Source organism: Micromonospora sp. NPDC007208 (assembly GCF_042869175.1).
In the GTDB taxonomy this organism is placed as follows: domain Bacteria; phylum Actinomycetota; class Actinomycetes; order Mycobacteriales; family Micromonosporaceae; genus Micromonospora; species Micromonospora foliorum.
In genome coordinates this window covers 1-57,080 of the sequence record NZ_JBIAFG010000002.1, presented here as the reverse complement: position 1 = coordinate 57,080, position 57,080 = coordinate 1, and the positions used below count along the sequence as shown (strand labels likewise).

At 71.7% G+C, this 57,080-nt stretch carries 54 protein-coding genes (1 of these 54 running past the window's edge); 17 read left to right on the top strand and 37 right to left on the bottom strand.

Going from position 1 to position 57,080, the window contains the following annotated elements:
- The 16 genes from ACFYL6_RS03725 to eno all read right to left on the bottom strand — a co-directional run.
- A protein-coding gene (locus ACFYL6_RS03725; protein ID WP_387166985.1) for an NAD(P)/FAD-dependent oxidoreductase crosses the window boundary here: on the bottom strand, positions 1-29 show its 5' end (the start). It extends 1,303 nt beyond the left edge of the window; the window shows 29 of its 1,332 coding nt (coding positions 1-29); the start codon lies at positions 27-29; the stop codon falls past the left edge of the window.
- A 102-nt stretch (positions 30-131) separates the two neighbouring features.
- Entirely contained in the window at positions 132-692 is a 561-nt protein-coding gene (locus ACFYL6_RS03720) for a hypothetical protein (RefSeq protein WP_387166982.1), read from the bottom strand.
- Positions 693-708: 16 nt separating this feature from the next.
- Complete coding sequence (locus ACFYL6_RS03715; RefSeq protein WP_387166980.1) at positions 709-2,145, bottom strand: DUF58 domain-containing protein; 1,437 nt, start codon at positions 2,143-2,145, stop codon at positions 709-711.
- Positions 2,145-3,152, bottom strand: a complete 1,008-nt coding sequence (locus tag ACFYL6_RS03710) for a MoxR family ATPase (protein WP_091394243.1) — start codon at positions 3,150-3,152, stop codon at positions 2,145-2,147. The genes ACFYL6_RS03715 and ACFYL6_RS03710 overlap by 1 nt, the downstream gene beginning before the upstream one ends.
- A complete protein-coding gene (locus tag ACFYL6_RS03705) occupies positions 3,152-3,736 on the bottom strand; it encodes a hypothetical protein (RefSeq protein WP_387166977.1) in 585 nt (194 codons plus the stop codon). Before ACFYL6_RS03705 ends, ACFYL6_RS03710 begins: the two co-directional genes overlap by 1 nt.
- A complete protein-coding gene (locus tag ACFYL6_RS03700) occupies positions 3,733-4,518 on the bottom strand; it encodes a DUF4129 domain-containing protein (RefSeq protein ID WP_387166974.1) in 786 nt (261 codons plus the stop codon). The genes ACFYL6_RS03705 and ACFYL6_RS03700 overlap by 4 nt, the downstream gene beginning before the upstream one ends.
- Positions 4,519-4,540: 22 nt before the next feature.
- The gene (locus ACFYL6_RS03695; protein WP_387168227.1) at positions 4,541-5,254 is read right to left on the bottom strand and encodes a uracil-DNA glycosylase; all 714 of its coding nucleotides are present in this window, start codon (positions 5,252-5,254) and stop codon (positions 4,541-4,543) included.
- A gap of 19 nt (positions 5,255-5,273) precedes the next feature.
- A complete protein-coding gene (locus ACFYL6_RS03690; RefSeq protein ID WP_030328776.1) occupies positions 5,274-5,960 on the bottom strand; it encodes a dienelactone hydrolase family protein in 687 nt (228 codons plus the stop codon).
- 199 nt (positions 5,961-6,159) lie between these two features.
- Positions 6,160-6,714 carry a hypothetical protein gene (locus tag ACFYL6_RS03685; protein WP_387166971.1) on the bottom strand — a complete coding sequence of 185 codons (555 nt, stop codon included), beginning with the start codon at positions 6,712-6,714 and terminating at the stop codon, positions 6,160-6,162.
- 130 nt (positions 6,715-6,844) lie between these two features.
- On the bottom strand, positions 6,845-7,888 hold the full coding sequence (locus ACFYL6_RS03680; RefSeq protein WP_387166968.1) for an HAAS signaling domain-containing protein: 1,044 nt from the start codon (positions 7,886-7,888) through the stop codon (positions 6,845-6,847).
- Positions 7,885-8,217: a PadR family transcriptional regulator gene (locus tag ACFYL6_RS03675; protein WP_074316865.1), complete on the bottom strand. Its 333-nt coding sequence runs from the start codon at positions 8,215-8,217 to the stop codon at positions 7,885-7,887. The genes ACFYL6_RS03680 and ACFYL6_RS03675 overlap by 4 nt, the downstream gene beginning before the upstream one ends.
- 219 nt (positions 8,218-8,436) lie before the next feature.
- Positions 8,437-9,378 carry an exopolyphosphatase gene (locus ACFYL6_RS03670; RefSeq protein WP_387168224.1) on the bottom strand — a complete coding sequence of 314 codons (942 nt, stop codon included), beginning with the start codon at positions 9,376-9,378 and terminating at the stop codon, positions 8,437-8,439.
- 51 nt (positions 9,379-9,429) lie between these two features.
- A complete protein-coding gene (locus tag ACFYL6_RS03665; protein WP_355419015.1) occupies positions 9,430-9,966 on the bottom strand; it encodes an amino-acid N-acetyltransferase in 537 nt (178 codons plus the stop codon).
- Positions 9,963-10,520, bottom strand: coding sequence for a DUF501 domain-containing protein (locus tag ACFYL6_RS03660; RefSeq protein WP_387166963.1), 558 nt, complete (start codon positions 10,518-10,520; stop codon positions 9,963-9,965). Before ACFYL6_RS03660 ends, ACFYL6_RS03665 begins: the two co-directional genes overlap by 4 nt.
- A gap of 28 nt (positions 10,521-10,548) precedes the next feature.
- Positions 10,549-11,187 carry a septum formation initiator family protein gene (locus tag ACFYL6_RS03655; protein WP_387168221.1) on the bottom strand — a complete coding sequence of 213 codons (639 nt, stop codon included), beginning with the start codon at positions 11,185-11,187 and terminating at the stop codon, positions 10,549-10,551.
- Positions 11,188-11,219: 32 nt separating this feature from the next.
- Positions 11,220-12,503 (bottom strand): phosphopyruvate hydratase, encoded by a 1,284-nt coding sequence (gene eno / locus ACFYL6_RS03650; protein WP_387166960.1) that lies wholly within the window; start codon positions 12,501-12,503, stop codon positions 11,220-11,222.
- Between the two features lie 213 nt (positions 12,504-12,716).
- On the opposite strand from eno, the gene ACFYL6_RS03645 reads away from it, so the two are divergent.
- Entirely contained in the window at positions 12,717-13,409 is a 693-nt protein-coding gene (locus ACFYL6_RS03645) for a hypothetical protein (protein ID WP_387166958.1), read from the top strand.
- A 60-nt stretch (positions 13,410-13,469) separates the two neighbouring features.
- Here ACFYL6_RS03645 and ACFYL6_RS03640 read toward each other — a convergent pair whose 3' ends face one another.
- The 4 genes from ACFYL6_RS03640 to mfd all read right to left on the bottom strand — a co-directional run bounded on the left by ACFYL6_RS03640 (position 13,470) and on the right by mfd (position 20,693).
- Positions 13,470-15,089 carry a DUF885 domain-containing protein gene (locus tag ACFYL6_RS03640; protein ID WP_387166955.1) on the bottom strand — a complete coding sequence of 540 codons (1,620 nt, stop codon included), beginning with the start codon at positions 15,087-15,089 and terminating at the stop codon, positions 13,470-13,472.
- Positions 15,090-15,196: 107 nt separating this feature from the next.
- A complete protein-coding gene (locus ACFYL6_RS03635; RefSeq protein ID WP_387166952.1) occupies positions 15,197-16,189 on the bottom strand; it encodes a nucleoside triphosphate pyrophosphohydrolase in 993 nt (330 codons plus the stop codon).
- Between the two features lie 2 nt (positions 16,190-16,191).
- The gene (locus ACFYL6_RS03630) at positions 16,192-16,944 is read right to left on the bottom strand and encodes a hypothetical protein (RefSeq protein WP_387166949.1); all 753 of its coding nucleotides are present in this window, start codon (positions 16,942-16,944) and stop codon (positions 16,192-16,194) included.
- Between the two features lie 116 nt (positions 16,945-17,060).
- Positions 17,061-20,693 carry a transcription-repair coupling factor gene (gene mfd, locus ACFYL6_RS03625; protein ID WP_387166946.1) on the bottom strand — a complete coding sequence of 1,211 codons (3,633 nt, stop codon included), beginning with the start codon at positions 20,691-20,693 and terminating at the stop codon, positions 17,061-17,063.
- A 314-nt stretch (positions 20,694-21,007) separates the two neighbouring features.
- Here mfd and ACFYL6_RS03620 point away from each other — a divergent pair, with 314 nt between their 5' ends.
- The 3 genes from ACFYL6_RS03620 to ppc all read left to right on the top strand — a co-directional run bounded on the left by ACFYL6_RS03620 (position 21,008) and on the right by ppc (position 25,979).
- A complete protein-coding gene (locus ACFYL6_RS03620) occupies positions 21,008-21,922 on the top strand; it encodes a cyclase family protein (RefSeq protein WP_387166943.1) in 915 nt (304 codons plus the stop codon).
- Between the two features lie 88 nt (positions 21,923-22,010).
- Positions 22,011-23,063 (top strand): hypothetical protein, encoded by a 1,053-nt coding sequence (locus ACFYL6_RS03615; protein ID WP_387166940.1) that lies wholly within the window; start codon positions 22,011-22,013, stop codon positions 23,061-23,063.
- Between the two features lie 129 nt (positions 23,064-23,192).
- Positions 23,193-25,979, top strand: coding sequence for a phosphoenolpyruvate carboxylase (gene ppc, locus ACFYL6_RS03610; RefSeq protein WP_387166938.1), 2,787 nt, complete (start codon positions 23,193-23,195; stop codon positions 25,977-25,979).
- Between the two features lie 69 nt (positions 25,980-26,048).
- On the opposite strand, the gene ACFYL6_RS03605 is transcribed toward ppc, so the two are convergent.
- Positions 26,049-26,894 (bottom strand): hypothetical protein, encoded by an 846-nt coding sequence (locus tag ACFYL6_RS03605; RefSeq protein ID WP_387166935.1) that lies wholly within the window; start codon positions 26,892-26,894, stop codon positions 26,049-26,051.
- A 54-nt stretch (positions 26,895-26,948) separates the two neighbouring features.
- On the opposite strand from ACFYL6_RS03605, the gene ACFYL6_RS03600 reads away from it, so the two are divergent.
- Together ACFYL6_RS03600 and ACFYL6_RS03595 are read left to right on the top strand one after the other, a co-directional pair.
- On the top strand, positions 26,949-28,124 hold the full coding sequence (locus ACFYL6_RS03600; protein WP_387166932.1) for a DNA recombination protein RmuC: 1,176 nt from the start codon (positions 26,949-26,951) through the stop codon (positions 28,122-28,124).
- 137 nt (positions 28,125-28,261) lie between these two features.
- Positions 28,262-31,558, top strand: a complete 3,297-nt coding sequence (locus tag ACFYL6_RS03595; protein WP_387166929.1) for a S8 family serine peptidase — start codon at positions 28,262-28,264, stop codon at positions 31,556-31,558.
- Between the two features lie 71 nt (positions 31,559-31,629).
- On the opposite strand, the gene ACFYL6_RS03590 is transcribed toward ACFYL6_RS03595, so the two are convergent.
- On the bottom strand, positions 31,630-32,064 hold the full coding sequence (locus ACFYL6_RS03590) for a hypothetical protein (protein ID WP_387166926.1): 435 nt from the start codon (positions 32,062-32,064) through the stop codon (positions 31,630-31,632).
- Between the two features lie 40 nt (positions 32,065-32,104).
- Complete coding sequence (locus ACFYL6_RS03585) at positions 32,105-33,091, bottom strand: 4-hydroxy-3-methylbut-2-enyl diphosphate reductase (RefSeq protein WP_238661615.1); 987 nt, start codon at positions 33,089-33,091, stop codon at positions 32,105-32,107.
- 147 nt (positions 33,092-33,238) lie between these two features.
- Between ACFYL6_RS03585 and xseA the strand changes: the two genes are divergently transcribed.
- Together xseA and ACFYL6_RS03575 are read left to right on the top strand one after the other, a co-directional pair.
- On the top strand, positions 33,239-34,492 hold the full coding sequence (gene xseA / locus ACFYL6_RS03580; RefSeq protein ID WP_387166923.1) for an exodeoxyribonuclease VII large subunit: 1,254 nt from the start codon (positions 33,239-33,241) through the stop codon (positions 34,490-34,492).
- A gap of 45 nt (positions 34,493-34,537) precedes the next feature.
- Positions 34,538-34,759, top strand: a complete 222-nt coding sequence (locus ACFYL6_RS03575) for an exodeoxyribonuclease VII small subunit (RefSeq protein WP_234584122.1) — start codon at positions 34,538-34,540, stop codon at positions 34,757-34,759.
- A gap of 124 nt (positions 34,760-34,883) precedes the next feature.
- Here the strand turns inward: ACFYL6_RS03575 and ACFYL6_RS03570 are convergent, their stop codons facing one another.
- Positions 34,884-35,729 carry a hypothetical protein gene (locus tag ACFYL6_RS03570; protein WP_387166920.1) on the bottom strand — a complete coding sequence of 282 codons (846 nt, stop codon included), beginning with the start codon at positions 35,727-35,729 and terminating at the stop codon, positions 34,884-34,886.
- A 207-nt stretch (positions 35,730-35,936) separates the two neighbouring features.
- Positions 35,937-36,584, bottom strand: a complete 648-nt coding sequence (locus ACFYL6_RS03565) for a DUF4245 domain-containing protein (RefSeq protein ID WP_387166917.1) — start codon at positions 36,582-36,584, stop codon at positions 35,937-35,939.
- Positions 36,585-36,743: 159 nt separating this feature from the next.
- Here ACFYL6_RS03565 and glpX point away from each other — a divergent pair, with 159 nt between their 5' ends.
- Both glpX and ACFYL6_RS03555 read left to right on the top strand, forming a co-directional pair.
- Positions 36,744-37,775 (top strand): class II fructose-bisphosphatase, encoded by a 1,032-nt coding sequence (gene glpX / locus ACFYL6_RS03560; RefSeq protein WP_387166914.1) that lies wholly within the window; start codon positions 36,744-36,746, stop codon positions 37,773-37,775.
- Positions 37,772-38,743 carry a DMT family transporter gene (locus ACFYL6_RS03555; RefSeq protein ID WP_387166911.1) on the top strand — a complete coding sequence of 324 codons (972 nt, stop codon included), beginning with the start codon at positions 37,772-37,774 and terminating at the stop codon, positions 38,741-38,743. Before glpX ends, ACFYL6_RS03555 begins: the two co-directional genes overlap by 4 nt.
- A 54-nt stretch (positions 38,744-38,797) precedes the next feature.
- Here the strand turns inward: ACFYL6_RS03555 and ACFYL6_RS03550 are convergent, their stop codons facing one another.
- From ACFYL6_RS03550 to ACFYL6_RS03525, 6 genes are all read right to left on the bottom strand, one after another.
- Positions 38,798-39,766, bottom strand: coding sequence for an NAD(P)/FAD-dependent oxidoreductase (locus ACFYL6_RS03550; RefSeq protein ID WP_387166908.1), 969 nt, complete (start codon positions 39,764-39,766; stop codon positions 38,798-38,800).
- Between the two features lie 106 nt (positions 39,767-39,872).
- Positions 39,873-40,526: a rhomboid family intramembrane serine protease gene (locus ACFYL6_RS03545; protein ID WP_387166905.1), complete on the bottom strand. Its 654-nt coding sequence runs from the start codon at positions 40,524-40,526 to the stop codon at positions 39,873-39,875.
- Between the two features lie 114 nt (positions 40,527-40,640).
- Positions 40,641-41,321, bottom strand: a complete 681-nt coding sequence (locus ACFYL6_RS03540) for a lytic transglycosylase domain-containing protein (protein WP_387166902.1) — start codon at positions 41,319-41,321, stop codon at positions 40,641-40,643.
- Between the two features lie 277 nt (positions 41,322-41,598).
- Complete coding sequence (locus ACFYL6_RS03535) at positions 41,599-43,014, bottom strand: PhoH family protein (RefSeq protein WP_238661608.1); 1,416 nt, start codon at positions 43,012-43,014, stop codon at positions 41,599-41,601.
- Between the two features lie 413 nt (positions 43,015-43,427).
- The gene (locus ACFYL6_RS03530; RefSeq protein WP_238661607.1) at positions 43,428-43,766 is read right to left on the bottom strand and encodes a hypothetical protein; all 339 of its coding nucleotides are present in this window, start codon (positions 43,764-43,766) and stop codon (positions 43,428-43,430) included.
- Positions 43,767-43,797: 31 nt separating this feature from the next.
- A complete protein-coding gene (locus ACFYL6_RS03525) occupies positions 43,798-44,142 on the bottom strand; it encodes a hypothetical protein (RefSeq protein WP_030328857.1) in 345 nt (114 codons plus the stop codon).
- Positions 44,143-44,406: 264 nt separating this feature from the next.
- Between ACFYL6_RS03525 and ACFYL6_RS03520 the strand changes: the two genes are divergently transcribed.
- The 3 genes from ACFYL6_RS03520 (at position 44,407) to otsB (ending at position 46,258) form a co-directional block, all read left to right on the top strand.
- A complete protein-coding gene (locus tag ACFYL6_RS03520; protein WP_387166898.1) occupies positions 44,407-44,850 on the top strand; it encodes an XRE family transcriptional regulator in 444 nt (147 codons plus the stop codon).
- 162 nt (positions 44,851-45,012) lie between these two features.
- Positions 45,013-45,366, top strand: coding sequence for a hypothetical protein (locus ACFYL6_RS03515; RefSeq protein ID WP_238661606.1), 354 nt, complete (start codon positions 45,013-45,015; stop codon positions 45,364-45,366).
- Between the two features lie 67 nt (positions 45,367-45,433).
- On the top strand, positions 45,434-46,258 hold the full coding sequence (gene otsB, locus ACFYL6_RS03510; RefSeq protein WP_387166895.1) for a trehalose-phosphatase: 825 nt from the start codon (positions 45,434-45,436) through the stop codon (positions 46,256-46,258).
- 56 nt (positions 46,259-46,314) lie between these two features.
- Here the strand turns inward: otsB and ACFYL6_RS03505 are convergent, their stop codons facing one another.
- From ACFYL6_RS03505 to ACFYL6_RS03490, 4 genes are all read right to left on the bottom strand, one after another.
- Positions 46,315-47,085 carry an isoprenyl transferase gene (locus ACFYL6_RS03505; protein WP_387166892.1) on the bottom strand — a complete coding sequence of 257 codons (771 nt, stop codon included), beginning with the start codon at positions 47,083-47,085 and terminating at the stop codon, positions 46,315-46,317.
- A 31-nt stretch (positions 47,086-47,116) separates the two neighbouring features.
- A complete protein-coding gene (locus ACFYL6_RS03500; protein ID WP_387166889.1) occupies positions 47,117-48,316 on the bottom strand; it encodes an NAD(P)/FAD-dependent oxidoreductase in 1,200 nt (399 codons plus the stop codon).
- 204 nt (positions 48,317-48,520) lie between these two features.
- Positions 48,521-49,378: a hypothetical protein gene (locus tag ACFYL6_RS03495; RefSeq protein ID WP_387166887.1), complete on the bottom strand. Its 858-nt coding sequence runs from the start codon at positions 49,376-49,378 to the stop codon at positions 48,521-48,523.
- A gap of 37 nt (positions 49,379-49,415) precedes the next feature.
- Positions 49,416-51,260, bottom strand: a complete 1,845-nt coding sequence (locus ACFYL6_RS03490; RefSeq protein WP_387166884.1) for a phosphoenolpyruvate carboxykinase (GTP) — start codon at positions 51,258-51,260, stop codon at positions 49,416-49,418.
- Positions 51,261-51,699: 439 nt separating this feature from the next.
- Between ACFYL6_RS03490 and ACFYL6_RS03485 the strand changes: the two genes are divergently transcribed.
- The 3 genes from ACFYL6_RS03485 (at position 51,700) to ACFYL6_RS03475 (ending at position 53,705) form a co-directional block, all read left to right on the top strand.
- The gene (locus tag ACFYL6_RS03485; RefSeq protein ID WP_387168218.1) at positions 51,700-52,236 is read left to right on the top strand and encodes a GtrA family protein; all 537 of its coding nucleotides are present in this window, start codon (positions 51,700-51,702) and stop codon (positions 52,234-52,236) included.
- A 63-nt stretch (positions 52,237-52,299) separates the two neighbouring features.
- A complete protein-coding gene (locus ACFYL6_RS03480; RefSeq protein ID WP_387168215.1) occupies positions 52,300-53,007 on the top strand; it encodes a GtrA family protein in 708 nt (235 codons plus the stop codon).
- Positions 53,004-53,705, top strand: a complete 702-nt coding sequence (locus ACFYL6_RS03475) for a MaoC/PaaZ C-terminal domain-containing protein (protein WP_387166881.1) — start codon at positions 53,004-53,006, stop codon at positions 53,703-53,705. The genes ACFYL6_RS03480 and ACFYL6_RS03475 overlap by 4 nt, the downstream gene beginning before the upstream one ends.
- A 44-nt stretch (positions 53,706-53,749) precedes the next feature.
- Here the strand turns inward: ACFYL6_RS03475 and ACFYL6_RS03470 are convergent, their stop codons facing one another.
- Together ACFYL6_RS03470 and ACFYL6_RS03465 are read right to left on the bottom strand one after the other, a co-directional pair.
- Complete coding sequence (locus ACFYL6_RS03470; RefSeq protein ID WP_387166878.1) at positions 53,750-54,322, bottom strand: PH domain-containing protein; 573 nt, start codon at positions 54,320-54,322, stop codon at positions 53,750-53,752.
- An 80-nt stretch (positions 54,323-54,402) separates the two neighbouring features.
- Positions 54,403-55,278: a biotin--[acetyl-CoA-carboxylase] ligase gene (locus ACFYL6_RS03465; protein ID WP_387166873.1), complete on the bottom strand. Its 876-nt coding sequence runs from the start codon at positions 55,276-55,278 to the stop codon at positions 54,403-54,405.
- Positions 55,279-55,362: 84 nt separating this feature from the next.
- On the opposite strand from ACFYL6_RS03465, the gene ACFYL6_RS03460 reads away from it, so the two are divergent.
- Complete coding sequence (locus tag ACFYL6_RS03460; protein ID WP_238661063.1) at positions 55,363-56,946, top strand: acyl-CoA carboxylase subunit beta; 1,584 nt, start codon at positions 55,363-55,365, stop codon at positions 56,944-56,946.
- Positions 56,947-57,080 lie beyond the last annotated feature (134 nt).

Genomic DNA, 57,080 nt, shown 5'->3' with positions numbered 1-57,080 from the left:
CCAACCACAAGGATCCGCTTCGGATTCACGTTGTCTATCTTTCCCCGGCCGGCTCAGGTAATCCCGCTCGCGGCCCCCATCTGTGACGGAGCACAACCCATGTGACCTGCGTAACCCTCAGGTCGCACCGGTCACCGGCGTCGCAAGAGCCAGCCCAGCAACGCTGCCGTTCCCACCGCCACCAGCAGCCCCAGCACCGTCACCCACTGGTGTCCGGCCCCGCCACCCGTCCCCGCCGCCTGCAACAACAGGACGCCGAGCACGGCAGCACCCAACAGCACAGCGGCCGACCGCACCAACCACCGGGTGATCAACTCCGGGTCCACCACCGCGTCGTAGGGCAACAGCGCGGCCAGCGCGCAGAGGGTGTGACCCAGATAGAGCAGGGCCGCGACGGCGAGCAGCCGCCAGAGGGCGACCGGACGGCCGTACCCGTCGGTGGCGAGCAGCCAACCGCCGACCGTGACCAACGCCGTGAAGGTCGCCCAGAGTCGGCGCGGCCCGAACGCGGGCAACAGGGCCGCCACCGCCAGGAAGAGGATCGGCCGGCCGGAAAGCACCTCCGCGGGAAAGGCAAGGACGAACCCGGCAAAGACGATGACGAAGATCCCGGCCCGGACCAGCAGCGGGGCCGCACTGATGCGGGCCACGGCGTACTGCGCCGCCCGAACCCGCTCCACGACGGCGTTCATGTGCGCCTGCCCTCGCTCATCGGCCACCCACCCTCGGGGCCGTCGCCAACCGGGCCACGTCCCGCAGCACCTGGTCCAGGCTGCCGGCGCCAGCCCAGCGCACCACAGGCACGCCGTGCTCCCGGAGCTGCCCGATCATGATCTCCCGATCCAGACGCCACAGCCGGTACGCCACCTCGGCCCAACCCCGGTCCTTCGGCGACGCCAGCTCGGTCGGCAACGTGTCGACCGCCACCACGAACCGTCCGCCGCGGGCCAGCCGGGCGAGCATCTGCGCCGACCGCTCGTCCAGCAGCGGGGTGAGCACCACCACCAACGCGTCCGAGGACAGCAACTGCGGCCCGAAGACCTGGTCGTACGGCTCGTGCGCGGACGCGTGGACCCGGACGTCGAGCAACCACTCCAGGACGGTCAGGTACTGCCGTCGCCCGGCGGCCGGCCGGAGCCGGCGGGCTGCCGGCCCGTACTCCAACAGCGAGACCCGGTCGCCACGGTGCAGGTAGTGCTCGGCGATCGCGGCGGTGGCCCGGACGGTGGTGTCCAGCACCGAGGCGGCACCGTTCACCCCGCCGGAGCGGCCCGCCTCGGCGAGCACGTCGAGCAGCACCACCACCTCGGCGTCCCGGTCGGAGAGGGTGGCGGCCACGTGCAACTGCCGGGCCCGCAACGAGACCCGCCAGTCGATCCGGCGCAGCCGGTCGCCGGGGGCGAAGACGCGTACGCCGGCCAACTCGCCGCCCTCCCCCGGTCGGCGGGAGTGGTGCGCCCCGACCAGGCCGGCGGCGCGGGGCATCGCCTCGACCGCCTCGAACGGCTCGGTACGCGGGTACACCCGCACCCGGACCGGCTCGGTGATCACCGCCCGGGAGACCAGCAGACCACCCGCCGTGGCGACCCGGGCACCGGCGGGGCCGATCGGGTGCCGGCCCCAGCGCAGGGCCTTGCCGGCCAACTCCAGGTCCACCGCGGCGTCGATCGGCACCGAGGCCACGAACGGCCGGTCCGCGAGGGAACGGCCCCCGCCGTTGCCCGTCGCACCGGTCGGTGGGACGGCGCTCGGCTCCGCGCCGTCGGCGGCCTCGTCGCGGGCGAAGCCGGCCCGGTCGATCCGCAGCCACGGCGACACGCGGGAACGCATCACCACCAGGTCGTAGTCGACCGTGTCCGGGTTGCCGACCGTCACCGCCGCGCTCACGTCGCCGCCCTCGACCAACGGCCCGCCGTCACCCTGGGTGATCCACACCTGCGGCAGCGCCGTAGGCCGCCGACGCAGCGCGTACGCGGTGCCCAGCGCGAACGGGGCGGCAAGCACGATCAGGTCCACCCGACCCAGCAACACGCCGGCCACCAGCAGCAGGCCGGCGAGCAGCACCGCGCGGCCGAGCGCCGGGGTGGGCGCCCAGCCGGCAGCGGGTTCCGCTTCGGTGGCCCTCGGCACGGTCGGTCCGGTCATCAGTGCCGGGGCCCGCCGGCGGCGTAGCTGGGCAGCGCGCCACTGGCCGGGGCGGGAGTCGCCTCCAACACCTCGCCCACCACGAACGCCGGATCGACCCGACGCAACCACATCTCCGGGCGCAGGGTGATCCGGTGCGCCAGGGCGGGCGCCGCCACCGACTTGACGTCTTCGGGCACCACGTAGTCCCGTCCGCCGAACACCGCGCGGACCCGGGCCAGCAGCAGCAACGCCAGCGAACCGCGAGGTGAGGCGCCGACCAGCACCGACGGGTGCTCCCGGGTGGCCGCGGTGAGCGACACGATGTAGCGGCCGATGGAGTCCTCCACCACCACGTCCTCCAGGGCGGCCTGCATGGCCCGCAGCGTCGCCGCGTCGACCACCGCCTTGATGTCCGCCTCCTCCCGGCGACGGCTCATCCGACGGCGCAGGACCTCCCACTCCTCCTCGTGCTGCGGGTAGCCGAACGAGACCCGCAGCAGGAACCGGTCCAGCTGTGCCTCGGGCAGCGGGTAGGTGCCCTCGTACTCGATGGGGTTGGCGGTGGCCAGCACGTGGAACGGCTCGTCCAGCTTGTAGGTCACGCCCTCCACCGACACCTGCTTCTCCTGCATCGCCTCCAGCAGCGCGGACTGGGTCTTCGGCGGCGTCCGGTTGATCTCGTCGGCGAGGAGCAGGTTCGTGAAGACCGGGCCGGCCCGGAAGGTGAAGTCGCCGTTGCGCTGGTCGTAGAGGAAGGAGCCGGTGACGTCGGCCGGGAGCAGGTCGGGGGTGAACTGCAACCGACGGAAGTCCAGCCCGAGGGCCTGGGCGAACGAGCGGGCGGTGAGCGTCTTACCGAGACCCGGCAGATCCTCCAGAAGCACGTGCCCGCCCGCGAGGATGCCGGCGAGGACCAGCTCCAACGCGTCCCGTTTGCCGACCACGACGGTGCCGACCGCGTCCAGGACCGCCCGAGCCAGGTGCCCGACCTCGGCGGGGGCAATGCTCCGGTCCACGTCGTTCATCAAATACTCTCCAGTTCGGCGACGATCACCGCGAGGTCGCGCGGCGACGGGGTGCGGCGAGGCGGGGTCTCCAGGAACGTCCACAGGCGCTCACCCAGCAGGGCGCGAGCGCGGGCGGGGTCCGACTCACGGGTGACGCCGTGTTTCAGACGCATCCGCTCGTCGGCCAGTTCACCGATCCGGGGCAGGACCGTGCCGGTGAACCGTTCGGGTCGGGTCGCGGACCAGTCCAGGGGCCATTCCCACCGGTTGATCGCGCTACTCAGCGCGTCCCGGGCACCCCAGTTGTAGCTGCCGTCCTCCTCGCCCGCGCCGACCCGACTACCGCCGGGCGGCGGTGGCGGCGGCGCGAGCAGGGCGGTGACCCGGCGGACCGCCAGCACGGCGAGCACCCCGGCGATCAGTACGGGCAGCGAGACCTGGAGGCCCACCGCGCGGAGGCCGACGAGCAGGACGGCGACCAGCGCGGCGGCCCACGCGAGCGAGCGCAGCACCGGACGCCACCGGGAGGCGCGCGGCTGCGGACCGACCGGCGCCGCCTCCTCCTCGAACGCGAGCAGGTCGTCGATGCTGGTGCTGCTCATGAGGTCACCGCCGCGGTGAGTTCTCCGCGCAGCCGGCCGAGCGCGGCGCGGGCCTGGTCCCGGGTGCGTTCGCCAACCGGGTGGGTGGCGTACCGGGCCTCCCGGTAGACGTGCGCGAACTCGGCCAGCACGTCGGTGCTGGCGATGGCCGGCACGCCCGCCGCCGGGTCACCCTGCAACAACCGGCTGACCAGGTCGGTGGGGGTGTCCCCGGCGAGCCTCGGCACACCGGCCGCGGCGGCGGTCTCCTCCAGGCGCACCCAGCAGGCGATCACCGCCACCCGGGGGTCGGTGTCCCGGTCGTCGAGTTCCACCAGGCCGGCGTCGAGGGCGGCGACCACCTCGCGGGCGGTGCCCTCGGCGGTACGACGGGCCCGCTGCGCCGGTAGTGCCCGGGTGGTGCGGCGCAGCGCGCCCCGGATCAGGACCCAGCAGAGGTAGCCGAGCGCGGCGAGGATGGCCAGCCCGAGCAGGACCACCGCCACCGTGCCGACCCACTGCGGGATGTGCGCCTGGGTGGCCTCGCCGGCGTCGCGCGGCTCGATCGGGATGGACGGTGACGGCTCAACGGTCGGGTACTCGGGGACCCACGGGACGTTGTCCGCCGCCGGCGGGATCCGACTGGCCCCGATCGACGAGTGGGCGGACGCCAGGGCGGCACCGGCGAGCAGGGCGGCGGTCGCGCCGACCGGCCACCACCGGCGGAGCAGGCCGAGCACCGGGGGCAGCACACCCGGCTCGGCGGACGGTGCCGGCGTGGGCGGGCGTGTTCCGTCTGTCATCGCCACCACCCCACGCGTCGTCTCAGTCCACTCCGGCCAGCTGTTTAGCCTGGCCGAAGACGTCGTCCAACATCCCTGGTGTCAACCGCCCGGTGAAGGTGTTCTGCTGGCTGACGTGGTAGCAGCCCAGCAAGTCCGGAGCGTTCGTGCCGGACCAGTGTGCCCCATGACCGAACGCCGGTCGCGGGCTGGGCGGGCGCTGCCCGTACACCGCGCGGAGCACCGGCCACCACGCCGCCCAGGCGAACGCGCCCAGCGCGACCACGACCCGCAGCGTGGGCCGGATCAGCGCGACCTCGCGGTGCAGCCAGGGCGCGCAGGTGTCCCGTTCCGCCGGGGTCGGTTTGTTGTCCGGAGGCGCGCAGCGGACGGCCGAGAAGACCCGCAGGTCCCGCAGGGTGAGCCCGTCGTCGGCGGCGACGCTTGTCGGCTGGTTGGCCAGCCCGGCCCGGTGCAGCGCGGCGAACAGCACGTCACCCGACCGGTCACCGGTGAAGATCCGGCCGGTGCGGTTGCCACCGTGCGCGGCGGGTGCCAGCCCGAGGATCGCGATCCGCGCGTCACCGGTGCCGAAGCCCGGCACCGGCCGACCCCAGTACTCCTGGTCGCGGAAGGCGGCCCGGCGGGTGCGGGCCACCTCCTCCCGCCATTGGACCAGCCGTGGGCAGGCGAAACAGTCGCTCACCGCCGCGTCGAGGTCGGCCAGGTCGGTCGCCCGCGCTGCGCGGGCGACCACCTGTTCCGGGGTACGGGTCTCAGCCAAGCTTGGCCCGGAAGAGTTCCAGGGTGCGGGCCCACGCGCTGGCGGCGGCTCGCTGGTCGAACGCCTCCGGCCGGTCGTCGTTGAAGAAGGCGTGCGAGGTGCCCGGGTAGTCGTAGAGGTGGCAGTCGCCGCCGGCCTCCTCGATGGCTCGACGAGCGGTCTGTACGCCCTCGGCGGTGGAGGTGCCGTCCTCTTCGGAGCAGTGGATGACCGCTGCCTTGCCGGCGTAGTCGGCCCAGTCGGGGCGCATCGACTCCCACGGCAGCACGGGATAGAAACCGGCGGTGGCGACGATCCGCTCGGAGATGGTGGCCGACCAGAGGGCCAGGCTGCCACCGGCGCAGAAGCCCACGGCACCGACCTTACCGGTGACCTCGGGCCGCCCGGCGAGATAGTCGGCCGCCCCGGCGATGTCCTTCGCCGCCTCGTCCATCCGCATCGCCAGCAGGAGCCGCTGCGCCTCGTCCGGCTCGCTGGTCGTCTCACCGTGGTAGAAGTCCGGGGCGAGGGCCACGAAACCGGCCTCGGCGAACCGGTCCGCCACCGACCGGATGTGCGGGACCAGGCCCCACCATTCCTGAATGACGATGACGGCGGGGCTGGCCGTGCCGCTGGCGGGTATCGCGAGATACCCCTCGCTCGTTCCCCCGTTGCTGCGGTAGCTCACCATTTCGCCCATGGGCCGTCCTCCTAGCGGTCAGTCATCGTTGGCTGGTCGCCCAGTGGTCCTACGTGCCGGTAGCCTGCCACGCCACGGGGCCGTCGGGAAGACGCCGGAACAGTGGCATTCACCTCCTGTTCGCCGCCCGGTGACTGCGGGTACGCCGACGGCGGCGGGGTCTGCTCCCGCCGCCGTCGACACCGATCTACCGCTGTGGTCAAACCTTCTTGGTCAGGCAGAGCACGTAGCCCGTCTTGCCCGGCTCGATGCTGGAGAAGATGTACCCCTCCTGGCCCTCCTTGAAGTACTGCGTGCAGGTGGTGTCGGCCTTGGCCTGAGCCTCGCTCTGGCCGTTCACCCGACCGACCACGTTGTACGCCGCGTCGGTGGAGGTGCACTCGACGACCTTGGCGCCGTCGACCTCCTCCTGCTCGGTGCCGGTGACCTCGGGCAACTCGGCGATGCAGTCGCCGGTCTTGGCGTCTGCGGTCTCGTCCTTGTTCAAGTAGTTGCCGATCGCCGAGGCGACGCCGAACTTCAGGCCGGCGATGACGACGACGGCGAGGATCGCACCGACGATGCCGAGGGCCTTCTTCGCACCGGACTTCTCCGCCTTCGGCTCGGCTGCCTGCGGCGTCTCGGCGGCCGGCTGCGGCTCGGCCGACTGCTGCTGCTGAGCGGCAGGCTGCGGCGCGGCCGCTTGCGGCGTCTCGACGGCCGGCTCAGGGGTTGCGGCGTCGGACGCGGGGGGCGGTGCGACCTGCTCTGACACGGGGGTTCCTTCCGAGGGGTTGATGAGCAGACGACACCGTAACGATCATTGATTTCCGGTGCCGTCCCGCTCGCCTCGTCCGTTCAGCTATTTCCCAGCTTCACCTGCATGATCCAGTTCACACCTTGGCTCAGCGGGTCGGGGTTGGGGTTGGTGTGTCGCTCGGCGGCAGGCCGGTGGCCGTACCGGTCGGCAGCGGCGTCCCGGTCGGCCCTGGTGTGCCGCTCGGATCCGGCGTGCTGGTCGGCTCCGGCGTGCTGGTCGGGTCCGGCGTGCTGGTCGGGTCCGGCGTGCTGGTCGGTGACCCGGGCGGGAGGGGCGCGCCCGGTGCGCGGGGCACGAAGGGCGCCTGGTCCGGGCAGTACGGGTACGCCCGCAGCGCCTGGTTCACATAGGCGCCTTCCAAGCAGTCCGGGTAGCCGAGCCGGATCGGATTGCCGTTCTGGTCGAAGAGCCGGGCGTTCTCCACCAGGCGGCCCTCGCTGTCGTAGACGAAGACGTCCCGGACCCGGTCGTACTGGCTGTCGACCGAGGTCTGGTCGTAGCCGTAGTCGCCATAGCGCATCCGGTCCTCGGCCTGCATCAACGCGGCGAACGCGAAGACCACCAGCACCACGCTGCCGACCTGCACCGCCGAGCGCGGCCAACGGGTCAACCGCCCGGAGCGGCGGCCGATCCAGATGGAGGCGAGCACGAAGCCGACCAACATGATCATGCCGGCGAGCAACTCACCACCGAACCTCGGCAGCAACCCGAAGCTGCCGCCGGTGCTGATCACCGTGACCAGCATCGCCGCCAGGTAGCCCCGGAGCACCCACCAGCCGGGGCGCAACAACTGGAGGAAGTCGCTGGCCGTCGCGTACCCCAGGGGTGGGCCGAGACGGGTGTCCATGGTGCGCAGCCGGCCGCGGACCCGGGCCATCGCGCTCGCCACCCGCTGGTCGAGGTTGCGCCCGCTGCCCGGCGCGGCGCCGGCTGCGGCGCGCAGTTCGGCGGCGTACGTCTCGGGCTCACCCAACCGCTCGACCAGGGTGCCCTCGGACTCGGCGGCGACCTCGGTGAGGTGGTCGGCCAGATCCTCGGTCAGCTCGTCGCGTTGCCCCGGCGGTAGGTCGGCCAGAGCGGCCCGGACCCGCGCCACATAGTCGGTGATCTCCTGCTCCGCGACGGTCATGCCGCCATCCCCCGATCGTCGAGCAGACTGTCCATTGTGGTGGCGAACGAGCGCCAGAGCTTGCCGGAGCGGGTCAACTGGTCACGCCCCGCGGCGTTCAGTGAGTAGTACTTGCGGTGCGGCCCGGATTCGCTCGGCACGACGTAGGTGGTGAGCAGGCCGGCGGCGAAGAGGCGGCGCAGCGTCCCGTAGACCGAGGCGTCACCGACCTCCTCCAGGCCGGCCTCGCGAAGCCGGCGCAGGATGTCGTAACCGTAACCGTCCTCCTCTCGGAGCACGGCCAGGACGGCCAGATCGAGCACGCCCTTCAGCAACTGTGTGGTGTCCACGCATTGCACACTAGTGCGTAATGCGAAGTAGCGTCAACGAATCGCTCGCAACACGCCGGGCAGGGCCGGCGCGCGAAGCGTGGCGGGACGGGCGGTGATCCACTCGGTTTGCAGGAAGTCGGGGTGTCCTGTTGGCGCTGACACCCCGACTTCAAGGAAGGCGAGTTGATCACTCGCCCCGCGAGGGCCCTTCCAGGCGTTCCGAGTTGGTCAAGCTGACTAGCGCGTGGCTGGCTGGAGGCTCCAGGCGATGCCGTCGAGGATGTCGTGCTCCGAGGCGACCACCGACGGCATCCCGGCCCGTTCCATGATCACGCGAAGCACCAGCGCACCCGCGCCGATCACGTCGGCACGGCCCGGGTGCATCACCGGGTTCGCCAACCGCTGTGCACGGGTCTGACCCAGCAGCTCAGCGGTCACCCGGGCGACCTCCTCGTACGACACCCGGGCGTGGTGGATGCGCTCCGGGTCGTACTCCCGCAGGCCCTGAGCGAGAGCGACCACGGTGGTGACCGACCCGGCGAGGCCGACCAGGGTGGCCGCCTCGCGACCGGGCACCGCGGCGAGCGCCCGGTCCACCACCCCGGCGATGTCGGCCTGAGCCGCCGCGACCTGCTCGGGCGTCGGCGGGTCGCCGGGCAGGTGCCGCTCGGTCATCCGGACGCAGCCGATGTCCACCGAGATCGCCGAGCGCACCCCGGCGGCCCGGTCACCGACCACGAACTCGGTGGAGCCACCACCGATGTCGACGACCAGGAACGGCTCCTTCGCGTCGGCGGGCAGCCCGCGCACCGCGCCGGTGAACGACAGCCGGGCCTCCTCGTCGCCGCTGACCACCTCGGGCGCGACACCGAGGGTGGCCTGCACCATCTCGGTGAAGTCGGCGGCGTTGGCGGCGTCGCGGGAGGCCGACGTGGCGCACATCCGCACCCGCTGCGCACCCAGCTTCTCGATGTCGGCGGCGTACGACGCCAGCGCCACCCGGGTCCGCTCGATCGCCTCCGGCGCCAGCCGGCCCGTGCGGTCCACGCCCTGCCCCAGCCGGACGATCTCCATCCGCCGGGTCAGGTCGACAAGCGGCGCCTGCGGCCCGGCCGAGGCGTCGGGCAGGTCGGCGACCAGCAGTCGGATCGAGTTGGTCCCGCAGTCGATGGCCGCCACACGCGTCGTCACGGCAGCAACCTTACGGCAGCCCGCCCCGCCAACTCGGAGTCACAGGCGCAGCAGCATCCGGGTGTTGCCCAGCGTGTTCGGCTTGACCCGCTCCAGGTCCAGGAACTCCGCGACACCCTCGTCGTACGAGCGCAGCAACTGCTCGTAGACCGGCTGCGGCACCGGAGCGCCGTCGATCTCGCGGAAGCCGAACGAGCCGAAGAACCGGGTCTCGAAGGTGAGCACGAAGATCCGCGCCACGCCCAACTCCCGGGCCGCGTCGATCAGTTCGCCGACCAGCCGGTGCCCGATCCGCCGGCCCCGGCAGGAAGGGTCCACGGCCACCGTGCGGATCTCGGCCAGGTCCTCCCACATGACGTGCAGCGCGCCGCAGCCCACCACGACGTCGTCCTCGGCCCGGACCGCGACCCGGAACTCCTGCACGTCCTCGAAGAGGGTGACGGTGGCCTTGCTGAGCAGCCGCCGGTCGTCGGTGTAGGTGTCGACGAGTCGCCGGATGCCCCGCACGTCCCCGGTGCGGGCCCGCCGGACGAGGATCTGACTCTCGGGTGCCTCGGACCCGGTCTGCGCGCTCATTCGCCCGCCGGCACGTCCACGCACGGCCCCGCCGACCACCAGGGCTCGACCAGGTCCAACGTCTCGTCGCCGAACGGGTTCACCCCGGGGCCCGCGCCCAGCGCGTGGCCCAGGTGCACGTGCAGGCACTTGACCCGGCCCGGCATTCCGCCGGCCGAGATGCCGGCGATCTCCGGCACCTCGCCGATCGCCTCCCGACGGGTGAGGTAGTCCTCGTGCGCCGCACGGTAGTGGGCGGCCAACTCCGGGTCCGTCGTCAGCCGGTCCGCCATCTCCTTCATCAGCCCCGCCGACTCCAGTCGGCTGCACGCCGCGGTGGCCCGGGGGCAGGTCAGGTAGTAGAGGGTCGGGAAGGGGGTGCCATCGGCGAGGCGGGGGGTGGTCTCCACCACGTCCGGGAGGCCGCACGGGCAACGGTGGGCAACCGCCCGGGTGCCCCGGGGCGTCCGGCCGAGCTGCGCGGCCACCGCGGCCAGGTCGGCCTCGGTGGCCGGCTCGTGCTGCGGCAGGGGTACGGAATCCGCCGCCGGCTCCGACGGTGGTACGACAGTCACGGTCTCTCCTGGTGCGCTGATCGGTGGGTCACTTGCCCGGCTGCTGGCTGTCCGCCGCCCGCACGCTCGACCAGAGCGTGTCGTACCAGGTCGATGGCCCCGCCGGGGCGGCCGAACCGGCCGACTTCCCGGCGTCCCGGGCGGCGCCCTCCGGGTCGTGCAGCACCACCATCATCTTCTCGCCCGGCCGGCCCATGAAGAACCGTTCCCGGGCCTTGGTTTCGATGAACGCCTTGTCCTGCCACTTCGCGGCCTCGGCGGCGAGCTTCGCGATCTCCTGCTCCTGCACCGCCTGCGCGGCCTCCATCCGCTCGATGTCGGCCTGCTGGTCCAGGTAGACCCGGACCGGGTAGGTGTAGGCCAGTGCGAGCGCGATCAGGACCGCGAACAACACGGTGGCCCGACCGGTGAAGCGACGGGGGTGGGGTGCGGCGAGCCGCTTCACGGCGCCACCGGCGGCGGTACGCCGAGCGGCGGCCGGACGACTCGCGGAGCGCACGCCTTCGGCGCCCCGGGCAGCACCCGGCGCGCGACCGGCGGCGCGCGGCTCGGCGCGTACGCCGGCCTCCCGGACCGATCCCCGCGTGGCGCGCCCACCGCCCGGCCGACCGGACTGACCCGGCCGGCGGGCGGGACGCTGACCACCCGGTGTGCGGCGCTGCTGCATCGTCACACCCCTCCCCCGAGGCTTCGTGCGTCTCAGGCCGAACGGTAGCGCGGGAACGCGCCAGCGCCCGCGTAGCGCGCCGCGTCGGCCAGCTCCTCCTCGATCCGGAGCAGCTGGTTGTACTTGGCGACGCGGTCCGAGCGGGCCGGCGCGCCGGTCTTGATCTGACCGCAGCCGGTGGCAACCGCCAGGTCGGCGATGGTGGTGTCCTCGGTCTCGCCGGAGCGGTGGCTCATCATGCACTTGAAGCCGGCCCGGTGGGCCAGGTCCACCGCGTCCAGGGTCTCGGTCAGCGAGCCGATCTGGTTGACCTTGACGAGAACCGCGTTCGCCGCCTTCTCCGCGATGCCGCGGGCGATGCGCTGCGGGTTGGTCACGAACAGGTCGTCACCGACGATCTGCACCCGGTCGCCGATCGAGGCGGTCAGCGTCTGCCAGCCGCTCCAGTCGTCCTCTGCCAGTGGGTCCTCGATCGACACGATCGGGTACTCGTCGGCCAGCTTCGTGTAGTAGGTGCTCATCTCCTCGGCGGACTTCGCGGCGCCCTCGAACGTGTAGGTGCCGTTGTCGAAGAACTCCGTGGCCGCCACGTCGAGCGCGAACACGATGTCGGTGCCGAGCCGGTAACCGGCCTTCTCGACCGCCTCGGCGATCAGGTCCAGGGCCGCCGCGTTGGTCGGCAGGTTCGGCGCGAAGCCACCCTCGTCGCCGAGCCCGGTGGAGAGGCCCTTCTTCTTCAGCACCGACTTCAGCGCGTGGTAGACCTCCGCGCCCGAGCGCAGCGCCTCACGGAAGGTGGGCGCGCCGATCGGCGCGATCATGAACTCCTGGATGTCGACGTTCGAGTCGGCGTGCGCGCCACCGTTGAGGATGTTCATCATCGGCACGGGCAGGAGGTGCGCGTTCGGGCCGCCCAGGTAGCGGAAGAGGCTCAGCTCGGCGCTGCCGGCAGCGGCCTTCGCCACCGCCAGGGAGACCCCGAGGATGGCGTTCGCGCCCAGCTCCGACTTGCTGTCCGTGCCGTCGATGTCGAGCATCTTCTGGTCGATGAGCCGCTGCTCGCTGGCCTCGTACCCGATGATCTGGTCGACGATCTTGTCTTCGACGTTGGAGACCGCCTTCTCCACGCCCTTGCCCTGGTAGCGGTCGTCGTCACCGTCGCGCAGCTCGATCGCCTCGAAGGCGCCGGTGGAGGCGCCAGAAGGCACGGCGGCGCGGGCGACCGTGCCGTCGTCCAGACCGACCTCGACCTCGACCGTGGGGTTGCCCCGCGAGTCGAGAATCTCCCGGGCGACGATTCCCTCGATGGTTGCCACTAAGTCGCTCCTCGTTGTTGTGATCCGGTCCGTGGGTGGGCCGCGACGGTGCGGCTGAGGCAGGTGTTGAACGCAGCGTATCGGGCGGCGCGAACGGGCACGGCGTCGCCCGCGCTCCCGGGTCGCCCCGCACTGACGGACATTCCCGGATTTCCGGGCGTCAACCGGCAACGGGTTTGCGCTGCGCGGACCAGATCCACCAGGCTGGTCGCCATGCCCGCCGCCTCGACCACCCTCCGCATGCTCGCCGTGTCGGTCATCGCGTCGCTCACGGTCACCGGCTGTCAGACATTCGAGGACGCCGGAGTCGCCATGGGCCGCTCGGAACTCGTCAACGACCTCGCCGCCCGGCTCGACCGGGCACTGGAGTTGACCTACTCGGCCGACTACCAGCTGCCCGGCGGCCAGCGCGCCGCCATCGTGCAGGCACAGGACCCGGCGCGATCCACCTACACCTACCCGGGCGGTCAACTCACCGTCACCCCGGAGGCCATCACCCGGTGCACCACGACCGGCGCCCGCCCGGAGTGCACGCTGATCGCCCCGCCCACCCCGGGCAGCAAGCCCACCGTGACGCTGTTCGGCGAGGCCAACCGGCAGGGCCTCGTCACGCCGCCGGTGGTGGTCGGGCTGCTCACCGCCGCCGCGCTCGACCCGCAGGCGGTCATCAAGCAGAGCGACACCACCGTCGCCGGGCACCATGCCGCCTGCGTCGCGGTGGAGAGTTCGTCCGGCGACTTCACCGCCTGCGTGACCACCGAGGGTGTGCTGGGCAGCTTCACCGGTCCGGTCGACGGCAAGCCGATGGAGTTGGCCCTGAGCGACTACTCCGCGACGGTCGACGAGCGTGCGTTCGACCCGCCCGCCGGCGCCGGCGTCGTCGACCGCCGCCCCGGCGGCTCGTGACCGACCCGCCACCCAAACCCGCGTCCGTCGCGCCGCAAGGCGGGCGCGGCCCGGCGTTCCTCAGAGACCGAGCAGGGTACGCAGGTGGCGCGGGGGCGGGCAGTCGTGGGCGAGCATCGCGTCGTGCCAGTCGCGGACCGACACCCCGTCCGGGCGGGCCGCGGCGATCTCGGCCATCTCGCTGTACCCGACGAAGTAGGTGGAGAGCTGGGTGGAGGTGAGTTGCGCGCGCCGCCACTTGCCGGCCGCCTCGCCCTCCTCCTGGAAGCCGCGCCCGGTCATCAACGCCATCGCCTCGGCCTCGGGCAGGTCCTCGGCGTGCACCAACTGGTCGAGCAGCGCGTTGATGGTCATGCGTAGTTGCATCTTGAGCTGCTGCAACCGCACCGGCAGACCGCCGAAGCCGAGCCCTGTCATCACCTCCTCGGCGTAGACCGCCCAGCCCTCGATGAACGGGCCGGACTCGGCCAGCGCGCGGACCCGCGTGCCGCCGACGTAGCGGCGGGCGTGGGCGAGTTGGAGGAAGTGCCCCGGCATCGCCTCGTGCACCGTCAGGTTGCGGATCATGTGGTCGTTGTACTCGCGGTAGAACGACTCGACCCGCTGCGCCGGCCAGTCCGACGGGGTGGGCGCGATGCAGTAGAAGGTCGGCACGACGGCGGTCTCCAGCGGGCCGGGCGCGTCGCAGTACGCCACCGCCACCCCGCGGGCGAACTCCGGCATTTCCTGGATCACGCACCGGTCGTCGACAAGGGTGACCAGGTCGTGCGCGCGGACGAAGTCGGTCGCCTCGTCCAGGGTCACCCCGGCCAGCTCGACGATCGTCGCGTCGTTCGGGTGCTCGTCGGCGAGCAGGTCCAGCGCCCGGCGTACGGACGCGTCGTCGGCCGGGCCGCCGACCAGCTCGACGGCCGCCTCGCGGATCTCCGCGGTGACCCGGTCCAGGTTGGCCCACGCGCGACGCTGGATCTCGGCGGCGCCCAGCTCGGTGTCGAGGGTGTGCCAGAGCCGGGCCTCCCAGCGGCGTCGGCCCAGTCGGGGGTCACGGCCGGGGCCGGCATCGGCGGCCAGGCCGGTGCGCAGCCAGGCGACGAACTCCTCCAGCGCGGCGATCGCGGCGGTGGCCGCCGGCTCGACCCGGTCGAGGTGGCTCGGCGCCTGGGCGAGCAGCGCCGGCAGCTCGTCGCGGATCAGGGCGGCCGTGCCGGTGAACTGCCCGACCGCCGTCTCCGCGTGGATCCGCGGCATGTCCCGCAGCGTCGCGCGGGCGGTGGCGAGGGCGTCCGGTACGGCGGCGAGCCGGCCGGCCAGTTGGGTCAGCCGCACCTCCGCGGGGGCGTACGGGCGGGCCAGCAGTGGGTGCAGCAACGGGCCCGGGTTGTGCCGCAGCGGATCCCACTCGTGCGAGCGGATCTCGGTCAGCTCGAACAGCTCCCGGTCCACGAATGAGGTGAGCAGCGCGTGGTCGACCTGCTCGTCGACGTCGAGCGAGTCCGGGTCCAGTTCGGACAGTGCGTTGGCCGCGTCGGAGAGCATCGCCCGGTCGGCGGTCAACCCGTCGGCGGACAGGTCCGGCAGTCGGTCGTCGAACCGGTGGTCCCCGGCGGCGGTGGCAACCCCCGGCCGCGACTCCAGTAAAGCCTCGACAACCCGCTCAGCCAGCACCCCAAACGCTTCCACCCGCCCACCCTACCGACCGCCGCGCGCTCCGCCGCCGGTTCCACCCACCCCGTCGATCATGAAGTTGTTGCCATCCACGTCGGCGTGTCGGGGCAACAACTTCATGATCACCGCAAGCTGGCGGGTGGGGGGTTGGGTTCGGCTTGGCGGATGGCTTCGGCGTAGGCCAGGGTGGCGCGGCGGAGGGCTGCCTCCGGGTCGATGCCCGCCTCGCGGGCCGCGGCGACCGTTGCCAGCAGGCTGGCGCCCAGCCGCGCTTCGGCGTCCACCTGGGTGTCCGCCAACGGGGGCGGAACCTCGATGCCCCTGCGGGCGGCGCGGCCGAGGATCTGCGCGGCCAGGGCCAGCGCCGGCTGGCTCAGGGCCACGCCGTCCAGCACCGAGTGCCGCGCCTTCTCCGCGCGCTTGATCCGCTCCCAGTTCTCGGTGATCTCCTCCAGGGTGCCCGCCTCGGCACCGGCGAATACGTGCGGATTACGCCGGATCATCTTGTCGACCAGGCCACCGGCCACGTCGTCGATGGTCCACCGCTCGTCCTCGGGCAACTCCTCGGCAAGTCGCGCGTGCAGCACCACCTGCAACAACACGTCGCCCAACTCCTCGCGCAGCGCGTCGGTGTCGTCGGCGCTGATCGCGTCGTACGCCTCGTAGCTCTCCTCCAGCAGGTAACCGGCGAGGCTGCGGTGCGTCTGCGCCCGCTTCCACGGGTCGCCGCCCGGAGAGGCCAGTCGATCCAACACGGCCACCGCGTCGAGCAGCCGGGCACCCGGCGGGTCCCACGAGCCGTACATCAACTCCATCTCGGCCAACCCCGGCTGCCGGGCCAGCCGCAGACCCAGCTCCCGGGCCAGCGCTTCGTCACCCGCCGGGCCGGCCAGCCACACCACCGTGCCGTGCGTCGCCACCGAGTCCAGCAACGGCTGCGTCGCCGGGCCGTCGACCACCGTGACCTCGGCGCCCGCCTGGCGCACGGCCGTGACCAACTCGCTGTCCGCGCCGGTCAGCACCGGGTGCTGGCGTACGACGTCCCAGGCCGCGGAGGTCAACAGGCCGGCGGGCAACCGGGGTGAGGTGACCAGGAGGACGATCCGTGCGGTCATGCTCAGCTGGCCGTGCCCTCGGCCTCCGTCGTCGCGGTCGGCCCCTCCGGGGTGGAGATGTCGGTGACCGCGTCGGAGGCCGGCTCACCCAACGGCACGCTCACCGCGGGGGCGTCGCCGGCGAAGCTGAGCAGCGGGAACTCGAGCGGGCGGTACCGCGGGCTGACGGTGACGTCGTAACGACCGACCGCCTCGGCCAGGATCCGCTTGGTCGCCAGCGCGCCACGCAGCTGCTCACCGTCGAGCTGCTGGGCGGCGGCCTCATCGGTCACCTCGGCCGGGATCTTGCCGGCAGACCGCCCGGCGGCGATCACGTCGGCGATCTCCTCCTTGGACGGCTCGACCGGCTCGGCCGGCAACCCGGACAGGCAGGTGAAGAGCTTCGCCACCTCCCGCACGTGCTCGGTCTCGGGGTCGAGGCCGAGCTGCTGGGCGGCCTGGTCGACCGCCACCTGGCCGCGCGGCTGGTAGTTCTTCTCGGCGGAGAGCTTCTCGCACACCCTGGTCAGCACCATCGCCCGGACCACGTCGGCCACCTCGGGCAGGGTCGGTTGCGGCGCCGCGGGCTGCCCGCTGGCGGAGGGTTCCGGGGCCGGGTTCTTGGTCCGCAGGTCCTTCATCGCGGCGCTGACCTGAAGGTCGGTGATGCGCTGGTCACCGATGTAAGCGGCGATACCAGGCTCAGCACGGCAACCGGAGAGGGCGACGAGGCCGAGCGCCACAGTGGCGACGGCGGCAAGACGGCGAGCACGCATAGCCGTCACTCTCTCACGCCGTCACCCGAGGTTGTGACGCCCCCCACCTTCGCCCCTCCCCCGACCAGGGACGGCGTAGACGCGCGACCGTCCCTGGTCGAGAGCACACCGCCGGCTCAGGCGCCCGCGGCGACGGCGAGTGGGGCCGGGGCACCGAGCACATCGGAGAGCAGTTGCGCGCACCACTGGAGCAGTGCCTGGTCACGCAGCGGCTCGCCACCGATCCGACGGGTGGTCGGTCGGGGCACGCTGACCTGGTCGGTGGCCTGCTTGTAGACGGCATCCGGGTGGTAGCGCTTGAGCCGCATCTGCTTCGAGTCCGGTAGGGGCAGCGGACCGAACCGTACGTGCTTGCCCTGCATGGTCACGTCGGTGAGGCCGTAGCGGCGGGCCAGCAGGCGGAACCGGGCCACCTCCACCAGGTTCTGCACCGGGGCCGGTGGCTCGCCGTACCGGTCGGTCATCTCGGCGATCACCTCGCCCAGCCGCTCCTCGTCACGCGCCTCGGCGAGCTTGCGGTACATCTCCAGGCGCAGCCGCTCCACGCTCACGTAGTCGTGTGGCAGGTGCGCGTCGACCGGCAGGTCGATCTTGACGTCGGCCTCCTCCTCCGGCCGCTCACCCTTGAACGCGGAGACCGCCTCGCCGACCATCCGCACGTACAGGTCGAAGCCGACGCCCTCGATGTGCCCGGACTGCTCGCCACCGAGCAGGTTGCCGGCGCCCCGGATCTCCAGGTCCTTCATCGCCACGTACATGCCGGCGCCCAACTCGGTGTGCTGGGCGATGGTCGCCAACCGCTCGTGGGCGTGCTCGGTGAGCGGCTTCTCCGGCGGGTAGAGGAAGTACGCGTACGCCCGCTCCCGGCCCCGGCCGACCCGGCCCCGGATCTGGTGCAGCTGGGCCAGGCCGAGCAGGTCGGCCCGCTCCACGATCAACGTGTTGGCGTTCGGGATGTCGATGCCCGACTCGACGATCGTGGTGCAGACCAGGACGTCGAACTCCTTCTCCCAGAAGCCGACCATGACCTTCTCCAGGGCGTCCTCGCCCATCTGGCCGTGCGCCACCGCGACCCGCGCCTCGGGCACCAGCTCCCGCAGCCGCCGCGCCGCCCGGTCGATCGACTCCACCCGGTTGTGCAGGTAGAAGACCTGCCCGTCGCGGAGCAGCTCACGGTGGATGGACGCGGCCACCTGCCGGTCGTCCTGCGCCCCGACGAAGGTGAGCACCGGGTGCCGCTCCTCCGGCGGGGTGGCGATGGTGGACATCTCCCGGATGCCGGTGATCGCCATCTCCAGGGTGCGCGGAATCGGGGTGGCCGACATGCTGAGCACGTCGACCGACGCGCGCAGCGTCTTCAGGTGCTCCTTGTGCTCGACACCGAAGCGCTGCTCCTCGTCGACGATCACCAGACCCAACTGCTTGAACCGGGTCGCCGTCTGCAACAGCCGGTGCGTACCGATGACGATGTCGACGGTGCCGTCGGCGACCATCTCCAGCGTCCGCTCGGTCTCCTTCGGCGTCTGGAACCGGGACAGCTGCCGGATCTGCACCGGGAACTGGCTCATCCGCTCGGCGAACGTGTTGTAGTGCTGCTGCACCAGCAGGGTGGTCGGCACCAGCACCGCCACCTGCTTACCGTCCTGCACGGCCTTGAACGCCGCCCGGACCGCGATCTCGGTCTTGCCGTAGCCGACATCACCGCAGATCAGCCGGTCCATCGGGACGGTCTGCTCCATGTCCCGCTTGACCTCGTCGATCGCGGCGAGCTGGTCCGGTGTCTCCTGCCAGGGGAAGGCGTCCTCCAGCTCGCGCTGCCACGGGGTGTCCGGGCCGAACGAGTGCCCCTTGGACGCCTTGCGGGCGGCGTAGAGCTGGATGAGCTGCGCGGCGATCTCCCGGACCGCCTTGCGGGCCCGGGCCTTGGACTTCTGCCAGTCCGAGCCGCCCATCTTGTGCAGGGTCGGCTGCTCGCCGCCCACGTAGCGGGAGAGCTGGTCGAGCTGGTCGGTCGGGACGAACAACCGGTCGCCGGGCTGGCCCCGCTTGCTGGCCGCGTACTCGATGACGAGGTATTCCCGGCTGGCGCCGTTGACGGTGCGTTGCACCAGCTCGACGTAGCGGCCGATGCCGTGCTGCTCGTGCACCACGTGGTCGCCGGCCTTCAGCTCCAGCGGGTCGATGGTGTTGCGCCGCCGGCTCGGCATCTTGCGCATGTCCCGTGTCGAGGTGCCCCGACCACCTGTCACGTCGTTGCCGGTGAGCAGCACGAAGCGGGACGCCTCGTCGACGAAGCCGCTGCTCAGCGCGCCACAGGTGACCACCAGCTCGCCGGGGGCGGGCGCGGTCGGCACCTCCTCGGTCAACCGGGCACCCAGGCCGGCGTCGCGCAGCACCTCCACCGCCCGCTGGGCGGGGCCGTGCCCCTCGAAGACCAGCGCGATCGACCAACCCTCGCCGGCCCAGCGTTTGAGGTCCTCGACGACCCGCGAGGTCTCGCCGTGATAGAGCGGCGCCGGCTGGGCGGACAGGGTCACCGCGATGGCGTCGTCCGGCGTGACGGCGGCCTGCTCGGGCGCGTCCTCCCAGGGCTGCCGCGTCTCGGCGGTCTCCCCCTCGACCAGACCGAACGGCGACAGCGTCCACCACGGCTGGCCGAGCGTGCCCGCGGTGGCGCGTACCTCACCGAGGGTGCGGAAGGCGGCGGCGCCGACGTCCACCGGGGCCTGGCCGCCGACCGCGGCGGCGGCCCAGCTGGCCTGCAAGAACTCCTCCGAGGTACGCACCAGGTCGTGCGCCCGCGTGCGGATCCGCTCCGGGTCGCAGAGCAGCACGTGGGTGCCGGCCGGCATGGCGTCCAGCAGCAACTCCAGCGAGTCGGGGCCGACCAGCACCGGGGCCAGCGACTCCATCCCCTCCACCGGGATGCCCTCGGCCAGCTTGTCGAGGATCTCGGCCAGCTCGGGGTGCTGCTCGGCGAGCGCGGCGGCCCGGTCGCGGACCGCCGGGGTGAGCAGCAGCTCCCGACAGGGCGGTGCCCAGAGCAGCGGAACCTGCTCGATGGTCCGCTGGTCGGCGACGGCGAAGGTGCGGATCTCCTCCACCTCGTCGCCCCAGAACTCGACCCGGGACGGGTGCTCGTCGGTGGGCGGGAAGACGTCCAGGATGCCGCCGCGCACCGCGAACTCGCCACGCTTGGTGACGAGGTCGACCCGGGCGTACGCCATGTCGATCAGCCGGCGGGCGACCTCCTCCAGGTCCGCCTCCTCGCCGGCGGCGAGCTGCACCGGCTCCAGATCGCCGAGGCCCTTGAGCTGCGGCTGGAGCAGCGAACGGACCGGGGCCACGACCACTCGCAGTGGCCCGGTGCCGCCGTGCGCGTCGGTCGCCTCCGGGTGCGCCAGCCGGCGCAGCACGGCCAGCCGCCGGCCGACCGTGTCCGAGCGTGGGGACAGCCGCTCGTGCGGCAGTGTCTCCCATGAGGGGAAGACCACTACCTGCTCGGCCGGCAGCAACCCACCCAGCGCGGCGGCCAGGTCGTCGGCCTCCCGGGTGGTGGCGGTCACCGCCAGCACGGGTCGCCCGGCCCCGTCGTTGTCCGCGGCGACCGCCGCGACGGCGAACGGGCGCAGCGCCGCCGGGGCGGTGATGTCAAGGCCATCGACCTGGGCGGCACCCGAGCGCGCCAGGTCACGCGCCCGGGTCAGCCCGGGGTCGGCCAGTGCGGCGGTGAACAGACCGGTGAGCAAGGGAAACCTTTCGGGGAAGTCGACGCACACGACGGCGGCCCCTCGTCCAGTCGGACGGGGGGTGCACGACCCCAAGCCTAGCCCCGTCGACCGACAGCCACCCCCTTCCGCCCAGGTCCGTGCCGCCCCGGCGCGTCACCCCGCGCCGCGCCGACGGGCACCCCACGGCACGATCGCGCTCTATCCAGGATGTAGTGGTCTCATCGACGCACCGATGCCACTACTTCCAGGATGTTGCGCGATCTTGGGACCGAGCCGGGCCGGCTCCCCAGGGGATCTTGACCGCCGCCGGCGGGCATGGTCGGGTTTTCGGTATGGCTGAGCAGTGGCGGGCACAGTTCGACGCGGAGGTGAGCTTCGCCAACGGCGGCGGGCTGCGTACCGACGGGTTCCGGCTGGACATTCCGGGTCGGGAGATCACCGACGACGACTTGGCGGCGTTGTTCGTCCGCCACCTCGGGCTGCTGATGGTCGCCGACGTCCGGATCAGCGCCAAGACGATCATCCAGGAGCCGCACAAGGGCGGCCGGGGTGTCACGGTCGACGGCTCCGGCCACGATCGTCGGCTGGTCGAGCTGAGCCACGTGATCAGCGACGGGATGACCACCCTGCCGGGTTGGCCGGGGCCCCGGATCACCGACTGGCTGACCTTCGCGGCGTCCCGCGAGCGGTACGCCCCGGGCACCGAGTTCCACGTGGCCCGAATCGACCTGATCGCCAACACCGGTACGTACCTGGACACGCCCGCCCACCGCTGGGCCGGCCGGGGCGACCTGACCGGGGTGTCGCTGGACCGTCTCGCCGACCTACCGGGGGTGGTGGTCCGGGTGCCGGCCGGCACCCGCGCGGTGGACCGGCTGATGCTGGCCGCGTACGAGGTGGCCGGCCGAGCGGTGTTGCTGCACACCGGGTGGGACGCGCACTTCGGCACCGAGCGGTACGGCGCGCCGGAGGCGCCCTACCTGACCGGGGACGCCGCCCAGGCGCTTGCCGACGCGGGGGCGGCCCTGGTCGGCATCGACTCGATCAACATCGACGACATGAGCCCGGCGGCCGCCGGCGTACGCCCCGCCCACAGCACGTTGCTCGCCGCCGGCATCCCGATCGTGGAGCACCTGACCGGTCTGGACGCGTTGCCGCCGACCGGGTTCCGATTCACCGCGGCCCCGCCGATGGTGGCCGGCATGGGCACCTTCCCGGTTCGCGCCTTCGCCGTCGTCAACCCCTGACGCCACCCGCGACTGCTGCGACACTCGTCGGCCGCCCGGCCACCTCGTTCCGCCCTTCGGTCTACAAAGCGGACCATAGGCTACGAACGTGGACGAAGAATCGCACGGCAGAGCTCGTGACTGGGCGCCGCGCAGCATCGGACTGCTTCTCGGCACCTTCGTGCTGGCCACGGCGTTCATCGCGGCCTACGTCGGCGCGTTGCACCAGCCCACACCCCGCGACCTGCCGATCGGCGTCGTCTCGGGCGACCAACGCGCCCGGGCGACGCTGGACGCCGTGCGCGCCCAGACCACCATCCTCAAACCCGTCGGGTACGACGACCCGGGCGCCGCCGAGCACGGACTGCTCAGCCGCGCGGTGTACGCCGTGCTCAGCACCGGACCGGACAACGGCCTGCTCCTCACCGTGGCAAGCGCTTCCGGCCCCTCCGCCACCAGCGCGATCAAGGAGGTCCTCGGCACCGCCACCGGCCGCACCGGCACCCCGCTGCAGATCGTCGACAGGGTGCCGGTCACCTCGGCCGACCCGCGCGGGGTGGTGCCCTTCTACCTGAACGTCGGGTACGTGCTCGGCGGCTACCTCGCCTCGACCGTGCTCGGAATATCCGCCGGCACCACCCCCCGTACGGCGCGTCGGGCCGGACTGCGCATCGCCGCCCTGGCGGTCTACAGCGTGCTGCTCGGCATCGCCGGCGCGGTGGTGGTCGGACCGGTCCTGGACATCTGGCACCACGACGTACCGACGATCGCCGCCATCGGCGCGCTTGCCGTCTTCGCCGCCGCGATGTTCGCCAGCGCCATCCAGGGCTGGCTCGGCGTCGCTGGCACCGCGCTGGTCATCCTGCTTCTGGTGGTGCTCGGCAACCCGGGTTCCGGCGGCATCTACGCGCCCGAGTTCCTGCCCGGGGTGCTGCGCGGCATGCACCGCTGGAACATCCCCGGGCTCGCCAACGACCTGACCAAGGCGGCCGTGTACTTCGACTGGCGATCGGCCGGCTGGCCGGCTGCCGCCCTCGGGATCTGGGCGGGGCTCGGAGCGCTCGGGTTGGTCAGCGCGAGCCTGATCCGGGGTCGCCGGGCCGCCCCTTCCCGCCCCGGGACGACCCGCTCCGACCCCGCGCCGGACCGCGACGGTGGTTGAGATCACCCCGGAAAACACCCTCCCGGAGGCAGTGGATCACCAGGGGGCCCTCCAGACATCCCCGGCGCGCGGATACCATCCAGTAAGTCGGACAGCGCTGTCCTTCGTACCCACGTAAGGGAGCGCATCGTGACCGACCAGCACGACCACGACGGCCCGGACGCCGCACTGCGCGCCGACATTCGCCGACTCGGCACCCTGCTCGGGCAGACCCTGGCCCGCCAGGAGGGCCGCCCGCTGCTCGACCTCGTCGAGGAGATCCGCGCCCAGGTCCGCTCCGACGCCCCGGCGGCTGCCCAGCGCCTCGGTGGGCTCGACGTGACCACCGGCACCAAGCTGGCCCGCGCCTTCTCCACCTACTTCCACCTGGCCAACATCACCGAGCAGGTGCACCGGGCGCGGGATCTGCGTCGCCGCCGCGCGGTGCAGGGCGGCTGGTTGGACCAGGCCGCCAAGATGATCGCCGAGCGGGGGGTCCCGGCCGAGGAGATCGCCAACGCGGCTCGCCGGCTGGCGGTACGACCGGTCTTCACCGCGCACCCGACCGAGGCGGCCCGTCGCTCGATCCTGTCCAAGCTGCGGGCGATCGCCGACGAGTTGGACACCGAGACCGCCAACGCGATCCTCTACGGCGCGAGCGACGAGGGCCCGGCCAACCGCCGGCTGGCCGAGTTGCTGGACCTGATGTGGCAGACCGACGAGCTGCGGCTGGACCGGCCGGACCCGACCGACGAGGCCCGCAACGCGATCTACTACCTGCGCGACCTGTACGCCGAGGCCGCCCCCCAGGTGCTCGACGACCTGGCCGACACGTTGCGCACGCTCGGCGTGGAGACCTCACCGACGGCCCGGCCGTTGAGCTTCGGCACCTGGATCGGCGGCGACCGCGACGGCAACCCGTTCGTCACCCCGGCGGTCACCCGCGAGGTGCTGACCATCCAGCACGAGCACGGCATCGCGGCCACCGAGAAGGCGATGGACCACCTGATCAACGAGGTGTCGGTGTCCCGGCGACTGCGCGGGGTGTCCCTGGACCTCTCCGCCAGCCTCGCCGCCGACCTGGACGCGCTGCCCGAGGTGGCGCAGCGCTTCCGCCGGGTCAACGCGGAGGAGCCGTACCGGCTCAAGGCGCGCTGCGTGAAGGCGAAGCTCGCCAACACCCGGCTGAGGTTGCGCCAGGGCACCGCGCACGTGCCCGGCCGGGACTACCGGGGCTCCGCCGAGCTGATCGCCGACCTGGACCTGCTGCGCGCCTCGCTGGCCCGCAACTCCGGGCAGCTCACCGCGGTCGGCCGGTTGGCCTCCACCATCCGTACGGTCTCCGCGTTCGGCCTGCACCTGGCCACCATGGACGTCCGGGAGCACGCCGAGGCGCACCACGCGGTGCTCGCGCAGCTCTACGAGGCGGTCGGCGAGGTTTCCGACTACCCGGCGCTGACCCGGCTGGAACGCACCAAGCTGCTCGCCGACGAGCTGACCGGCCGACGCCCCCTGTCGACAGTGGACACGTCGCTGTCCGAGCCGGCCCGCAAGACGTTCGACGTGTTCAGCACCATCCGGGAGGCACAGGACCGGTTCGGCGCCGAGGTGATCGAGTCGTACATCATCTCGATGACCCTGGGTGTCGACGACGTGCTGGCCGCCGTGGTGCTGGCCCGCGAGGCCGGCCTGGTGGACGTGCACAGCGGGCGGGCCCGGGTCGGCTTCGTACCGCTGCTGGAGACCCCGGCCGAGCTGAACGCCGGCGGTGAACTCCTCGACGAGTTGCTGTCGCTGCCCGCGTACCGGGCGCTGGTGACCGCCCGGGGCGACGTGCAGGAGGTCATGCTCGGCTACTCCGACTCGAACAAGGAGGCCGGGATCACCACCAGCCAGTGGTCGATCCACCGGGCGCAACGCGCGCTGCGGGACGTGGCCGCCCGGCACGGCGTACACCTGCGGTTGTTCCACGGCCGGGGCGGCACGGTCGGGCGCGGCGGCGGGCCGACGCACGAGGCGATCCTGGCGCAGCCGTACGGCACGATGGACGGCGCGATCAAGGTGACCGAGCAGGGTGAGGTGATCTCCGACAAGTACACCCTGCCGTCGCTGGCCCGGGAGAACCTGGAGCTCACCCTCGCCGCGGTGCTCCAGGCGACCCTGCTGCACACCGCACCCCGGCAGCCGGCCGAGATGTTGGAGCGCTGGGACGCGACGATGGACGTGGTCTCCGAGTCGGCGTTCCGGTCCTACCGGTCCCTCGTCGAGGACCCGGACCTGCCGGCGTACTTCTGGGCGTCCACCCCCACCGAGCTGCTCGGCGCGCTGAACATCGGCTCTCGGCCGGCGAAGCGCCCGAACACCGGCGCCGGCCTGTCCGGGCTGCGGGCCATTCCGTGGGTGTTCGGCTGGACGCAGACCCGGCAGATCGTGCCGGGTTGGTTCGGCGTCGGCTCCGGGTTGGCCGCCGCCCGCGAGGCCGGGCTGGCGGACGTGCTGGCCGAGATGCACCGCAACTGGCACTTCTTCCGCACGTTCCTGTCGAACGTCGAGATGATGCTGACCAAGACCGACCTGAGCATCGCCCGCCGGTACGTCGAGACGCTGGTGCCGAAGAAGCTGCACCCGATCTTCGAGCAGATCGAGCAGGAGTACGAGCTGACCAAGCGGGAGGTGTTGGCGGTCACCGCCTCACCAGCGCTGCTGGAGAACTCGCCGGTGCTCCAGCGCACCCTGGCCGTCCGCGACACCTACCTGGAGCCGCTGCACCACCTCCAGGTGGCGCTGCTGCGGCAGTACCGGGAGTCGGGCGCCGCCGGGCGGGCGATCGCCACCGCCCCGGGCGGCCGACGCGCACCGAGCGACGGCACCGCCCTGGAACGCGCGCTGCTCACCACGGTGAACGGCATCGCCGCCGGGATGCGCAACACCGGCTGACCGACAGGTACGAGAACGGGCCCCGGTCACTGCGACCGGGGCCCGTTCTCGTAGGTCTGCGAACGACGGTCAGAAGTCGCCGCCGCCGAAATCCCCGCCCCCGAAGTCCCCGCCGCCGAAGCCGCCACCACCGAAGTCGCCGCCGCCGAAGTCCCCACCGGCGTAGTCGCCGCCGCCGAAGTCCCCACCCTGGTCGCCGCCGCCGAAGTCGCCGCCCTGGTCGCCACCGTCACCGCCCTGGTCACCGCCCTGGTCGACACCGTCACCGAAGCCCTCCTGGTAGCCGGCGTCGTAGCCGTACCCGGGGTCGGCGAAGGCGGGCGAGAAGAGCGCGTCGGCGATCAGGATGCCGCCGAGCACACCGGCGCCGGCACCCAGCGCCGTCTTCCACCACGGCGTCGAATACCAGCCGGCGGGCACCGGTCGACCCTGATACCGCCCACCGGGGTAGTAGTAGGGCGTTTCCCGGCCGGGTTGCGGCCCGGCCCGGAAGGTCTGCCCCTGCACGTCGACCTCGCGCTCCTTGGTGAGCTGCCCCACCCCGCGGGCGGCGGCCAGGGTCGGCACCTCGGGGCCCGGATCGATGCCCAGCGCCGTGCGCGCCGCCCGGATGTACGCCAACCCCTCCAGCGCGGTCTCCCGGGCCAGCCCGAACTGGTGCGGCGTGGACGCCTGCTCCAGCTGGGAGCCGGCCGCGTTGTACCGCTCACCGGCGTCGGCCAGCGCCTGGCGTACCGCTGGCTCGTCGCCGTGCAGGTTCATCAACTGGCCGCCGAGACGCTCGTACCAACGCTGCGCCTCCGCGCGGGCGTCGCCGAGCTCGGTGCGCCGACGGGCACCGGCCTGGGCGCGGATGAGCGCCGCGGCGCCCAGCGCGCCGACCAGCACAACGGCGAGGCAGAGCACAAGTTCCATGTCATCGAACGTACCCCCGGGGCGCACGTCGTATCCGTCTGGCAAGCTCCGGTGATGGACGTCTCGACGCTGCTCCTGGTGATCGTGTGCCTCGGTGCCGGCGGGGCGGTGGGCTGGCTCGCGGCCCGGTCCCGGTCGGCGGCCGACATCGCCCGCCTGGATGCCACCCTGGCCGCCACCCGGGAGGGCGAGGGTCGGCTGGAGCAGTCCATGCGGGCTCTGAGCTACGAGGCCACCGCGCAGTCCCAGGAGGCGGTGGCTCGGGCGGTCGCGCCGCTGCACGACACCCTGCGCCGCTACGAGCAGCGGGTGGCCGAGCTGGAGCACGACCGCGTCGACGCGTACGCCGAGCTGCGTGAGCAGGTCCGCTCGATGAACGCGGTCTCCGGTGAGCTGCGCACCGAGACCAAGCAGTTGGTGGCGGCGCTGCGCGCACCGCAGGTGCGGGGCCGCTGGGGCGAGCACCAGTTGCGCCGGATCGTCGAGGCCGCCGGCATGCTGGAGCACTGCGACTTCTCCGAGCAGGTCACCGCCGCCACCGACCAGCAGGTCGTCCGACCGGATCTGGTGGTCCGACTGCACGGTGGTCGCTCGGTGGTGGTCGACGCCAAGGCCCCGTTCGACGCGTACCTGACCGCAATGGAGGCCCGCGACGAGCGCGGGCGGGACACCCACCTCGACGCGCACGCGCGGCACCTGCGGGGGCACGTCGACGCCCTGGCCGCCAAGTCGTACTGGTCGGCGTTCGACAACTCACCCGAGTTCGTGGTGCTGTTCGTTCCCGCCGACCCGTTCCTCGACGTCGCCCTCCAGCGAGACCCGACGCTGCTGGAGCACGCCTTCACCCGCAACGTGGTGCTCGCCACGCCGGCCACGCTTGTCGCCCTGCTCCGCACGGTCGCCTACTCCTGGCGGCAGGAGGCCCTGGCCCGCAACGCGCTCGCGGTGCACACCCTCGCCCGGGAGCTGTACGGCCGGCTGTCCACCCTGGGCGACCACGTCGGCAAGCTCGGGTCCTCGTTGGCCGGTGCGGTGACCGCCTACAACCGGGCGGTCGGTTCGCTGGAGGCCCGGGTGCTGGTCAGCGCCCGCAAGCTCGCCGAGTTGGGCGTCTCGGACGACGAGTTGGCCACGCCGGCCCAGGTCGAGTTGGCTCCCCGGCAGCCGCAGGCACCCGAGCTGGCCGATCCGGTCGGCGACGAGGTCCCGACCCGCTCACCAATCATGTGACAGTGCGTATACCCGCATGTCACGAAGTGGTCACAAGGGACTGACCGGTAGTGACAGTGCTCGTCGATACCACGAAAGATTCTGCTCACCCGAGCGCCCTTCTCTGAGGGGCCCTGTTCTCTGGAGGAAAAGAGAACGTGAGCAGACTCCAAAACCTGAGCCGGCGTACCTCAGCCGCGCTCTTCGCGTCGGTCCTGGCGGCGAGCGCCATGACGACAATGGGTGGTGCCGCCACCGCGGCCGCCGCTCCCGCGACCACACCGGACGCTTCCCCGGCCACCGCCGCCGAGACGCTGGGCGCCCACGACGCCAAACTGCTCGGCGAAGCCCGCGCCAAGAAGGCCCCGACCGTCACTCTGATCGTCGCCACCGAGAAGGGTGAGGCGGGGGACGTCGCCGACAGCCTCACCAAGCTCGGCGGCACGGTCAGCCAGCGGCAGGACCGGGTCGGCTTCGTGCTGGCCAAGGTTCCGACCGACCGGGTGCTCAAGGCGGCGCGGCTGCCCGGCGTCTCGGCCGTCGACCTGGACGAGGTCATCCAACTGCCGGACCCGGCCCCGGAGCGCACCCCCACCGGCACCGCTGGCGCGCGGCAGGCCACCGTCGCGGCGCCGGGAGAGACCACCCCGGCCGACAACCCCTACATGCCGACGAACGAGACCGGCGCGGTGGCGTTCACCGCCGCCCACCCGGAGTGGGACGGCCGGGGCGTCACGATCGGCATCATGGACTCCGGTGTGGACCTGGCCCACCCGGCGTTGCAGCAGACCACCACCGGCGAGCGCAAGATCGTCGACTGGGTCACCGCGACCGACCCGCTGGAGGACGGCACGTGGCGGCGGATGCAGGCCGAGGTCGCCGGCCCGTCGTTCACCATCGCGGGCGGCACCTGGACGGCGCCGGCCGGCACGTACCGGTTCAACCTGTTCAGCGAGTCGGTCACCGCCGCGAGCGACGCCCGGGGTGACGTCAACCGCGACGGCGACACGACCGACGCCTGGGGGGTGCTCTACGACCCGGCCACCAACAACATCCGGGTGGACGCCAACCAGAACCTCAACTTCACCGACGACCCGATCATGCGGCCGTACAAGGAGAAGTACGACATCGGTTACTTCGGCACCGACAACCCGGCGACGCCGGTGGCCGAGCGGCAGCCGTTCGTCGTCGAGTTCCGCAAGAACGTGAACACCACGCCGATCGGGCTGCCGGGCACCTACGACTACGTCAACATCGGCATCGTCGAGAGCACCCACGGCACCCACGTCGCCGGCATCACCGCCGCCAACGACATGCTCGGCAACGGCGCCTTCGACGGTGCCGCGCCCGGTGCCAAGCTGGTCTCCGCCCGCGCCTGCTCCTGGGGTGGCGGGTGCACCGCGGCGGCCCTCACCACCGGCATGATCGACCTGGTGGCCAACCGTGGCGTCGACATCGTCAACATGTCGATCGGTGGCCTCCCGGGCCTGAACGACGGCAACAACGCGCGGACCAACCTCTACAACGAACTGATCGAGACGTACGGCGTGCAGTTGGTCATCTCGGCCGGCAACTCCGGCCCGGGTCTCAACACCGTCGGCGACCCGTCGGTGGCCAGCAACGTGATCAGCGTTGCCGCCAACATCAGCAAGGACACCTGGCTGGCCAACTACGGCTCGGTCGTCAAGAAGAAGAACGCCCTGTTCAACTTCTCCTCCCGTGGCCCGCGTGAGGACGGCGGCTTCAAGCCCAACATCGCCGCCCCCGGCTCGGCCATCTCCACCGCACCGACCTGGCAGCTCGGCGCCCCGGTCCCCGAGGCCGGATACGCGCTGCCCCCGGGCTACGCGATGCTGAACGGCACCTCGATGGCGTCTCCGCAGACTGCCGGCGCCGGCGCGTTGCTGCTGTCCGCCGCCAAGGCCACCGACCGGGGCGTCAGCCCCGCGGCACTGCGGCGGGCGCTGTTCACCTCGGCCAAGCCGATCGCGGACGTGCCGACGTACGCGCAGGGCTACGGCATGGTCAACGTTCCGGGCGCCTGGCAGCTGCTGCGCCAGGGCGTGGAAACCCGCTCGTACGTCTCCGACGCGCCGGTCTGCAGCCCTCTGGCGGACCAGCTCACCATCTGGAACGGTGTGAAGTTCGTGCCGAACCCGGGTCGGGGCACCGGCGTCTACAACCGCTGCACCTCGTCCGAGGGTGGCCACAAGGTCGGCCAGAGCAAGACCTACCCGGTCAAGCTGACCCGCACCAGCGGGCCGGCCGGCACCATCAAGCACGACGTCACGCTCCAGGGCAACGACGGCACCTTCAAGGCACCGAAGACCGTCGCGTTGCCGCTCAACAAGGCCGTCACCATCAGCGTCACCGCCAAGCCGGCCACCGAGGGCGCGCACGGCGCGATCGTGCGGATCGACGATCCGGCCACCAACGTGGTCGACTTCGAGGTGTCCACGGTGGTGGTGGCCTCGAACGACGTGAAGAAGCCCACCTTCTCGTACGCCAACGAGGGCTCGGTCGACCGGAACGGCTTCACGTCGTACTTCGTCACGGTGCCGGAGGGCGCCAAGGCGCTCCAGGTCAACCTCTCCGGGATCGCCACCGGCTCGCAGACCCGCTTCATCGCGATCAACCCGCTGGGTGTGCCGGTGGAGGCCACCACGAGCACCGTCTGCTACACCAACTTCTCCGACGTCAACGTCTGCAAGCCGCAGGAACGTGACTATCAGAACCCGCTTCCCGGGGTCTGGGAGATCGAGGTGGAGTCGCGGCGTACGTCGCCGGCGCTGAACAACCCGTTCAAGCTCCAGGCACGGGTGCAGGGCCTGACGGTCGAGCCGGCGCTGGTCGAGCTGCCCAGTGTCAAGGCCGGCGAGCCGACCCCGGTGAGCTGGGACGTCACCAACACCTTCGGCCCGGTCTCGGTCAGCGGCCGCAGTGGCGCGCTGACCGGTGTGCGGACCGAGCGTCCGACCATCACCGAGGGCGGCCCCAACCAGGAGTGGACCGTCGAGATCCCGGCGGGCACGTCGACGTTCACCGCCCGGATCGGCAACCCCGCCAACGCGGGCGCCGACCTGGACCTGTTCGTCTACCGGGGTGCCACCGAGGTCGGCCGGGCCGCCGACGGCGACTCGGAGGAGGCGGTCACGCTGACCAACCCGCCCGCCGGCACCTACCGCGTCGTGGTGGAGCCGTACGGGGTCGACGGGCCGGGGACCAGCACCGCCTACGACTACTACGACGCGTTCGCGTCCGCGTCGCTGGGCACGATCACCGCTCCGGCCGTCGCGGTGCCGCTGATGCACGGCGAGTCGGCCACCATCACCGGCACGGTGACCGCGGTGGCCGTTCCGGCCGACGGGCGTCAGCTCTCCGGTGAGCTGGCGATCGTCACCACCGAGGGTGCGATCGTGGGTCGCGGCAACGTGTCCATCGGGGCTGTGAACTGATCCGCTCGTAATACCGGCAGGAGCCCGTCCCCACGTTCGGGGGCGGGCTCCCGCGTGTCAGCAGCGAGCGGTCAGGACCGGTTAGCGGCCGTCACGACGAACGGGGTGCCCTGCTGGCAGGTGGTCATCATGCCGGGCTCCACCCGACCGGTGACCTCGACCCGCGCGCCCGGCGTCAGCACGTCACGCGGGCCGCCGAGCAGCAGGTAACCGTCGAGCAGTACGCAGCCGGGCTCCACGCCACCCTGCACGGTGCCGCTGAGGGTGGTGGCCCCGACGCCCGGCGGCGTGCTCGGGCCACCCGGTTTCGGAGTCTTCACCCCGGGCGGCACGGTGGGGGCGACGGTCTCTGGCGAGGCGGTCGGGTCGGGCGTGGGCTGGCTGGTCACCGGCTGCGCTCCCGTGGGTGTCGGGGTGGGTGTGCCGCCCCCGCCACCCTGACCGCCGCAGGCGCTCAGCGCCACGCAGACGGCCAGCGCGGGGACGGCAAGCCGAAGAGTCCTCATGCCGGATCTGACGTACGCCGACCCGAGTTCGTTCCCGTGCTCAACCGCGCGCCGCGGCGGCCTTCATGTCCCGCTTCAGCTCCTGCGGAAGCGAGAACGTGAGCCGCTCGTTGGCGGTGGTGATCTCCTCGACGTCGGCGAAGCCGCGCGCGGCGAGGTGGACCAGCACCTCCTGGACCAGGTCGTCCGGGACGCTCGCGCCCGAGGTCAGGCCGACCGTGGTGGCCCCCTCCAGCCAGGCGTCGTCGATCTCGTGCGCGAAGTCGACGAGGTGACCGGCACGGGCGCCGGCGTCCAGGGCGACCTCGACCAGGCGGACCGAGTTGGAGGAGTTCGTCGAGCCGACCACGATCACCACGTCACAGTCGGCGGCGATCTCCTTGACCACGTGCTGCCGGTTGGAGGTGGCGTAGCAGATGTCGTCACTGGGCGGGGACTGCAACAGCGGCAGCCGCTGCTTGAGCCGGGCCACCGTCTCCAGCGTCTCGTCGACCGAGAGCGTGGTCTGGGAGAGCCAGACCACCTTCTCCGGATCACGTACGGTGATCTTGTCGGCGCCGTCCGGGCCGTCCACCAGTTGGATGTGCGCGGGGGCCTCACCGGCGGTGCCGATGACCTCTTCGTGCCCCTCGTGACCGATGAGCAGGATGTCGTAGTCCTCGGCCGCGAAGCGCCGCGCCTCGTGGTGCACCTTGGTGACCAGCGGACAGGTCGCGTCGATCGCCTTCAGCGAACGCGCCTTGGCCTGCTCGTAGACCTCCGGTGCCACGCCGTGCGCGGAGAAGATGACGGTGGCGCCCTCCGGCACCTCCTCGTTCTCCTCCACGAAGATCGCGCCCTGGGCCTCGAGGGTCTGCACCACGTGCTTGTTGTGCACGATCTGCTTACGCACGTAGATCGGGGCGCCGTAGAGCTTCAGCGCCTCCTCCACGGTCTGCACCGCGCGGTCGACACCCGCGCAGTAGCCGCGGGGCTTGGCCAGGAGCACGCGCTTGCCGGTCCGGTGAGTCGCCTGAGCCTCAGTCACCACCCCATCGTACGTGCCACCCCACCACCCGCCACCGCCCCGCGCCCCCACCCCGAAGGCCCCCGGTGATCAAGAGGTTTGCGTCAGAAACGCGCCGAGCGCTGACGCAAACCTCTTGATCACCGGGAGGGTCCGTAGGGTGGGCGGGTGAGCGAGGGTGGGCGGGTGGGAAGCGGCGGAAGCAGCGGCGGGGGCGGCGGGGCCAGCAGCGCTGAGGAGCCTTGGCCGGTACGGGTGGTCAGCCAGAAGGTGGGGGCCTGGATCGCCAAGCTGGGCTGGGTGTGGGTGGACGGGCAGGTGGCCCAGATCAGCCGACGTCCCGGGGCCAGTACGGTCTTCCTCACTCTGCGTGACCCGTCGGCCGACCTGAGCCTGACCGTCACCACCAACCGGGACGTCCTGGACGCCGGTGCGCCGGAGCTGCGCGAGGGCGCCCGCGTGGTGCTGCACGCCAAGCCGGAGTTCTACGCCGCCCGGGGCACGCTGAGCCTGCGGGCCGACGAGATTCGCCAGGTGGGGCTCGGGGAGCTGCTGGCCCGGCTGGAGAAGCTCAAGAAGCTGCTCGCCGCCGAAGGGCTCTTCGACCGCGCCCGCAAGCGTCGACTGCCGTTCCTGCCCGGCCGGATCGGGCTCATCACCGGCCGCGCGTCGGCCGCGGAGCGGGACGTGCTGACCAATGCCCGACGGCGCTGGCCGGCGGTGGAGTTCCGGACGGTCAACGTGGCCGTGCAGGGCCCGTCCGCGGTGCCGCAGATCGTCGACGCGCTCAAGGTGCTGGACGCCGACCCCAGCATCGACGTGATCATCATTGCCCGGGGTGGCGGCGGCATCGAGGACCTGCTGCCCTTCTCCGACGAGGCGCTCTGCCGCGCGGTGTTCGGCTGCCGTACGCCGGTGGTCAGCGCGATCGGCCACGAGACGGACGCGCCACTGATCGACTACGTGGCCGACGTCCGGGCCTCCACCCCGACCGACGCGGCCAAACGGGTCGTCCCCGACCTCACCGAGGAGGTACGCCTCATCGGTCAGGCACGACACCGCCTCGAACGGGCGGTGCGCAACCTCGTCGACCGGGAATCGCACCGGCTCGACGGGTTGCGTTCCCGGCCGGTTCTGGCCCGGCCCCAGGTGATGGTGGAGCACCGGGCGACCGAGCTGACCGCGCTGCGTCAGCGGGCCGGCCGCTGCCTGGAGCATCGGCTCGCCGCCGCCGAGGATGACCTGCGGCACACGCTCGCGCGGCTGCGCGCCCTCTCCCCCGCCGCCACCCTCGACCGGGGGTACGCGATCGTGCAGCGCGCGGACGGCCACGTGGTCCGCGCGGCGGCGCAGGTCGGCAAGGGCGACCCGCTGCGGGTACGACTGGCCGACGGCGAGCTGGCCGCCACGGTCGATGGCTGAGTGGCGACGCGGCGCGGCGGGGAGCGGTGTGCTGAGATGAACGCGATGACTGACGACACGAAGGCCGGGCCGGACGAGCGGCTCAGTTACGAGCAGGCCCGCGCCGAGCTGGCCTCGGTGGTGGAGCGGCTGGAGGCCGGCGGCACGTCCCTGGAGGAGTCGCTGGCCCTCTGGGAGCGCGGCGAGGCGCTGGCGGTGATCTGTCAACGCTGGCTGGACGGTGCGCGGGCGCGGATCGACGCCGCCCGGCAGGACCCGGCTTCCTGACCGCAGCCGCGACGACTCGAACCGCAGCCGCGACGACTGGAACCGTAGCCGCGACGACTGGAACCGTAGCCGCGACGACTGGAACCGCCGGGTGGGGCGGCCGGAGCCGCCCCACCCGGGTACGTCAGTTGAACAGGCTGTACAGCTCGGCCGGCGCCTCGACGACCTGGGCCGCCGGCGGCTTCTGCGCGGCGGTGGCGGCACCGTAGTCGGAGTACGTCATCTTGATCTCCTGGGCGGCGGTCTGCCCGGCGGCCGGCAACTGCAGCACCAGCTCGCTGAGCCGGCCCTGCGGGTCCACCTTCGCGGTGAACGGGACGGTCTTCGCCTGGGTGCCCAGCGCGGCGATCGTGGCGGCGTTCAACGAGCCCGCCTCGGCGGCCTTGGTGACGTCGATGGTGCCGGCGTACGCGCCGGTGCCGGTGCTGCGGACCTCGGTGATGCCCTGGGTGAGCACCGCGCTGCCGGCCGGGTCGACCTTTTCGAAGTCGAAGCCGAGGTTGCGGTTGCCCTTGATCCGGTTCTGGTCCAGGTGCTGGTACTTGCCGAGGTTGAGCTGCTTGATGGCGGGCAGGCTGTCGGCGGTGGGGCCGGACAGCTCCAGCTTGACCCAGCTGTCCGGCTTGAAGTGGATCACGTCGAGCTTCATCGCCAGGTCGGACGAGGGGCCACCGATCGAGATCTTCATCGCCGCGCTCTGGCTCGGCTGGTGCACCAGCCCCTCCGCCGTCGAGCCGGCGCCGGCCAGGGTGAACCGGAAGTTCCCGTTGCTGATCTCCTTGGTGGAGTCGAGCAGGGCCTGCTTGGCGTCACCCGCCACCGGGGCACCGGACGGGCTCGCCGTGCCGGACGCAGTCACCGTCGGGGACGGCGTCGATCCGGCGGTGCCGGTTCCGCTGGCGCAGGCGGCCAGTGCGGGCGTGATCAGAGCGGCGGCTACCAGGCCGGCGCCGAGTCGTCGAACAGTCATACGTGTCTCCCAAGGGGGTCACCCGACGACCTGGGCGGCGCCGGAAACCGGGCGACGCAGCAGCACCGTCGGCTGCGTCGCGCGATCCGGGCCGAGCAGCGCGCCCGGATCACTCCCTCCTTGTTCCCTGTCGACCCGTCGGACAATCACCCTTCGGCCTGGTTGCCCAGATTTGGTGCCGACGGGGACACCGACCACCGGGTCTGGTCAGCGCAGCGAGCCGGCCAGTTCGCGCAGTTCGTTGTCCCGGGCGTCGCCGACGACGATCACCGTGCGGGTCGGTTCCAGCAGGACCAGCGCCTGCTGGTTTCCCCGGGCCGTGTAGAGCTGCCAGGTACGCCCGGCCAGCTCGGTGGGGCCCTGCGGCTGGCCCTGACTGGTCAGCTCGGCGGGGAGCAGACGGTCCGCCGGGACGTTGCTCTGCAGCAGTTGGACGCCCCGCCCCTCCGGCGTGAGGTAGCCGAGTCGCAGGTTCGCACCGCCCTCGACGGTCTGGTAGCGGGCGCTGACCGTCGTCCAGTCGGAGCCGAGCCCCTGCGGCTGGCTCACCGGAAAGACGTTCGCCGAACGGGCCTGCTCGATGGCGGGCGCCGGATCGACGGTGGTGGCCTGGTCGCCACCGAGGAATCCCCGGTAGAACGCCAGCAGCAGCGCGATCGGGACGAGCAACACCAGCAGCGAGATCGCCATGTCCTTCGGCGACCGCTCGGACTTGCCGGACGCCGCCGGCGGCGGTGGGGTCGGATCGGTCGCGGCGGGCTCACCGCCGCGGCCGGCGGGGACGTCGGCCGGCGGCTGACCGTCGGGCGGCGTGCGGTCGGCGGGTACGCGGTCGGCTGGCTGTGCGGGTTCCACCCCGTTATCTTCGCAGCCGCCCGACCGGCGGTATCCGGGCCATCACCGCCCCGCGCCGACGCCCGGTCGGCCATCGTGTGAGGATCAGCGACAAAGCCGGCAGTGGGGGCCTCTCCGCCGCCGGTCGTCCCCGCACCGTCGCGAGGAGGAGTAGCCGTCATGACGAACACCAGGACGCGGATCCCACAGGATCTCGACCGAAACCTTGCCCTCGACCTGGTCCGGGTCACCGAGGCCGCGGCGATGGCCGCCGGCCGGTGGGTCGGTCGGGGCGACAAGGAGGGCGGCGACGGGGCCGCGGTCGACGCGATGCGCAAGCTGATCAACTCGATCCAGATGCGCGGTGTGGTGGTGATCGGCGAGGGCGAGAAGGACAACGCCCCGATGCTCTTCAACGGCGAACACGTCGGTGACGGCACCGGCCCGGAGGTGGACGTCGCCGTCGACCCGGTGGACGGCACCACCCTGATGAGCAAGGGCATGCCGAACGCCGTGGCGGTGCTCGCCGTCTCCGAGCGGGGTGCGATGTTCGACCCCAGCGCCGTGTTCTACATGGAGAAGCTCGCCGTCGGGCCGGCGTACGCCGACGTGATCGACATCAACGCCGGTGTGGCGGAGAACCTGCGCCGGATCGCCAAGGTCAAGGGCACCGACGTGTCCGAGGTGACCGTCTGTGTGCTGGACCGGAGCCGCCACGACGACCTGGTCACGCAGATCCGCCGGACCGGGGCGGGTATCCGGTTCATCTCCGACGGCGACATCGCGGGCTCCATCGCGGCGGCCCGGGGCGAGTCGGACGTCGACGTGCTGATGGGCATCGGCGGCACCCCGGAGGGCATCATCTCCGCGTGCGCGCTGAAGTGCATGGGTGGTGCGATGCAGGCCAAGCTCTGGCCGCGCGACGAGCAGGAGCGGGAGAAGGCAATCGACGCCGGGCACGACCTGGACCGGGTGCTGGGCACCGATGATCTCGTCACCGGCGACAACTGCTTCTTCGTGGCGACCGGGGTCACCTCGGGCGACCTGCTGCGCGGGGTGCGCTACCGGGCGGGCGGCGCGTACACCCAGTCCATCGTGATGCGCTCGAAGAGCGGCACCATCCGGGTGATCGACTCGTACCACCGGCTGGAGAAGCTGGCGCTCTACTCCGCGGTCGACTTCGACGGTCGTCCGCTGGCCGAGCAGGAGTGACAACCGCCGACACGGCGACCCCGCAGACCCTGTCTGCCGCCCGCCGGATCACCGGTGTCGCGCTGGCGTCGGTCTCCGGCGTCGCGGTGGCGGTGCAGTCGCGCATCAACGGCGAGCTGGGGGTACGCCTCGACGACGGCTTCGCCGCCGCGGTGGTCTCGTTCGGCGTCGGCTTGCTGGTGCTGCTGGTGCTGGTGCCCGCGACCCCCGGTGGTCGACGGGGGCTGGCCGCGACGCGGCGGGCCCTGCGCACGGGCACGCTGCGGCCGTGGCAGTGTCTCGGTGGGATGTGCGGGGCGTTCCTGGTGGCCACCCAGGGGCTCACCATCGGCACGTTGGGCGTGGCGGTCTTCACCGTGGCGGTGGTCGCCGGCCAGACGGGCAGCAGCCTCGCCGTGGACCGGGCCGGGATCGGGCCGACCGGCCGGCAGCCGGTCACCCGGCAGCGGCTGGCCGGCGCGGTGCTCACCGTGCTGGCGGTCGGCCTGGCGGTCGGCGACCGACTGGGCGACCTGGGCGCGCTGGCGCTGGCCCTGCTGCCGCTTCTCGCCGGTGTGGGCATCGCCTGGCAGCAGGCCGTCAACGGCCGGGTCCGGGCGGCGGCCGACAGCGCGTTGACCGCCACGTTGGTCAACTTCGCCGTCGGCACGGTCACCCTGCTGGTCGCGTTCGCGATCGACATCGCCGTACGCGGCTGGCCCGGCGGTCACCTGCCGACCGAGCCGTGGCTCTACCTGGGCGGCCCGATCGGCATCGTGTTCATCGCGATCGCCGCCGCGATCGTGCGCTTCACCGGTGTGCTGCTGCTCGGCCTGGCCACCATCGCCGGGCAGATCGTGGGCGCCGTCCTGCTGGACCTGATCCTCCCCACGGCGGCCTCGCACCCCGGGGTGAACACCCTGCTCGGGGCGGCGCTGACCATGGTTGCCGTGCTGATCGCCGCCCTGGCGCCACCTGCCCGCCGCTGACCGGTCGACCCGTCTCGGTCCGGACTCAGATCGGTCTGAGTCCGATACCGACGGTCAGCCGGCGTCGGAGGAGTGCCCGGGGAAGAGGTGTGCGCTCGGGTCGATGGCGACGGCCGCGTTGTTGACCGCCGTCGCCGCCTCACCGAAGCCGGTGGCGATGAGCCGGACCTTGCCCGGGTACTCGGTGATGTCGCCCGCCGCGAAGACCCTCGGCAGGTTGGTGGCCATCGCGCTGTCCACCAGGATGTGGCGGCGGTCCAGCCGTAGCCCCCACTCGGCGAGCGGGCCCAGGTCGGCGGTGAAGCCGAGGGCGGCCACCACGATGTCCACCGGCAACGTCTCGGTCGCGCCGCCGCGCACGGTCACCTCGGCGCCGGTCACCGTGCCGTCACCGAGCAGCCTGGTGACCTCGGCGTTGACCACGACCCGCACCGGCAGGGAGAGCACCCGGGCGACCGTCGAGGCGTGCGCCCGGAACTTCTCCCGTCGGTGCACGAGGGTCACCGACCGGGCCAACGGTTGCAGGGCCAGCGCCCAGTCGAAGGCGGAGTCGCCGCCACCGACGATCAGCACGTCCCGGTCGGCCAACTCGGTCGGCTCGGTCACGAAGTAGACGATCCCCGAGCCGGGGGCGCCGTCGGCGCACGGCAACGGCCGGGGGCTGAAGCTGCCGAGCCCGCCGGTGACCACGACCGCGCCGCACGCGAGCTGCTCTCCACCGGCGAGGCCGAGCATCGGGCTGCCGTCGGCGTACGAGAGCTTCTCGGCCCGGGTCCCGAGCAGGTACAGCGGGTTGAACGGGGCGGCCTGGGCCACCAGGTTGGCCACCAGGTCACGACCCTTGACCGCGGGAAAGCCGGCGACATCGAGGATCAGCTTCTCCGGGTACATGGCGGTGACCTGGCCGCCCGGCTCGGGCAACGCGTCGATCACCGCCACCGACAGCCCTCGGAACCCGGCGTAGTACGCGGCGAAGAGGCCGGCCGGACCGGCCCCGATCACGGCGACATCGACTTCGCGCATGGCGTACCGTCGCTTTCCGCTCACGGATCAACGCGTGCTGATCTCGACCGTAGGCGGGCGGCGACAGTCGGGCAAGCACGTCCCGAAGGCGCGCCGGAGAATCACCTCAGGGCAGGCTGAGCGGGGAACCCGAGTAGTCCGGGCCGTCCACGGACGGTCGCCGGCGACGGAACAGGATCGCCGCCACCACCCCGCCGAGCAGGCCGAACAGGTGCCCCTGCCAGGAGATCCGCTCGTCGGTGGGGAGGATGCCGACCAGTTGCCAGCCGTAGAGGAGACCCACCAGGAGGAAGACCGCGAAGTTCCACCAACTGCGCTCGATGATGCCCCGGGTGAGCAGGATGCCCAGGTAGCCGAAGATGACGCCGCTGGCACCGACCACCACCGAGTTGGGTGAACCGGTGAACCACACGCCGAGCCCGCTGACCAGGATGATGACCAGGGTCGACCAGAGGAATCGGCGGGTGCCGGCGGCGAGGACGAACGTGCCCAGCAGGATCAGCGGGATGCTGTTGCTGTAGAGGTGGTCGAAGCCGTGGTGCAGGAACGGGGAGAAGAAGACACCGTCCAGCCCGTCGATGCGTTGCGGGATGATGCCGGCGGTGGCGTCCAGGCCGAACGCGAGCCCCTGGTCGACGGCCTCGATGAGAAAGAGGAACGGGACCACCGCACACATGGCGACGAAGGCCCGGCCGAGCGCGGCGTAGAACGCCTCGGTGCCGAACCGGTACGGGTCGCCGCTTGACGGGTGCAGGGTCACTCCACAACTGCTATCAGCAAAAGCGGCCGACCGCCACTCACGTCCCGGCCGGGCAGACCGGTGTACGCGCGACAGCGGGGCGGGTGGTCGCCCACCCACCCCGCGTCGACAGCGTCAGTAGTGCCCGTTGTTCTGGAAGTACGACCAGGCGCCGCAGGGCGTCTTGTACCTGCCCTTGATGTAGCCCAGCCCCCACTTGATCTGCGTGGCCGGGTTGGTCCGCCAGTCGGACGCGACGGAACCCATCTTGCTGCCCGGCAGCGACTGCGGAATGCCGTAGGCACCGGACGAGGAGTTGCTGGCCTTGTGGTTCCAGCCGCTCTCCTTGGTCCAGAGCTTCTCCAGGCAGGGGAACTCGGCGATGCCGAACCCCGCGCTGATCATCAGCGCGCAGCCGGTCTTGCGGTTCCCGCTGTACTCCGCGCAGGACGCCGGGATCGGCCCGTCGTACGGCTTGGCGACAGCGTTGGCGGCGGCCTCGCGCTCCCGCTTGCGGGACGCCGCGGCGGCTTCGGCCCGGCGGGCCCGCTCGGCGGCCTCCTTGGCGGCCTGCGCCGCCCGCAGCTTGGCCTGGTACTCGGCGGCCCGCTGCTTGGAGAACTGCACCTGGTGGGCGGCCTGCCGCTCGCGCTGGTACGCGAAGTCGGCTTGGTCGACCTCGCGGCTGACCTGCTCGGTCAGGCCCTGTTGCTGGGTTTCCCGGTCTTCGCCCAGGTAGAAGCCACCGGCAACGCCCACGGAGAGCAGCGCGACGGCAGCCGTACGGGCGCCCAACCGGCTCCACAGCCGACTCACGAAGTGGTCCCTTCGTCGGGAGCAAGGACGCGGCGCGGCGCAGGCCACAGGTGGGCCGTCAGCCGTGCCACGAGCGCCCCGACCGGTTGCCGGCCGCACCGACGCACCTACCGTCGCCGATGCCGTCCGTCTCGGGACGAACGATCACCGACGATTCCCGTGGCGCGTGGACGCTCGTGGGACACGATTGCGCACAGTGAGGCTGATGGGAAACCAACCAGCCCCTTTGTGATCTGTGCCACACGAAAAATGCGGACAAAAGCCCACATAAGCACCGTCAGATCGGGATGTCCTCCAGGAGGTCCGTGACCATCGCGGCGATCGGCGACCGCTCCGAACGGCTGAGGGTGACGTGCGCGAACAGCGGATGACCCTTGAGCGCTTCGATGACTGCCGTCACCCCGTCGTGCCGGCCGACCCGCAGATTGTCCCGCTGAGCCACGTCGTGGGTGAGCACCACCCGGGAACCCTGCCCGATCCGGGACAGCACGGTCAACAGCACCCCGCGCTCCAACGACTGGGCCTCGTCCACGATCACATAGGCGTCGTGCAGGCTGCGCCCCCGGATGTGGGTCAGCGGCAGCACCTCCAGGATGCCCCGCGAGGTGACCTCCTCCAGCACGTTCTCGTGCACCACCGCGCCGAGCGTGTCGAAGACCGCCTGGGCCCACGGCGACATCTTCTCCGACTCCGAGCCCGGCAGGTAGCCCAACTCCTGGCCACCGACGGCGTACAGCGGGCGGAACACGATCACCTTCTTGTGCCGACGGCGCTCCATCACCGCCTCCAGCCCGGCGCAGAGCGCCAGCGCGGACTTTCCGGTGCCGGCCCGGCCGCCCAGCGAGACGATCCCGATCGACTCGTCCAGCAACAGGTCGAGAGCGATCCGCTGCTCGGCGGAGCGGCCGTGCAGCCCGAACGCCTCCCGGTCGCCCCGGACCAGACGCACCGACTTGTCCGGCAACACCCGACCGAGCGCGGAGCCACGCCCCGAGTGCAGCACCAGACCGGTGTGGCAGGGCAGCCCGGCCGCCTCGTCGAGGTCGAGCGTCTCGCCCGCGTACAGCTGGCCGATCTGCTCCTCGCTCAACTCCATCTCCGACATGCCGGTCCAGGTCGGGTCGCTGGCCTGGCCGTGCCGGTACTCGTCGGCGCGCAGACCCACCGAGGCCGCCTTGACCCGCAGCGGCATGTCCTTGCTGACCAGGGTCACCTCCCGCCCCTCGGCGGCGAGGTTGAGCGCGACGGAGAGGATCCGGGCGTCGTTGCTCTCGGTGCGGAACCCGGGCGGCAGGACGCCGTCGTCGGTGTGGTTGAGCTCCACCCGCAGGGTGCCGCCGACGTCGTTGGCAGGCACCGGGCGGTCGAGTCGGCCGTGCCGGACCCGCAGGTCGTCGAGCATCCGCAGCGACTGCCGGGCGAACCAGCCCAGCTCCGGATGGTGCCGCTTGCCTTCCAGCTCGGTGATGACCACCAGAGGCAGCACCACCTCGTGCTCCGCGAACCGGTGGAACGCCGCCGGATCGGAGAGCAGCACCGACGTGTCCAGGACAAAGGCCTGGCCGGCTGGTCGTGGCTCCTTGGGGTCGGCCGGCGCGGCGGCCGCCGAACGGCGGCTCCTGGTGGCGCGGCGGGTCGTGGCAGTCGCGGCCGGGGTCTGGTCGGCACCGGCGGTGGTACGGCGAGTCGTCACAGGCCTGCTCCGACGGATGGGCACCCGCCACCCGTGTTCCGCCTCCTCCGGTGCCCGGGGACACGGGGTCGGATGCGGAACCCCATGCGCGAGGTCGCAGATCCGGGCGGACCGGCTGGCTCGGGAGAACCCCGTGCCATGCCTAGACGCTAGCCCCGCCGGACCTTCCCGGCTAGAGGCCGAACGTGGATCTCCCAAGACGCGCCCGTGAACAGCGCCTCACCGACGCCCTGACCAGGCGTCGGGCCGGTGGCGAACGCGGCGGAACCGGCCGGGATGCATGCCCCCTGCGCGCATCCCGGCCGGTGGGGCCACCGTCACCGGTCTGACGTGACCCCGACGGTGCGTGTCCGCCGCGGACGACGCACCGCGTTCGTGGCGCCGGTCGGCGGGCGTTACCCCGCCGACCGACCTCAACCGGTACGTCGGACGAGCGTGCCGGTCGGGTGCCGCCCGCTGATCGGGGCGGCCGGCGCGCTGAACGACGAGCCGGTGTACGTGGTGCCGGGGCGGGGAGCGACCGCACCGGCGGAGCGGACCACCCCCGCGGGCGAGACCGACAGGGCCGAGGCGATCGCTGCCTGGGCGTCCCGACGACGCCGGTTCCAGGCGCCCCGGTCACCGTCGAAGTAGCCCTGCCGGTAACCGAAGCGGTAGCCGATGCGGTAGCTGAGCTGCCCGTGCAACCGCCCGGCCGCGTAGCTGGTGGCACCGAGCACCAGGACGAGGAACACCGCGAGGAACGGGCTCATCGGGCAGCTCCGGCCCAGCCGGGACGCCAGGTCATCGCTCCTCCGGCTCGATCGTGGTGGGGTCGGCGACGAGCAGCCGGTCCAGGTCGTCGGTGCTGACCTCCTCGACCAGCTCGACGCTGATCCGGCAGCCGTCCAGCACGACTTCGGCCACCGAGGACCGGCGGATCTCGCCGCCGGCGTCGTAGACCCGGACGCTCAGCTCCGGGCAACCGAGATGGGTACGCCAGGCGTTCCACTCGGCCCGATCGCCGACGCTCAGCGACAGGTAGCGGCAGCCTCGGGCGAGGTAGAGGCGCCAGGGGGCGGTCAACCCCGCGGCGACCCCCTCGGCGATCAGCCCGAAGGCCTGGGCGCGGGTGGCGAGCTCGGTCACCACGACCCCCTGGCACCGGGGGCGTGACGCATGTGAGCACCAATCGTCTCATGCACGTGACACACCGTAGATTGTCCCATGGGCGTGACAGTATCAGCTTTTCGTCCGGTTACGTTTGCCACTACGTTCATCTATTCTGCCCGCGTGACACCCCTCAACAGTGGCACTGACTCGTTTACCGGAAATCCGAACCCTTTGTCACGTCCGCGTGACAGTGGCGAGCCGGGGCACGCGGCCACCACCGGCTGGCCGTACCGTCACGGAGTGACCGAGACGGCCAATGCGCGGAAGATCGCCTTCGCCACCTTCGTCCGGCGGGCCCTGGACGAGGCACGGGCGACCCGAGCCTGGAGCGGCACCGAGGTGTCCCGGCGCACCGGCGTCTCCCGGCAGACCATCAACCGTTGGGTCCGGGGCGACTGGGCCAGCGACCCGGAGGCCGAGCGGGTGGTCGCCTTCTGCGAGGGGCTGGGGCTCAACCCGGCCGCCGCCTTCGCGGCGCTCGGCTGGGACCGCACCGCGGCCGGCCCCCGCCCCGGCCAGGCGGCCCCTCCGATGGACCCCGACGTGGAGGCCCTGCTGCGCCGTCTGGTCGATCCGCAGGTGTCGGACGCGGAGAAGTTCCACATCCGGGAAACCATCAGATACCTCGCATACCGCCCAACGTTGCCGGTCGATGTCCGAAAAAGGGGCAATCAGGCAGGCTAGTTCCTCAGATAGCGAAAGAACGCCTGGTCAGGTTCATTCGTTTGCCTCCGGGGCTGGAACGGGCACGCTAGCGTCCCTATTCGTACTGCTTGGGCTCGTCATCGGCGGGGGGACGGGACAAGGCCGAACCTAGCCCTGCGGGACAGAAGGAGGGGTCTGTCCATGACCCTGAAGTGGTTGGCAGTCGTGGTCGCAACCGTGTCGATGACACTGTGGGCGACCGGCAACACAGTGACCCTCGCGGTCGACGGCGGGCAGCTTCCGCTGCTCGTCAACCTCTTTGCGCTCATCACCGCCGGCACCGCGGTCGTCCTGGCCGTCGTCGCCGAGCTGCACGAGCGTCTGAACAACCGCATCAGCGCGCTCACCGAGTTCCTGGTGGCACGGCTCAACGAGATCGAGAACCACACCGGCGATCGCAACACCGGGTTCGTGGAGGGCTACCTGTTGAGCCACGGCCAGGAGGCGGCGGTGGTGCCGTTCGGCCGGCGCGGACGAGGAGCCGCCGAACGCTGATCGCCCACCGCTCAACGGGTCCGCTCGGCCAGGAATGAGCCTGGATCGCCGGGGTACGCTGACGCGCGTGCCGCCGTTGAATCTGGGCAATCAGCAGCCGAAAACCCCGTTGAACGCCGACCAGGCCTGGCGGATAACCGCCAGCCGGGCGGCCGGGACCGTGCTCTTCTTCGACTTCGACGGCACGCTCGCGCCCGTCGACGACGATCCGACCGCGGTACGCCCGGCTCCCAAGGCGTTGGCCGCGATCGAGGCGCTCGCCCCGGTCGTGCAGCGGGTGGCGATCGTGTCCGCCCGACCCGTCGAGTTCCTTCGGGACCAACTCGGCGGGCTCGTCGGCGTGGACCTCTACGGCCTTTACGGCCTGGAGCACAGCCACTCCGGCGGGGAGACCGTCACCGAACCGGCCGCGCTGCCCTGGGTGCCGACCATGGCGGAGCTGGCCGACCTGGCCCGGGCGGAGCTGCCGCCCGGCACCCTGGTGGAGTACAAGCGGCTCTCGGTCGCGCTGCACTGGCGTACCGCCCCGCAACTCGGCCCGACCGTGCAGCAGTGGGGGCAGGCGCAGGCCGACCGTCTGGGGTTGCGTTCGCAGGCCGGGCGGATGGTGCTGGAGCTCAAGCCGCCAGTCGACCGGGACAAGGGCATGGTGATCGGCGAGGCGATCAAGGGTGCCACCGGCGCGTGGTACTTCGGCGACGACGTCTCCGACATCAAGGCCTTCGCCGCGCTGCGCGCCCGCGCCGCGACCGACCCGGACTTCCTCGGCGTCTGCGTGGCCGTGGCGAACGCGGAGACCGGACACGAGGTGGCCAACGCCGCCGACCTGACGATCGAGTCGCCGGCCGCCCTGGGCGACTTCCTCACCCGGGCGCTGACCCACCTGCCCTGAACTGACCTGGCCCAACCGGGCCTGACCGGGCGGCGGCCGAGGGCGTCGCCGCCTGGTCAGGCGCCGTAGCGGCGTTGTCTGGTGGCGTACGAGCGCAGGGCCCGCAGGAAGTCGATGTGGCGGAAGTCCGGCCAGTTGAGCTCGCAGAAGTAGAACTCCGAGTGCGCGGACTGCCAGAGCATGAAACCGGACAGCCGCTGTTCGCCACTGGTGCGGATGACCAGGTCCGGGTCGGGTTGGCCCCGGGTGTAGAGGTGCTCGGCGATGTGCTCGACGTCCAGCACCTCGGCCAACTCCTCGATCGTGCCGCCGGTGGCGGCGTGCTCCAGCAGCAGCGAACGGACCGCGTCGGTGATCTCCCGGCGACCGCCGTAGCCCACCGCGATGTTGACCTCCGCGCCGCCGGTGCGCTCGCGGGTGCGCTCCTCGGCGCCCTTGAGCGCCGCCGCGGTCTGCGCCGGCAGCAGGTCGAGCGCCCCGACGATGCGCAGCCGCCAGGGGTTGCCCTCCTCGGCCAACTCCACCACCAGGTCCTCAATGATCTTGAGGAGCGGGTCCAGCTCACTGGCCGGGCGTTGCAGGTTGTCGGTGGCCAGCAGGTAGAGGGTCACGTGCCCGACGCCGGCCTGGTCACACCAGCCGAGGACATGCTTGATCTTCGCCGCGCCGACCCGGTGACCGTCGTTCGGGTCGACGAAGCCCATCTCCCTCGCCCATCGGCGGTTGCCGTCGCACATCACCCCGACGTGCCGGGGCACCGGCTTACCCGCGAGCTTCGCCGTGAGCCGGCGCTCGTACACGGAGTAGATAAGGTCCCGCAGCGTCATCACCTAGCAGCGTAGCGACCCTTGAGCCAGTTCACTGCCTCGGAGCCCCATCCCCGCCGCCCAGACCGATGCCGATCATCGCGAGCGTACGAGCGGTGAGGCGTCCGTCACCCAGTCCCAGCTCGACCACGTCGTAGAACACCCGGTCGTCCCGACGGGCGGCTCGGACCGCCGCGTCCACCACCCGGCGTCGCCGGGCCAGCCAGGCCGCGACCGAACTGTGCCGCAGGTGCGTGCCGAGGCGACGACGCAGCCCGTGGGCATACCGGCCAGCCGCGTCCCCGGGCGACCGGGCCGCCGCCGACCCGGCGAGCGCACCGGAGAGCAGCGCGTAGAAGATCCCCTCCCCGGTGAACGGATTGATCAGTGACAGCGCGTCCCCGGCCAACAGGGTGCGCTCCCGCCCCGGCGTCGGCCGGTGGGTGGAGAGCGGCAGGTGATGGGCGCGCAACGCGGTCACGGTCGCCAGGTCGGTGCCGGGCAGCAGCGCGGCCAGCCGGTCCAGCAGGTACGCGCGGCTCAACGGCTCACCGCGCAGGACCTCCCCGTACCCGACGTTCGCCCGTCCGTCGCCGATCGGGAACGACCAGGCGTACGCCGGCCAGCGCGCCTTCGAGGTGACGATGAGCTGCTCGGACGGGCCGGGCAGGGCCGGCGCGTACCCCCGGATGGCCAGCGCGAGGTGCCGGTCGGGGTTCTGCGGGTAGCCGAGCGCCCGACGCACCACCGAGCCCGCGCCGTCCGCGCCGATCACCACCCGGCCGGACACCTGCCCGTCGAGCACCACCCGGTCGGCGCGCGGCTCGACCTGGCGCACGGTGTGCCGGCGCAGCTGCGCGCCGACGGCCACGGCGGCCGCCACCAGCCGCGCGTCGAAGACCTCCCGGGGCACGGTGTACGCGGGTCGGGGCAGCGCCCGAGCCACCGCGCCGCCGCCCGGCGAGATCATGCGTAACGCCGGCAGCGGCGCGTAGCCCGCCACCGCCTCGGTCACCCCCAGCTCGGCGAGCACGTCCACCGAGTGCGCGGCGATCCCGTCACCGCACGCCTTGTCCCGGGGAAAGTCGGCCCGGTCCAGCAGCAGGACGCTGGCACCCGCCCGGCGCGCCGTCAGCGCGGCAGCCGCACCGGCCGGCCCCGCCCCCACCACCACCACGTCGAACTCGTCGTCGCCCACCGCGCGCCTCCCTCCGGCCGGCGCGACCGCTCCCGCACCGCCTCGACGATCCACCTGCGCCGCCGACGCCGACCGTGGTGACCGACGCCACCCGTCATCCTGCCCCCTGCCCGCCCGCGCAGACCGCTCCGCGCAGCGCGCCGCCCGGCCCCACCCCGTCGATCATGGAGTTGTGGTGGGTCACAGAAGCGGCAAACCGGAGTGCACCGGGCACCACAACTCCATGATCGACGCGGCTGGGGGTGGCGCGGGGCGCGGTCAGGCCGGGACGTGGTCTTCGGCGCGGGCGGCGCGGCGCAGGCCGTAGAGGGTCAGCCCGGCGGCGGCTAGTAGTGGGGCGCCGTCGCGGACCAGGCCGTCCACGCCCAGCAACCACCAGCACAGCGGCAGGTCCACGGCGAGTACGGCAACCGTGACGACGACCAGCAGGCCCCGCGCCCAGTCCTTGCCCCGCATCAGGAACGCGGTGCAGAACAGCACCGCGTAGCTGGCCGTGATGCCCGCGCCGAACCAGAACAGCACGGCCGGTACCGCGGTCAGGCGACCATCCAGGATGGAACCCCCGGCCACCAGGGCCGGCACCAGCATCAGCGGGCTGTAGGTGAAGGCCGCCACCCGGCTGGTCAACAACCAGGCGCTGGCCTGCGGTCGGCGTGGAGGGGTTTCCCGCCAGGAGATGCCGTCCCGGTCGATGACGAGGCGCGGACGGTGCCGGACCAGGTGCCCGGCCAACGCCGACGAGCGGTAGAGCAACCAGACCACCGCGACACAGAGCGCCGTGAGGATCGCGAAGCCGAGCAGGCCGGGCAGCGGTGGCACCCCCTGCCGGGGCACGATGAGCCGGCCGACCGCGAAGATCGTGGTGACCGCCAGGATCAGCCCGAACGGGCGGGCCACCGTACGGCCCCGTCGCACGTGCCCGATCAGCAGCAGGAAGCCGAACGAGCGCAGCATGGCCCAGCCGGTCCGTACGGCCAGCCCGAAACCCTGCTCCGGGGCGTACCACCAGTTGAGCAGCTCGACCACGACGGTGGCCGCCGCCGTCGTGGCCAGCAGGGTGGTGAGCACCCGGACGGCGGACGGCCGCCGGACCTGGGTCTCGGCGGCCGTCCTCATGAAATCCGATGTTGCCCGCGCGGGGCGACTTTCACACCTAGCGCTGCGGCTGTGCGGCGTCGAGGCGCGCGCGCAGCGCGTCCAACTCCGCCCAGAGCACGCCGGGCAGCTTGTCACCGAACTTCTCGAACCACTCGGTGATCATCGGCAGCTCGTTGCGCCACTCGTCCGGGTCGACCTTCAGGGCGATCCGGACGTCCTCCGGGGTCATGTCCAGGCCCTCGACGTCCAGGGCGTCCGGCGCGGGGACCATGCCGACCGGCGTCTCGACCGCTCCGGCCGTGCCCTCGATCCGCTCGACGACCCACTTGAGCACCCGGGAGTTCTCCCCGAAGCCCGGCCAGAGGAACGAGCCGTCCGGGTCCTTGCGGAACCAGTTGACGTAGTAGATCTTCGGCAGCTTCGCCTCGTCGCCGTCGGCGCCCTTGCCCATCTCGATCCAGTGCCGGAAGTAGTCCCCGGCGTGGTAGCCGATGAACGGCAGCATCGCCATCGGGTCCCGCCGGACCACGCCCACGGCGCCGGACGCGGCGGCCGTGGTCTCCGACGAGAGCGTGGCGCCCATGTAGACGCCGTGCACCCAGTCGCGGGCCTCGGTCACCAGCGGGACGGTGTCCTTGCGGCGTCCGCCGAAGAGGATCGCGTCGATCGGCACGCCGTTCGGGTCGAAGTACTCGTCGGCGAGGATCGGGCACTGTGTGATCGGGGTGCAGAACCGGCTGTTCGCGTGGGAGGACAGGCTGTCGCTCTCCGGCGTCCAGTCGTTGCCCTTCCAGTCGATCAGGTGTGCCGGCGGCTCACCCATGCCCTCCCACCAGACGTCGCCGTCGTCGGTGAGGCCGACGTTGGTGAAGATGGAGTTGCCCCGGTCCAGGGTGCGCATGGCGTTGGCGTTGGTCTTCCAGTCGGTGCCGGGCGCGACGCCGAACAGGCCGTACTCGGGGTTGACCGCGTAGAGGCGGCCGTCCGGGCCGAACCGCATCCAGGCGATGTCGTCGCCGATGGTCTCGACCTTCCAGCCGGGAATCGTCGGCTCCACCATGGCGAGGTTGGTCTTGCCGCAGGCAGACGGGAACGCGCCGGCGATGTGGTAGACCCGACCCTCCGGTGAGGTGATCTTGAGGATCAGCATGTGCTCGGCGAGCCAGCCCTCGTCCCGGCCCATCACGCTGGCGATCCGCAGCGAGTAGCACTTCTTGCCCAGCAGCGAGTTGCCGCCGTAACCCGAGCCGTACGACCAGATCTCCCGGCTCTCCGGGAAGTGCGAGATGTACTTGGTGTCGTTGCACGGCCAGGCGACGTCCTGCTGGCCGGGGGCGAGCGGGGCGCCGATCGAGTGCAGCGCGTGCACGAAGTCCGCGTCCTCGCCCATGGCCTCGAGGACCCGGGTGCCCATCCGCGTCATGATGCGCATCGAGGCGACCACGTACGGGCTGTCGGTGATCTCGACGCCGAACATCGGGGACTCGGCCTCGACCGGGCCCATGACGAACGGGATGACGTACATGGTGCGACCGCGCATGGAGCCCCGGTACAAATCCGTCATCGTCCGCTTCATCTCGGCCGGCGCCATCCAGTTGTTGGTGGGGCCGGCGTCCGCCTCGTCGACGGAACAGATGTAGGTGCGCTCCTCGACCCGGGCGACGTCCGTCGGGTCGGTGCGCGCGTAGAACGAGTTGGGCTTCTTCTCCGGGTTGAGCCGGATCAGGGTGCCGGCCTCGACCAGCTCATCGGTGAGGCGGCGCCACTCCTCGTCGGACCCGTCCACCCAGACGACACGGTCGGGGGTGGTCAGTTCCGCGACCTCACGGACCCAGGCGAGCAGTTTCGGATGGGACGTCGGGGCCTGATCAATACCCCGCACAACAGCCGGAGCAACCATGACACATCTCCTTGTGGTCGACGCTGACCGATCTATGGGATGCACGAGACTCGGCGGCGCGATGCGTCGCCTTCGTGGAAACCTGGGATTGGCCTCAGCGTAAACCGGGCAGCCTTCCGAGTCAGTGGGACAGGTTGTGAAGAACTGCACAAGCTACGGCCTCGCTGCGGCATCACGAGCTGATACCCGCTTTCCCGCGCAGTTTCACGCAAATCTTGTTGTGCACCCCGGCGGACGCTTGTTGCGGTCGGGCCGTGGACCTGCCCCGCCGACCGGTGCAGGGATTCCCGTTCCGGGGCGGCTCAGTCCTCCCAATTGGCTACGCTCTGTGCAGGGTTTACGCACGCGGCGCTGGGCCCCTCCGGGAGACCACGCCCGCTTCCCGGTGCTACCCCTGTGACTGGCCGGCAGCCGGTAGGCTCCCTCCGTGGCCGCCACGATGACCGGGGAACAACCGGGTCCCCGGCAGACCCGACGGGGTCTCGTCGGCAAACTCCTCGACCGCTTCGGTCACCTCATCCGCGAGATGAGCAAGTTCGCCACCGTGGGTGGTTTCGCCTTCCTCGTCGACTTCGCGCTCTTCAACTACCTGACGAGCAAACACGGCGTCGAAGAGCTCACGGCGAAGACGATCTCCACCGTGATCGCGGCCTCCGTCGCCTTCGTGGGCAACCGGTTCTGGACCTGGCGGCACCGCCAGCGCAACAACGCGGCCCGCGAGTACGCGCTCTTCTTCTTCTTCAACGCGGTCGGTCTCGGCATCACGGTGGCCTGCCTCGCGCTCAGCCGCTACGGGCTCGGCGCCATCTGGCCGGCCGTGTTCCAGACGCGCCTGGCGGACAACCTCGCCAGCTACATCGTCGGCACCGGGTTCGCCACGCTGTTCCGATTCTGGTCGTACCGGCGGTTCGTCTTCGTCGAAGCGGGAACCCCGACCCTTCCGCAGGTGAACCCCGACCGTGACCACGAGGCGTGACCTGCCGCCCATCCCGTTCGGCCGGTGATCGCCGGCCACACCGACTGCCCTAAGGTGTTTCGCATGCGTCTTGTCCGCCTGCTGCCTGAGCGCTGGCAGAAGTTCATCCACGAGGCGCTCAAGTTCGGCATCGTCGGCGGCATCAACACCGTCATCAATTACGCGGTGTTCAATGCCCTTGCACTGACCGTTTTCGTCAATGGTCAGTTGAAGGCGACCGTGATCGCGACCATCGTCGCCACCATCACGTCGTACCTCATGAATCGGCACTGGACGTACCGCGATCGCCCGAAGTCGGCGCTTCGCCGGGAATACCTCCTTTTCTTCCTGTTCAACGGCGCCGGTCTGCTGATTGAGCTGGGTGCCGTGGCGGCGGCGAAGTACGGCCTCGGCGTACACGGTCTACTGGCACTGAATCTGGCCAAGACCGTCGGCGTCCTGCTGGCCACGCTGTTCCGGTTCTGGTCATACCGCACCTTCGTCTTCCAGCCCGTCGCACCTGCCGAGGAGGAAACGGCGAAGCCCGACTCCACCTGGCACGACATTCCCCGCGACGAGTGGGACACCATGGCGGAGATGGACCCGGTCGCCGAGTTGGCGGAATCCGTGTCCGAGCTGGAGGAGGCGGAGTCCGGGCAACGCGTCGACTCCTCATCCGGCGCACCCACCCAGGGCCGGCCCACGCGACTGAGCGTCAGCCCCGCCGTCGACCTGGACGCGGAACTCGCCGCGGAGCTGCACGTCAGCACCCGCCGCGCGCCCCGCCGGTGACGACACCCGACGCCCGCTCCGGCACGGGGCGACCGGCCGAGCTGTTCTTCGAGGACCTCGTCCCGGGGCTCACCGTCGACCTCGGCGTGGTCACCGTGGACGCCGACGAGATGGTCGCCTTCGCCCGCCGCTTCGACCCGCAGTGGTACCACGTCGACCCCGAGCTGGCCGCGGCGAGCCGACACGGCGGCCTGATCGCCAGCGGCTTCTACACGGTCAGCCTGTTCATGCGCGCGTACGTCGACCACCTGCTGTCCCGGGCCGCCGCGGACGCGTCCCCCGGCCTGGAGGAGCTGCGCTGGCTCGCCCCGGTGCGGGCCGGCGACCGACTCGCGGTCCGCGTCGACGTGATGGGCGCCCGGCCGTCGACCGCCCGCCCCGGGCTCGGCACCGTCAGCCTCACCGGCACCATGCTGCGCCTCGGCCCGGACGACCGGCCCGAGCAGGAGGTGCTGCGGACCCGCTTCCGTGGCTGGTTCGCCGTGCGACCGGTCGAGGCCGACCCCGCCGAGGCCGAGGCTGCCGATTCCACCCCGACCGACGCTGACCGGCCCGGACCTGACCGGCCCGGAGCTGACCGGCCCGGACCTGACCGGCCCGACGACGGCCCGATCGCGGCGGACCCGTCCACCGCCGGCGCCGCCGACGGCGACCCGACGGCGAGCAGCGGCTCAGCCGAGGCCCCACCACACGACTGACCCGCCCCGACACGGCGGCAGGGGCGGGTCACAACCGGTCCGGTTCAGGTCGTGGTGTCGCGCAGCGGCTTGCCGTCCTGCATGTCGGCGAGCATGTCGCGCATCTCGCCATCGCCCAGCGAGTGCTTGTCGTGCTGGGCCTCGACCAGCTCGTACAGGGTGGTCTGCACCTTTCCGACGTCCGGCACGTCGGAAAGCACCGACTGGCCGCGCTCACCTGCCGACTCGATGGTGAGCGTCCCACAGCCGAGCAGGCGCTCGACGAAACGCTGGTTCATCGAGTGGTCGTTGACCCGGGCGAGCGGGAGGTCCCGCCGGTCGCGGGAGAACACACCCTGCTGGAGCAGGACTCGCTCGTTCGTGAACAGGTAGTGGGTGGTGCGCCAGACCAGGAACGGCCACAGACCGAGCCAGAGGACCGCGACCAGGGCGATCCCCCCGATCACCGCCAGCGCGATCGAACCGCCGCCACTCTCGGGCAACAGGAGCACGCCGACCACCACCGCGGCGATGGCCAGCACCAGCACCGCGATCGGCCGGATCAACGCCTTCCAGTGCGGGTGCAGGTGCAGCACGACATGCTCGTCCTCGGTGAGCACGTCTTGGGGAAACGCCACGGGAACCTCCAACGCGATTTTCTGGACGCGCAGACGGTAAACCCCCCAGGTCCTCCCACAACATCCGCCACGCGGCCCCCTCAGCGAAGGTGCAGGACGTCTCCCGCGGCCAGCGTCCGCTCGCCGGTCGAGGTGGTGACGATCAGCTGGCCGTCCGGGTCCACTCCGGTGGCGGTGCCGGTCAGGGAGTCGCCGTTGGGGAGCAGGACGCGTACCTCGCGGCCGACCGTCGCGCAGGCCGCCAGGTAGGCGTCGCGCAGGCCGCTGGCCACCGCGTCGCCGCCCGCCGAGCGCCACCGGTCGTACCAGTCGGCGACCGCCCGCAGCAGCGCCCGCAGCAGCGGGTCCCGATCGGTGGCCACCGCGCCGGCCAACTGCAGCGAGGTGGCCGGCAACCCGGTCGGATTCACCGGCAGCTCGTCGGCGCGCAGCGTCACGTTGAGCCCGATCCCCAGCACGATGGCCGGCGGTTGGTCCGGCGCGCGTCCGGGCACCGCCTCGGCCAGCACGCCCGCACACTTCGCGTCGCCGATCAGCAGGTCGTTCGGCCACTTCAGGGTGGCCTCCAGCTCGGCCAGCCGGGCCACCGCCTCGACCAGCGCGACGCCGGCCAGCAACGGCAGCCACCCGTACCCCGTGGGGGTGGCCGGCAGCCAGCCGCGGTCCGGCACGGCCTCGCCGGGCCGCAGCAGCACGCTCGTCGCGATGCCGGCCCGGGCCGGCGACTGCCAGACCCGACCGCGCCGGCCCCGCCCCGCGGTCTGCCGTTCGGCGACCACGACCAGGCCCTCGGGCTCGTCGGCGCGGGCGGCCTCGGCCACGTCGGCGTTTGTGGAGCCGGTCTCGGCACGCAGCTCCAGCCGGGTCCACGGCCCGTTCGGCGCGATCAACGCGCGGCGCAGCCGGGCCGCCGACAGCGGCGGCCGGTCCAGATCGGTGTACGGGGAGCCCGACATTCCGCCAGCCTACGGCGGTGCTCCGGTCGACACTGAGGCGTACTGCACAGCGGCACCCACCTGAACCATCGTTATATTCCCTGGGTGACTACCGAGACCGGGACCAACATCCACAGCACCGCGGGCAAGCTGGCGGACCTGGAGCGCCGGGTCGACGAGGCGGTGCACGCCGGGTCGGCCCGTGCCGTGGAGAAGCAGCACGCGCGCGGCAAGAAGACCGCCCGCGAGCGGATCGAGATGCTGCTCGACGAGGGCTCCTTCGTCGAACTCGACGAGCTGGCCCGGCACCGGTCCACGGCCTTCGGGCTGGAGCGGAACCGCCCGTACGGCGACGGTGTGGTCACCGGCTACGGCACGGTGGACGGCCGGCAGGTGTGTGTCTTCGCGCAGGACTTCACGGTCTTCGGTGGCTCGCTCGGCGAGGTCTTCGGCGAGAAGATCGTCAAGGTGATGGACCTGGCCATGAAGATCGGCTGCCCGGTGGTCGGCATCAACGACTCCGGCGGCGCGCGCATCCAGGAGGGCGTCGTCTCGCTCGGCCTCTACGGCGAGATCTTCTTCCGCAACGTGCGGGCCTCCGGTGTCATCCCGCAGATCTCACTGGTGATGGGGCCCTGCGCCGGCGGCGCGGTCTACTCCCCGGCGGTCACCGACTTCACCGTGATGGTCGACCAGACCTCGCACATGTTCATCACCGGCCCGGACGTGATCAAGACGGTGACCGGCGAGGACGTCGGCATGGAGGAGCTGGGCGGCGCACGTACGCACAACTCCCGCAGCGGCAACGCGCACTACCTCGCCAGCGACGAGGAGGACGCGGTCGACTACGTGAAGGCGCTGCTGTCGTACCTGCCGTCGAACAACCTCGACGAACCGGTCGTCGTCGACGCCCCCGCCGAGCTGGCGATCAGCGACGAGGACCGGGAGTTGGACACCCTGATCCCGGACTCGGCCAACCAGCCGTACGACATGCACACCGTCCTGGAGCACGTCCTCGACGACGGGGAGTTCCTGGAGGTCCAGCCGCTCTACGCGCAGAACATCGTGGTCGGCTACGGCCGGGTCGAGGGGCGACCGGTCGGTGTGGTTGCCAACCAGCCGATGCACTTCGCCGGCACCCTGGACATCGCCGCCTCGGAGAAGGCCGCCCGGTTCGTTCGCACCTGCGACGCGTTCAACATCCCGGTGCTGACCTTCGTGGACGTGCCCGGCTTCCTGCCCGGCACCGGTCAGGAGTGGGACGGCATCATCCGCCGGGGCGCGAAGCTCATCTACGCGTACGCCGAGGCGACCGTCCCCAAGGTCACCGTGATCACCCGCAAGGCGTACGGCGGGGCGTACGACGTGATGGGCTCCAAGCACCTCGGCGCGGACCTGAACTTCGCCTGGCCGACCGCGCAGATCGCGGTGATGGGCGCGCAGGGCGCGGTGAACATCCTCTACCGCTCCGAGCTGGCCGGCGCCGAGGACCCGGCGGCGGTCCGTGCCGAGAAGATCGCCGAGTACGAGGACACCCTGGCCAACCCGTACGTGGCCGCCGAGCGCGGGTACATCGACTCGGTGATCCCGCCGCACGAGACGCGTACCCAGATCGTCCGGGCGCTGCGCGTCCTGCGCACCAAGCGGGAGACCCTGCCGCCCAAGAAGCACGGCAACATCCCGCTCTGATCTCGGTCCCTTGATCCGCACAACTTCCGGGAAAGTGCTCCCGTGCTCAGCTGGTCGTAGCAATCGATCTTGTCGTTCGTTGTCCTCTTGGCGGGGCGAATCGCTGAGAGGTCGGTGGCACGTGGCGGGTCGTA

Excerpts from the sequence above, each read along its gene's own strand:
- ACFYL6_RS03665 (WP_355419015.1), bottom strand. The coding sequence starts at position 9,966 with ATGAGCGCGCAGACCGGGTCCGAGGCACCCGAGAGTCAGATCCTCGTC.
- ACFYL6_RS03465 (WP_387166873.1), bottom strand. The coding sequence starts at position 55,278 with ATGTCGGGCTCCCCGTACACCGATCTGGACCGGCCGCCGCTGTCGGCG.
- ACFYL6_RS03630 (WP_387166949.1), bottom strand. The coding sequence starts at position 16,944 with ATGCGTGCTCGCCGTCTTGCCGCCGTCGCCACTGTGGCGCTCGGCCTC.
- ACFYL6_RS03505 (WP_387166892.1), bottom strand. The coding sequence starts at position 47,085 with ATGACGCTGCGGGACCTTATCTACTCCGTGTACGAGCGCCGGCTCACG.
- ACFYL6_RS03495 (WP_387166887.1), bottom strand. The coding sequence starts at position 49,378 with ATGAGGACGGCCGCCGAGACCCAGGTCCGGCGGCCGTCCGCCGTCCGG.
- ACFYL6_RS03715 (WP_387166980.1), bottom strand. The coding sequence starts at position 2,145 with ATGACCGGACCGACCGTGCCGAGGGCCACCGAAGCGGAACCCGCTGCC.
- ACFYL6_RS03635 (WP_387166952.1), bottom strand. The coding sequence starts at position 16,189 with ATGACCGCACGGATCGTCCTCCTGGTCACCTCACCCCGGTTGCCCGCC.
- ACFYL6_RS03550 (WP_387166908.1), bottom strand. The coding sequence starts at position 39,766 with ATGCGCGAAGTCGATGTCGCCGTGATCGGGGCCGGTCCGGCCGGCCTC.
- ACFYL6_RS03590 (WP_387166926.1), bottom strand. The coding sequence starts at position 32,064 with ATGAGGACTCTTCGGCTTGCCGTCCCCGCGCTGGCCGTCTGCGTGGCG.
- ACFYL6_RS03710 (WP_091394243.1), bottom strand. The coding sequence starts at position 3,152 with ATGAACGACGTGGACCGGAGCATTGCCCCCGCCGAGGTCGGGCACCTG.
- ACFYL6_RS03570 (WP_387166920.1), bottom strand. The coding sequence starts at position 35,729 with ATGACTGTTCGACGACTCGGCGCCGGCCTGGTAGCCGCCGCTCTGATC.
- ACFYL6_RS03605 (WP_387166935.1), bottom strand. The coding sequence starts at position 26,894 with ATGGAACTTGTGCTCTGCCTCGCCGTTGTGCTGGTCGGCGCGCTGGGC.
- ACFYL6_RS03575 (WP_234584122.1), top strand. The coding sequence starts at position 34,538 with ATGACTGACGACACGAAGGCCGGGCCGGACGAGCGGCTCAGTTACGAG.
- ACFYL6_RS03480 (WP_387168215.1), top strand. The coding sequence starts at position 52,300 with ATGCGTCTTGTCCGCCTGCTGCCTGAGCGCTGGCAGAAGTTCATCCAC.
- ACFYL6_RS03530 (WP_238661607.1), bottom strand. The coding sequence starts at position 43,766 with ATGAGCCCGTTCCTCGCGGTGTTCCTCGTCCTGGTGCTCGGTGCCACC.
- ACFYL6_RS03645 (WP_387166958.1), top strand. The coding sequence starts at position 12,717 with ATGCCCGCCGCCTCGACCACCCTCCGCATGCTCGCCGTGTCGGTCATC.
- ACFYL6_RS03600 (WP_387166932.1), top strand. The coding sequence starts at position 26,949 with ATGGACGTCTCGACGCTGCTCCTGGTGATCGTGTGCCTCGGTGCCGGC.
- ACFYL6_RS03705 (WP_387166977.1), bottom strand. The coding sequence starts at position 3,736 with ATGAGCAGCACCAGCATCGACGACCTGCTCGCGTTCGAGGAGGAGGCG.
- ACFYL6_RS03680 (WP_387166968.1), bottom strand. The coding sequence starts at position 7,888 with ATGACCGTCGCGGAGCAGGAGATCACCGACTATGTGGCGCGGGTCCGG.
- ACFYL6_RS03720 (WP_387166982.1), bottom strand. The coding sequence starts at position 692 with ATGAACGCCGTCGTGGAGCGGGTTCGGGCGGCGCAGTACGCCGTGGCC.
- glpX (WP_387166914.1), top strand. The coding sequence starts at position 36,744 with ATGACGAACACCAGGACGCGGATCCCACAGGATCTCGACCGAAACCTT.
- ACFYL6_RS03690 (WP_030328776.1), bottom strand. The coding sequence starts at position 5,960 with ATGGGCGAAATGGTGAGCTACCGCAGCAACGGGGGAACGAGCGAGGGG.
- ACFYL6_RS03515 (WP_238661606.1), top strand. The coding sequence starts at position 45,013 with ATGACCCTGAAGTGGTTGGCAGTCGTGGTCGCAACCGTGTCGATGACA.
- ACFYL6_RS03485 (WP_387168218.1), top strand. The coding sequence starts at position 51,700 with ATGACCGGGGAACAACCGGGTCCCCGGCAGACCCGACGGGGTCTCGTC.
- ACFYL6_RS03620 (WP_387166943.1), top strand. The coding sequence starts at position 21,008 with ATGGCTGAGCAGTGGCGGGCACAGTTCGACGCGGAGGTGAGCTTCGCC.
- ACFYL6_RS03655 (WP_387168221.1), bottom strand. The coding sequence starts at position 11,187 with ATGCAGCAGCGCCGCACACCGGGTGGTCAGCGTCCCGCCCGCCGGCCG.
- ACFYL6_RS03490 (WP_387166884.1), bottom strand. The coding sequence starts at position 51,260 with ATGGTTGCTCCGGCTGTTGTGCGGGGTATTGATCAGGCCCCGACGTCC.
- ACFYL6_RS03700 (WP_387166974.1), bottom strand. The coding sequence starts at position 4,518 with ATGACAGACGGAACACGCCCGCCCACGCCGGCACCGTCCGCCGAGCCG.